51 protein-coding genes and 1 tRNA gene (2 of these 52 only partly in view) are annotated in these 57,671 nt (G+C 59.1%); 35 read left to right on the forward strand and 17 right to left on the reverse strand.

The window, feature by feature from the left end:
- From P3R38_RS22835 to P3R38_RS22885, 11 genes are all read left to right on the forward strand, one after another.
- On the forward strand, nt 1-850 hold the 3' portion of the coding sequence (locus tag P3R38_RS22835) for an LPS-assembly protein LptD (RefSeq protein WP_277686629.1). Its footprint begins 1,955 nt before the window's first position; only the last 850 of its 2,805 coding nucleotides appear in the window; the start codon falls outside the window, past its left edge; its stop codon occupies nt 848-850.
- Nucleotides 831-2,150 carry a peptidylprolyl isomerase SurA gene (gene surA, locus P3R38_RS22840; protein ID WP_023382673.1) on the forward strand — a complete coding sequence of 440 codons (1,320 nt, stop codon included), beginning with the start codon at nt 831-833 and terminating at the stop codon, nt 2,148-2,150. The genes P3R38_RS22835 and surA overlap by 20 nt, the downstream gene beginning before the upstream one ends.
- Nucleotides 2,147-3,136, forward strand: coding sequence for a 4-hydroxythreonine-4-phosphate dehydrogenase PdxA (gene pdxA, locus P3R38_RS22845; protein ID WP_202675672.1), 990 nt, complete (start codon nt 2,147-2,149; stop codon nt 3,134-3,136). Before surA ends, pdxA begins: the two co-directional genes overlap by 4 nt.
- Nucleotides 3,133-3,933, forward strand: coding sequence for a 16S rRNA (adenine(1518)-N(6)/adenine(1519)-N(6))-dimethyltransferase RsmA (rsmA, locus tag P3R38_RS22850; protein ID WP_023382675.1), 801 nt, complete (start codon nt 3,133-3,135; stop codon nt 3,931-3,933). Before pdxA ends, rsmA begins: the two co-directional genes overlap by 4 nt.
- 145 nt (nt 3,934-4,078) lie before the next feature.
- Entirely contained in the window at nt 4,079-4,459 is a 381-nt protein-coding gene (gene apaG, locus P3R38_RS22855; protein WP_023382676.1) for a Co2+/Mg2+ efflux protein ApaG, read from the forward strand.
- Nucleotides 4,459-5,325 (forward strand): symmetrical bis(5'-nucleosyl)-tetraphosphatase, encoded by an 867-nt coding sequence (locus P3R38_RS22860; RefSeq protein ID WP_027907303.1) that lies wholly within the window; start codon nt 4,459-4,461, stop codon nt 5,323-5,325. The genes apaG and P3R38_RS22860 overlap by 1 nt, the downstream gene beginning before the upstream one ends.
- A 14-nt stretch (nt 5,326-5,339) precedes the next feature.
- The gene (gene glpE, locus P3R38_RS22865) at nt 5,340-5,672 is read left to right on the forward strand and encodes a thiosulfate sulfurtransferase GlpE (protein WP_023382678.1); all 333 of its coding nucleotides are present in this window, start codon (nt 5,340-5,342) and stop codon (nt 5,670-5,672) included.
- 282 nt (nt 5,673-5,954) lie between these two features.
- Nucleotides 5,955-7,877, forward strand: a complete 1,923-nt coding sequence (locus P3R38_RS22870; protein WP_023382679.1) for a PrkA family serine protein kinase — start codon at nt 5,955-5,957, stop codon at nt 7,875-7,877.
- A gap of 119 nt (nt 7,878-7,996) precedes the next feature.
- Nucleotides 7,997-9,268, forward strand: a complete 1,272-nt coding sequence (locus P3R38_RS22875; RefSeq protein ID WP_023382680.1) for a YeaH/YhbH family protein — start codon at nt 7,997-7,999, stop codon at nt 9,266-9,268.
- Nucleotides 9,265-10,833 (forward strand): SpoVR family protein, encoded by a 1,569-nt coding sequence (locus tag P3R38_RS22880; RefSeq protein ID WP_023382681.1) that lies wholly within the window; start codon nt 9,265-9,267, stop codon nt 10,831-10,833. The genes P3R38_RS22875 and P3R38_RS22880 overlap by 4 nt, the downstream gene beginning before the upstream one ends.
- A 60-nt stretch (nt 10,834-10,893) precedes the next feature.
- Nucleotides 10,894-12,000, forward strand: a complete 1,107-nt coding sequence (locus tag P3R38_RS22885; RefSeq protein ID WP_202675674.1) for a multifunctional CCA tRNA nucleotidyl transferase/2'3'-cyclic phosphodiesterase/2'nucleotidase/phosphatase — start codon at nt 10,894-10,896, stop codon at nt 11,998-12,000.
- A 62-nt stretch (nt 12,001-12,062) separates the two neighbouring features.
- On the opposite strand, the gene folK is transcribed toward P3R38_RS22885, so the two are convergent.
- The gene (gene folK / locus P3R38_RS22890; protein WP_023382683.1) at nt 12,063-12,572 is read right to left on the reverse strand and encodes a 2-amino-4-hydroxy-6-hydroxymethyldihydropteridine diphosphokinase; all 510 of its coding nucleotides are present in this window, start codon (nt 12,570-12,572) and stop codon (nt 12,063-12,065) included.
- Nucleotides 12,563-12,919 carry a dihydroneopterin aldolase gene (gene folB / locus P3R38_RS22895; RefSeq protein ID WP_027907305.1) on the reverse strand — a complete coding sequence of 119 codons (357 nt, stop codon included), beginning with the start codon at nt 12,917-12,919 and terminating at the stop codon, nt 12,563-12,565. Before folB ends, folK begins: the two co-directional genes overlap by 10 nt.
- A 74-nt stretch (nt 12,920-12,993) precedes the next feature.
- Between folB and plsY the strand changes: the two genes are divergently transcribed.
- Complete coding sequence (plsY, locus tag P3R38_RS22900) at nt 12,994-13,563, forward strand: glycerol-3-phosphate 1-O-acyltransferase PlsY (RefSeq protein ID WP_023382685.1); 570 nt, start codon at nt 12,994-12,996, stop codon at nt 13,561-13,563.
- Nucleotides 13,564-13,578: 15 nt separating this feature from the next.
- Here plsY and tsaD read toward each other — a convergent pair whose 3' ends face one another.
- Complete coding sequence (gene tsaD, locus P3R38_RS22905) at nt 13,579-14,604, reverse strand: tRNA (adenosine(37)-N6)-threonylcarbamoyltransferase complex transferase subunit TsaD (RefSeq protein WP_023382686.1); 1,026 nt, start codon at nt 14,602-14,604, stop codon at nt 13,579-13,581.
- A 205-nt stretch (nt 14,605-14,809) separates the two neighbouring features.
- Between tsaD and rpsU the strand changes: the two genes are divergently transcribed.
- The 8 genes from rpsU to P3R38_RS22940 all read left to right on the forward strand — a co-directional run bounded on the left by rpsU (nt 14,810) and on the right by P3R38_RS22940 (nt 26,131).
- Entirely contained in the window at nt 14,810-15,025 is a 216-nt protein-coding gene (gene rpsU / locus P3R38_RS22910) for a 30S ribosomal protein S21 (protein ID WP_003255575.1), read from the forward strand.
- Between the two features lie 293 nt (nt 15,026-15,318).
- Nucleotides 15,319-17,301 (forward strand): DNA primase, encoded by a 1,983-nt coding sequence (dnaG, locus tag P3R38_RS22915; RefSeq protein WP_277686630.1) that lies wholly within the window; start codon nt 15,319-15,321, stop codon nt 17,299-17,301.
- Nucleotides 17,302-17,368: 67 nt separating this feature from the next.
- Nucleotides 17,369-19,219, forward strand: a complete 1,851-nt coding sequence (gene rpoD / locus P3R38_RS22920) for an RNA polymerase sigma factor RpoD (protein WP_023382688.1) — start codon at nt 17,369-17,371, stop codon at nt 19,217-19,219.
- Nucleotides 19,220-19,338: 119 nt separating this feature from the next.
- Nucleotides 19,339-23,082 (forward strand): bifunctional diguanylate cyclase/phosphodiesterase, encoded by a 3,744-nt coding sequence (locus P3R38_RS22925; protein WP_023382689.1) that lies wholly within the window; start codon nt 19,339-19,341, stop codon nt 23,080-23,082.
- Between the two features lie 16 nt (nt 23,083-23,098).
- Nucleotides 23,099-23,175 (forward strand) — tRNA-Ile (locus P3R38_RS22930).
- A 126-nt stretch (nt 23,176-23,301) separates the two neighbouring features.
- Nucleotides 23,302-24,378 (forward strand): site-specific integrase, encoded by a 1,077-nt coding sequence (locus P3R38_RS22935; protein WP_277686631.1) that lies wholly within the window; start codon nt 23,302-23,304, stop codon nt 24,376-24,378.
- 225 nt (nt 24,379-24,603) lie between these two features.
- On the forward strand, nt 24,604-24,828 hold the full coding sequence (locus P3R38_RS25140) for a DNA-binding protein (protein ID WP_347176208.1): 225 nt from the start codon (nt 24,604-24,606) through the stop codon (nt 24,826-24,828).
- A 475-nt stretch (nt 24,829-25,303) separates the two neighbouring features.
- Nucleotides 25,304-26,131 carry a hypothetical protein gene (locus P3R38_RS22940; protein WP_277686632.1) on the forward strand — a complete coding sequence of 276 codons (828 nt, stop codon included), beginning with the start codon at nt 25,304-25,306 and terminating at the stop codon, nt 26,129-26,131.
- A gap of 1,004 nt (nt 26,132-27,135) precedes the next feature.
- Here the strand turns inward: P3R38_RS22940 and P3R38_RS22945 are convergent.
- Genes P3R38_RS22945 through virB5 form a run of 4 tightly spaced genes read right to left on the reverse strand, consistent with a single transcriptional unit; the run spans nt 27,136 to nt 29,726 of the window.
- Nucleotides 27,136-28,221, reverse strand: a complete 1,086-nt coding sequence (locus tag P3R38_RS22945; protein ID WP_277686633.1) for a type IV secretion system protein — start codon at nt 28,219-28,221, stop codon at nt 27,136-27,138.
- Nucleotides 28,218-28,472, reverse strand: coding sequence for an EexN family lipoprotein (locus P3R38_RS22950; protein WP_073655100.1), 255 nt, complete (start codon nt 28,470-28,472; stop codon nt 28,218-28,220). Before P3R38_RS22950 ends, P3R38_RS22945 begins: the two co-directional genes overlap by 4 nt.
- Nucleotides 28,469-28,960 (reverse strand): hypothetical protein, encoded by a 492-nt coding sequence (locus P3R38_RS22955; RefSeq protein WP_186690172.1) that lies wholly within the window; start codon nt 28,958-28,960, stop codon nt 28,469-28,471. The genes P3R38_RS22950 and P3R38_RS22955 overlap by 4 nt, the downstream gene beginning before the upstream one ends.
- A 1-nt stretch (nt 28,961) precedes the next feature.
- On the reverse strand, nt 28,962-29,726 hold the full coding sequence (gene virB5 / locus P3R38_RS22960) for a P-type DNA transfer protein VirB5 (protein ID WP_277686634.1): 765 nt from the start codon (nt 29,724-29,726) through the stop codon (nt 28,962-28,964).
- A gap of 395 nt (nt 29,727-30,121) precedes the next feature.
- Between virB5 and mobC the strand changes: the two genes are divergently transcribed.
- From mobC to P3R38_RS22980, 4 genes are all read left to right on the forward strand, one after another.
- A complete protein-coding gene (gene mobC / locus P3R38_RS22965; RefSeq protein ID WP_277686635.1) occupies nt 30,122-30,667 on the forward strand; it encodes a plasmid mobilization relaxosome protein MobC in 546 nt (181 codons plus the stop codon).
- A gap of 233 nt (nt 30,668-30,900) precedes the next feature.
- The gene (locus tag P3R38_RS22970; protein ID WP_277686636.1) at nt 30,901-31,785 is read left to right on the forward strand and encodes a sce7726 family protein; all 885 of its coding nucleotides are present in this window, start codon (nt 30,901-30,903) and stop codon (nt 31,783-31,785) included.
- Between the two features lie 5 nt (nt 31,786-31,790).
- Complete coding sequence (locus tag P3R38_RS22975; protein WP_277686637.1) at nt 31,791-32,723, forward strand: sce7725 family protein; 933 nt, start codon at nt 31,791-31,793, stop codon at nt 32,721-32,723.
- A 49-nt stretch (nt 32,724-32,772) separates the two neighbouring features.
- Nucleotides 32,773-33,756, forward strand: a complete 984-nt coding sequence (locus P3R38_RS22980; RefSeq protein ID WP_277686638.1) for an RES domain-containing protein — start codon at nt 32,773-32,775, stop codon at nt 33,754-33,756.
- A gap of 299 nt (nt 33,757-34,055) precedes the next feature.
- Here P3R38_RS22980 and P3R38_RS22985 read toward each other — a convergent pair whose 3' ends face one another.
- From P3R38_RS22985 to P3R38_RS22995, 3 genes are read right to left on the reverse strand one after another with little or no spacing between them, the layout of a single operon-like run.
- On the reverse strand, nt 34,056-34,679 hold the full coding sequence (locus P3R38_RS22985) for a hypothetical protein (protein ID WP_277686639.1): 624 nt from the start codon (nt 34,677-34,679) through the stop codon (nt 34,056-34,058).
- Nucleotides 34,680-34,713: 34 nt separating this feature from the next.
- Nucleotides 34,714-35,796 carry a hypothetical protein gene (locus P3R38_RS22990; protein ID WP_277686640.1) on the reverse strand — a complete coding sequence of 361 codons (1,083 nt, stop codon included), beginning with the start codon at nt 35,794-35,796 and terminating at the stop codon, nt 34,714-34,716.
- The gene (locus tag P3R38_RS22995) at nt 35,793-36,848 is read right to left on the reverse strand and encodes a hypothetical protein (RefSeq protein WP_277686641.1); all 1,056 of its coding nucleotides are present in this window, start codon (nt 36,846-36,848) and stop codon (nt 35,793-35,795) included. Before P3R38_RS22995 ends, P3R38_RS22990 begins: the two co-directional genes overlap by 4 nt.
- Before the next feature lie 776 nt (nt 36,849-37,624).
- Between P3R38_RS22995 and P3R38_RS23000 the strand changes: the two genes are divergently transcribed.
- From P3R38_RS23000 to P3R38_RS23045, 10 genes are all read left to right on the forward strand, one after another.
- Nucleotides 37,625-38,086: an Lrp/AsnC family transcriptional regulator gene (locus P3R38_RS23000; protein WP_023382698.1), complete on the forward strand. Its 462-nt coding sequence runs from the start codon at nt 37,625-37,627 to the stop codon at nt 38,084-38,086.
- Nucleotides 38,087-38,362: 276 nt separating this feature from the next.
- The gene (locus P3R38_RS23005) at nt 38,363-40,045 is read left to right on the forward strand and encodes an NAD(P)/FAD-dependent oxidoreductase (protein WP_104881124.1); all 1,683 of its coding nucleotides are present in this window, start codon (nt 38,363-38,365) and stop codon (nt 40,043-40,045) included.
- Nucleotides 40,046-40,059: 14 nt separating this feature from the next.
- The gene (locus tag P3R38_RS23010; protein ID WP_023382700.1) at nt 40,060-40,863 is read left to right on the forward strand and encodes a carbon-nitrogen hydrolase family protein; all 804 of its coding nucleotides are present in this window, start codon (nt 40,060-40,062) and stop codon (nt 40,861-40,863) included.
- A 75-nt stretch (nt 40,864-40,938) separates the two neighbouring features.
- On the forward strand, nt 40,939-43,218 hold the full coding sequence (gene pqqF, locus P3R38_RS23015; protein ID WP_277686642.1) for a pyrroloquinoline quinone biosynthesis protein PqqF: 2,280 nt from the start codon (nt 40,939-40,941) through the stop codon (nt 43,216-43,218).
- Between the two features lie 168 nt (nt 43,219-43,386).
- Nucleotides 43,387-43,458, forward strand: a complete 72-nt coding sequence (gene pqqA / locus P3R38_RS23020) for a pyrroloquinoline quinone precursor peptide PqqA (RefSeq protein ID WP_008365141.1) — start codon at nt 43,387-43,389, stop codon at nt 43,456-43,458.
- 78 nt (nt 43,459-43,536) lie between these two features.
- Nucleotides 43,537-44,448 carry a pyrroloquinoline quinone biosynthesis protein PqqB gene (pqqB, locus tag P3R38_RS23025; protein WP_023382702.1) on the forward strand — a complete coding sequence of 304 codons (912 nt, stop codon included), beginning with the start codon at nt 43,537-43,539 and terminating at the stop codon, nt 44,446-44,448.
- A gap of 98 nt (nt 44,449-44,546) precedes the next feature.
- Nucleotides 44,547-45,302: a pyrroloquinoline-quinone synthase PqqC gene (gene pqqC / locus P3R38_RS23030; protein ID WP_023382703.1), complete on the forward strand. Its 756-nt coding sequence runs from the start codon at nt 44,547-44,549 to the stop codon at nt 45,300-45,302.
- On the forward strand, nt 45,299-45,574 hold the full coding sequence (gene pqqD, locus P3R38_RS23035) for a pyrroloquinoline quinone biosynthesis peptide chaperone PqqD (RefSeq protein ID WP_023382704.1): 276 nt from the start codon (nt 45,299-45,301) through the stop codon (nt 45,572-45,574). The genes pqqC and pqqD overlap by 4 nt, the downstream gene beginning before the upstream one ends.
- Nucleotides 45,546-46,706: a pyrroloquinoline quinone biosynthesis protein PqqE gene (pqqE, locus tag P3R38_RS23040; RefSeq protein ID WP_027907309.1), complete on the forward strand. Its 1,161-nt coding sequence runs from the start codon at nt 45,546-45,548 to the stop codon at nt 46,704-46,706. The genes pqqD and pqqE overlap by 29 nt, the downstream gene beginning before the upstream one ends.
- A complete protein-coding gene (locus P3R38_RS23045; protein ID WP_027907310.1) occupies nt 46,687-48,495 on the forward strand; it encodes a S9 family peptidase in 1,809 nt (602 codons plus the stop codon). The genes pqqE and P3R38_RS23045 overlap by 20 nt, the downstream gene beginning before the upstream one ends.
- Before the next feature lie 51 nt (nt 48,496-48,546).
- Here the strand turns inward: P3R38_RS23045 and P3R38_RS23050 are convergent, their stop codons facing one another.
- Both P3R38_RS23050 and P3R38_RS23055 read right to left on the reverse strand, forming a co-directional pair.
- Nucleotides 48,547-48,705, reverse strand: a complete 159-nt coding sequence (locus tag P3R38_RS23050) for a YqaE/Pmp3 family membrane protein (protein ID WP_009681539.1) — start codon at nt 48,703-48,705, stop codon at nt 48,547-48,549.
- 164 nt (nt 48,706-48,869) lie between these two features.
- Nucleotides 48,870-50,150, reverse strand: a complete 1,281-nt coding sequence (locus P3R38_RS23055; protein WP_023382707.1) for an aminotransferase class III-fold pyridoxal phosphate-dependent enzyme — start codon at nt 50,148-50,150, stop codon at nt 48,870-48,872.
- Between the two features lie 208 nt (nt 50,151-50,358).
- On the opposite strand from P3R38_RS23055, the gene P3R38_RS23060 reads away from it, so the two are divergent.
- Nucleotides 50,359-51,282, forward strand: a complete 924-nt coding sequence (locus P3R38_RS23060; RefSeq protein ID WP_023382708.1) for a LysR family transcriptional regulator — start codon at nt 50,359-50,361, stop codon at nt 51,280-51,282.
- Nucleotides 51,283-51,571: 289 nt separating this feature from the next.
- On the opposite strand, the gene P3R38_RS23065 is transcribed toward P3R38_RS23060, so the two are convergent.
- The 5 genes from P3R38_RS23065 to bioD all read right to left on the reverse strand — a co-directional run.
- On the reverse strand, nt 51,572-53,350 hold the full coding sequence (locus P3R38_RS23065; RefSeq protein WP_027907311.1) for an acyl-CoA dehydrogenase C-terminal domain-containing protein: 1,779 nt from the start codon (nt 53,348-53,350) through the stop codon (nt 51,572-51,574).
- Nucleotides 53,351-53,473: 123 nt separating this feature from the next.
- Complete coding sequence (locus tag P3R38_RS23070; protein WP_027907312.1) at nt 53,474-54,757, reverse strand: GGDEF domain-containing protein; 1,284 nt, start codon at nt 54,755-54,757, stop codon at nt 53,474-53,476.
- Nucleotides 54,758-54,961: 204 nt separating this feature from the next.
- Complete coding sequence (locus tag P3R38_RS23075) at nt 54,962-56,767, reverse strand: phenylacyl-CoA dehydrogenase (protein WP_023382711.1); 1,806 nt, start codon at nt 56,765-56,767, stop codon at nt 54,962-54,964.
- 367 nt (nt 56,768-57,134) lie between these two features.
- Nucleotides 57,135-57,431 (reverse strand): hypothetical protein, encoded by a 297-nt coding sequence (locus P3R38_RS23080; protein ID WP_023382712.1) that lies wholly within the window; start codon nt 57,429-57,431, stop codon nt 57,135-57,137.
- Between the two features lie 113 nt (nt 57,432-57,544).
- Nucleotides 57,545-57,671, reverse strand: partial view of a dethiobiotin synthase gene (gene bioD, locus P3R38_RS23085; protein WP_023382713.1) — the 3' end only. The gene runs 554 nt beyond the window's last position; only the last 127 of its 681 coding nucleotides appear in the window; its start codon lies off the right edge, out of view; its stop codon occupies nt 57,545-57,547.

A 57,671-nucleotide genomic window follows, 5' to 3' on the forward strand; every position in this document is an offset into this window, starting at 1 on the left:
CCCGGTCTTCGACACCAGCGAAACCTACTTCAACTACAGCTCGCTGTTCCGCGACAACCGCTTCAGCGGTGGCGACCGCATCGGCGACGAGAACAAGCTGTCGTTGGGCGTGACCTCGCGCTGGATCGAGGAAAACGGCTTCGAGCGCCAGCGCGTCAGCGTCGGCCAGGCCCTGTACTTCCAGGACCGCAAGGTGCAGATGCCAGGCATCGACTGGCGTACCCGTTCGGACTCGCAGACCGATGTCTCGCCGTACGCACTTGAGTACATGTTCGCCTTCAACCGCGATTGGCGCCTGAACGCCGACTACAACTGGGACCCGGACACCCACAGCCCTCGCTCGGGTAGCGCGGTGTTCCACTACCAGCCGGAAGACAACCCGAACAAGATCGTCAACCTGGGCTATCGCTACCGCAACGACCTGGTCCGCTATGACCAGCTGACCGGTACCTGGCAGGTCGGCGGTGGCGACTACGGCACTCCGGGCAGCCCGAACTACATCAAGGACTACTACAAGATCGAGCAGCATGACTTCTCCGTCATTTGGCCGATCGTCCCGCAGTGGAGCGTCATCGCTCGCTGGCAGCACGACTACAACCGCAACCGCACCCTGGAAGCCATGGGCGGTTTCGAGTATGACAACTGCTGCTGGAAGCTGCGCCTGATCAACCGTTACTGGATCGACTACGACGACTTCAGCCAGGCCGTTCCGGACAACGAAAAAGGCGACCATGGCATCTTCCTGCAAATCGTGCTGAAAGGCCTCGGTGGCGTGGTAGGCAACAAGGTCGAGTCGTTCCTCGATGAAGGCATTCAAGGTTACCGTACACGTGAAGACCAAGCTTATTGATCGTCTGCGCCCGCTGCTGGTGGGCGCTGCACTGCTGAGCAGCGCGGTTCACGCCGCGGTGCAACCTCTGGACCGTGTGGTGGCCATCGTCGACAACGACGTGGTCATGCAAAGCCAACTGGACCAACGTGTCCACGAAGTCCAACAAACCATCGCCAAGCGCGGCGGCGGCGTGCCGCCGACCGGCGCCCTGGAGCAGCAGGTACTGGAACGCCTGATCGTCGAGAACCTGCAACTGCAGATCGGCGAACGTTCCGGCATCCGCATCACCGATGAAGAACTGAACCAGGCCATCGGCACCATTGCCCAGCGCAACGGCATGTCCCTGGACCAGTTCCGCGCCGCCCTGGCCCACGACGGCCTGTCGTTCGATGACGCCCGCGAGCAGGTCAAGCGCGAGATGATCATCAGCCGTGTGCGCCAGCGCCGTGTGGCCGAGCGCATCCAGGTGTCCGAGCAGGAAGTGAAGAACTTCCTTGCCTCGGACCTGGGCAAGATGCAGATGTCGGAAGAGTATCGCCTGGCCAACATCCTCATCCCGACCCCGGAAGGCGCCAATTCGCAAGACATCCAGAACGCTGCCCGCAAGGTTGGCGACGTGTACCAGCAACTGCGCCAAGGCGCGGACTTCGGCCAGATGGCGATTGCCAACTCAGCCAGCGAAAACGCCCTGGAAGGCGGCGAGATGGGCTGGCGTAAAGCGGGCCAACTGCCGCCGGAATTCGCCAAGCTGCTGAGCACCATGTCCACTGGCGACATCACCCAGCCACTTCGCATTCCCAGCGGCTTCATCATCATCAAGCTCGAAGAGAAGCGCGGTGGTAGCGAGAACGTGCTGCGTGACGAAGTCCACGTGCGCCATATCCTGATCAAGCCGAGCGAAATCCGCAGCGAAGCGGCGACCGAACAACTGGCGGAGCGCCTCTACGAGCGCATCAAGAATGGCGAAGACTTTGGCGAGCTGGCCAAGAGCTTCTCGGAAGATCCGGGTTCGGCGCTCAACGGCGGCGACCTCAACTGGGTCGACCCGAACAGCCTGGTTCCCGAGTTCCGCGAGCAGATGGCCAACGCCCAGCAAGGCGTAGTGACCAAGCCGTTCAAGACCCAGTATGGCTGGCACGTTCTGGAAGTGCTGGGCCGTCGCGCCACCGACAGCACCGAGCAAGCTCGCGAAATGCAGGCGATGAACGTTCTGCGTAACCGCAAGTACGACGAAGAGCTGCAGACCTGGCTGCGCCAGATCCGCGACGAAGCCTACGTTGAAATCAAGCTGCCTGGCGCCGACCAGGCCACCCAGTGAAGCCGCTGCGCTTCGCCGTCACCCCCGGTGAACCAGCAGGCATAGGCCCGGACCTGTGCCTGCTGCTCGCCGCCGACGCCCAGCCCCATCCCCTGATTGCCATCACCAGCCGTGACCTGCTCGCCGAGCGGGCCACGCAGCTGGGGTTGGCGGTCGATCTGCTGCCGGTTGCGCCGGGCCAGTGGCCCGACCAGCCCGCACCTGCCGGCAGCCTGTACGTATGGGATACCCCCCTGGCAGCGCCCGTGGTACCAGGCCAGCTCGACAAGGCCAATGCCGCCTTCGTCCTGCAAACCCTGACGCGCGCTGGCCAAGGCTGCCTCGACGGGTATTTTGCCGGGATGATTACAGCCCCCGTGCACAAGGGTGTGATCAACGAAAGCGGTATCGCCTTTTCCGGCCATACCGAGTTTCTCGCCGAACTGACGCATACCGCCCAAGTGGTGATGATGCTGGCCACCCATGGGCTGCGCGTGGCCCTGGTGACCACGCACCTGCCACTTCGCGATATCGCCGATGCCATCACCGCCGAGCGCGTGGAGCGGGTCACCCGCATTCTCCACGCTGACATGCGCGACAAGTTCGGCATCGCCCAGCCACGCATCCTGGTATGCGGGCTCAACCCCCATGCGGGTGAAGGCGGCCATCTGGGCCGCGAAGAAATCGACATCATCGAACCAACCCTGGCACGCCTGCGCACCGAGGGCATGGACCTGCGCGGCCCGCTGCCAGCCGATACCCTGTTTACCCCCAAATATCTGGAGCACTGCGACGCGGTGCTGGCGATGTACCACGACCAAGGCTTGCCCGTACTCAAGTACAAAGGCTTCGGCGCCGCGGTCAACGTGACGCTGGGCCTGCCGATCATCCGCACCTCGGTCGATCACGGCACCGCCCTGGACCTCGCCGGTACCGGCAAGGTCGACACCGGCAGCCTGCGGGTCGCGCTGGAAACCGCCTACCAGATGGCCGAGAACCGACCATGAACGAGCACTACCAACACCGCGCGCGCAAGCGCTTCGGCCAGAACTTCCTGCACGACGCCGGCATCATCGACCGCATCCTGCGCGCCATCAACGCCAAGGCGGGTGAACACCTGCTGGAAATCGGCCCGGGCCAAGGCGCACTCACCGAGGGCCTTTTGGGCAGCGGCGCACAACTGGATGTGGTCGAACTGGACAAGGACCTGGTGCCGATCCTGCAGCACAAGTTCGCCGGTCGCGATAATTTCCGCCTGCACCAGGGCGATGCCCTGAAGTTCGATTTCAATCAGCTGGGCGTACCGCCCCGCAGCCTTAAGGTAGTCGGCAACCTGCCCTACAACATCTCAACCCCGCTGATCTTCCACTTGCTCAGCCATGCCGGGCTGATTCGCGACATGCACTTCATGCTGCAGAAAGAAGTGGTCGAGCGCATGGCCGCTGGCCCCGGCGGTGGCGATTGGGGCCGTCTGTCGATCATGGTGCAGTACCACTGCCGCGTGGAGCACCTGTTCAATGTCGGCCCGGGCGCGTTCAACCCGCCACCGAAGGTGGATTCGGCCATCGTCCGCCTGGTCCCCCATGAAGTGCTGCCGCACCCGGCCAAGGATGCGCAACTGCTCGAACGCGTGGTGCGCGAAGCCTTCAACCAGCGCCGCAAGACCCTGCGCAACACCCTCAAAGGCCTGCTCGACAGCGCGGCCATCGAAGCTGCGGGTGTGGACGGCAGCCTGCGCCCTGAACAACTGGACCTGGCGGCCTTCGTGCGCCTGGCTGACCAGTTGGCGGATCAGCAAGCCTGATATCGCTTGTACCTCCCCTATCGCCGGCAAGCCGGCGATAGGGGCGGCCCTGACAACACCGATCCCCGAGCCCTTCTACCGCTGGCCCTCCCCCCGCTCAATGGCCTAGACTGCATTATTGCGTCAGTTCTCCCAAGGCCTTTGCATGTCCGATCCCCGCTACAAGATCGACGTCAGCGTCGTGACCCGTTATCTCAAAGACCAATCCGACCCCGAAAACAGTCGCTTTGCCTTCGCCTATACCATCACCGTGCAGAACAACGGCCTGGTCAAAGCCAAGCTGATGTCTCGTCACTGGCTGATCACCAACGGTGACGGCGAGGTAGAGGAGGTTCGCGGCGCAGGCGTGGTTGGTCAGCAACCGACCATCGAACCCGGCCAGAGCCATACCTACAGCAGCGGCGCGGTGATCAGCACCCGTGTCGGCACCATGCAGGGCAGCTACCAGATGTTCGCCGAAGACGGCAAGCGCTTCGACGCCCAGATCGCCCCCTTCCGTCTGGCGGTGCCAGGGGCGCTGCACTGATGGCCACCTACGCTGTCGGTGACCTGCAAGGCTGCCTGCAACCGCTCAAGTGCCTGCTGCAACGGGTGAACTTCAACCCAGACGTCGATCGCCTGTGGCTAGTCGGCGACCTGGTAAACCGTGGGCCGGAATCACTGGAAACCCTGCGTTTTCTCTACTCGATCCGCCACGCGCTGGTCTGCGTGCTGGGCAATCACGACTTGCACCTGCTCGCTGTCTGGCACAACGTCGAGCGCCTGAAGAAAAGCGACACCCTGCGTGAAATCATCGAAGCACCAGACGCCGACCAACTGTTCGACTGGTTGCGTCGGCAAAAGCTGCTGCATTACGACGAGCCACGCGGCATCGCTCTGGTCCACGCAGGCATTCCCCCCCAATGGACACTCGGCAAGGCCCTTGAACTGGCGGGCGAAGTCGAGGAAGTGTTGCGTGACGATGAGCGCCTGAAGCTGTACCTCGATGGCATGTATGGCAACGAACCGAACAAGTGGAGCAAGAGCCTGGCCGGCGTCGAGCGCCTGCGCGTCATCACCAACTACCTGACGCGGATGCGCTTCTGCACCGCCGATGGCAAGCTCGACCTCAAGAGCAAGGAAGGCCTTGGCACGGCGCCAAAGGGCTACAAGCCCTGGTACGCGCACAAGGACCGCCGCTCACGCCACGTGAAGATCATCTTCGGCCACTGGGCAGCCCTGGAAGGACGTGTCGACGAACCCGGCGTGATTGCCCTGGACACCGGTTGCGTGTGGGGCGGCGCCATGACCCTGTACAACCTCGACAGTGGCGAATACCACCGCTGCGACTGCGCCGACGACGGCACCGTACGCCAAGCGGCACAACCCACTAGAATGAACGACCAACCCTGAAGGAAACCGTACCCATGAGCGAATTCAAGCGCATCCCCCCAGAGCAGGCCTTGGAGCTTCGCAAAAAGGAAGGTGCGGTCGTCGTCGACATTCGCGACCCACAAGCCTTTGCCGCAGGCCACATCACCGGCGCCAAGCATCTGGACAACCATTCGGTCGCTGACTTCATCCGCAACGCCGACCTGGACGCCCCGACCCTGGTGGTCTGTTACCACGGCAACTCCAGCCAGAGCGCTGCCGCCTATCTGGTAGGCCAGGGCTTCTCGGACGTCTACAGCGTCGATGGCGGCTTTGAGCTGTGGCGCGCCACCTACCCGGCCGAGACTGCCCAAGGCTCCGCCGAATAATTTTTTCATTTTTGCTGCAGCCCGCGCCCCATGCGGGCTTGCGCCTTTTCTGACGAACGGTCGAAAGCAACTTCTCGGCCCCGCGCCCTTGACCTTGCGTATTACCAACTATCCTTAAGCGCAGGCCATCCAAAAAAGGGGAGAGCCGGTACACCGGCGTGCGGGTCATCGGTAGCGTTACAAGGTGTTCTGGGGGGTATACAGCAATCGGCCCAGCCGCTTGCATGCCAGCATCAGCTGACTGATCCGGCGTCGTCTCCACGTATCGAGCGAGGTGACGTCATGAGCATTTTTAGCCACTTCCAACAACGTTTCGAGTCAACACGCCAGGAAGAACTCTCGCTACAGGAGTACCTCGAGCTGTGCAAAGAGGATCGTAGCGCCTACGCTTCGGCGGCCGAACGGCTGTTGCTGGCCATCGGTGAGCCCGAGCTGATCGACACCTCAACCAACTCCAGACTGTCGCGGATTTTCTCAAACAAGGTAATTCGCCGCTATCCAGCCTTTGCCGACTTCCATGGGATGGAAGAGTGCATCGACCAGATCGTGTCGTATTTCCGCCATGCCGCTCAGGGCCTGGAAGAGAAGAAACAGATCCTCTACCTGCTGGGTCCGGTGGGCGGCGGCAAGTCGTCGCTGGCCGAAAAACTCAAGCAGTTGATGGAGAAAGTGCCGTTCTACGCCATCAAGGGCTCGCCGGTCTTCGAGTCACCCCTGGGCTTGTTCAATCCCGCCGAGGACGGCGCCATTCTCGAAGAGGAATACGGCATTCCGCGCCGCTACCTGAACAGCATCATGTCGCCTTGGGCTACCAAGCGCCTGCAGGAATTCGGCGGCGACATCAGCAAGTTCAAGGTGGTCAAGCTGTACCCGTCGATCCTCAACCAGATCGCCATCGCCAAGACCGAGCCGGGTGACGAGAACAACCAGGACATCTCCGCACTGGTGGGCAAGGTGGATATCCGTAAGCTTGAGGAATTCCCGCAGAACGACGCCGATGCCTATAGCTACTCGGGCGCGCTGTGCCGGGCCAACCAGGGCCTGATGGAATTCGTCGAGATGTTCAAGGCGCCGATCAAGGTCCTGCACCCGCTGCTGACTGCCACCCAGGAAGGTAACTACAACAGCACCGAAGGCCTCGGCGCGATCCCCTACTCCGGGATTCTGCTGGCCCACTCCAACGAATCGGAATGGCACACCTTCCGCAACAACAAGAACAACGAAGCGTTCATCGACCGTATCTACATCGTCAAGGTGCCGTACTGCCTGCGCGTCAGCGACGAGATCAAGATCTACGACAAGCTGTTGGTCAACAGCTCGCTGGCCAAGGCCCACTGCGCGCCGGATACGCTCAAGATGCTCGCCCAGTTCACGGTGCTCTCGCGACTCAAGGAGCCGGAAAACTCCAACATCTACTCCAAGATGCGCGTCTATGACGGCGAGAATCTCAAGGACACCGACCCGAAAGCCAAGTCTATTCAGGAGTACCGCGATGCCGCGGGCGTCGATGAGGGCATGAACGGCCTGTCGACCCGCTTCGCCTTCAAGATCCTGTCCAAGGTGTTCAACTTCGACCCCCATGAAGTGGCCGCCAACCCGGTGCACTTGCTGTATGTGCTGGAACAGCAGATCGAACAGGAACAGTTCCCGGCCGAAGTGCGCGAACGCTACCTGCGCTACCTGAAGGAATACCTGGCGCCGCGCTACATCGAATTCATCGGCAAGGAAATCCAGACCGCCTACCTGGAGTCCTACAGCGAATACGGCCAGAACATCTTCGACCGCTACGTGCTGTACGCCGACTTCTGGATTCAGGACCAGGAATACCGCGACCCGGAAACTGGCGAGATCCTCAACCGTATCGCCCTCAACGAGGAACTGGAGAAAATCGAGAAGCCGGCCGGCATCAGCAATCCGAAGGATTTCCGCAACGAAATCGTCAATTTCGTGTTGCGCGCCCGGGCCAACAACAATGGCAAGAACCCGAGCTGGCTGAGCTACGAGAAGCTGCGGGTGGTCATCGAGAAGAAAATGTTCTCCAACACCGAGGATCTGTTGCCCGTCATCAGCTTCAACGCCAAGGCCAGCAAGGAGGACCAACAGAAACACAACGACTTCGTCACCCGAATGGTGGAACGTGGTTACACCGACAAGCAGGTGCGCTTGCTGTCGGAATGGTATCTGCGGGTCAGGAAATCGCAATAAAGCGGCAAGCTACACGCCGCGCGCCCTTGGCTGCCCAGTCAGCCTCGGGCGGCGGCGGCTGCTTTTACGTGCAGCTCGTAGCTTGAAGCGTGCAGCTGTTCCCAGCTACCGGAGGGACCATGAGCTACGTTATCGACCGACGCCTGAACGGCAAGAACAAGAGCACGGTCAACCGCCAGCGCTTCTTGCGGCGTTACCGTGAACACATCAAGAAAGCCGTCGAAGAGGCCGTGAGCCGCCGCTCCATCATGGACATGGAACATGGCGAGCAGATCAGCATTCCGGGACGGGACATCGACGAGCCGGTGCTGCACCACGGTCGTGGCGGCAAGCAGACCATTGTGCACCCAGGCAACAAGGAATTCACTGCCGGCGAACACATACCACGGCCCCAGGGTGGCGGCGGTGGTGGCGGTCGCGGCAAGGCTGGCAACTCTGGCGAGGGCATGGACGACTTCGTCTTCCAGATCACCCAAGAGGAATTCCTCGAATTCATGTTCGAGGACCTGGAGCTGCCCAACCTCGTCAAGCGTCACCTGACGGGCGCCGACACCTTCAAGACCGTACGGGCGGGTATCGCCAACGAGGGCAACCCCTCGCGCATCAACATCGTGCGCACCCTGCGCTCGGCCCACGCCCGCCGCATCGCCCTGACCGGCAGCAGCCGTGCCCTGCTGCGCGAAGCCCAGGCGGAACTGGCACGGCTGAAAGTCGAAGAGCCTGACAATTTCACCGATATCCAGGAAACCGAAGCCGAGATCGAACGCCTCAAGGCACGCATCAACCGCCTGCCGTTCCTCGATACCTTCGACCTCAAGTACAACCTGCTGGTCAAGCAACCCAACCCCAGCTCCAAGGCCGTGATGTTCTGCCTGATGGACGTCTCCGGCTCGATGACCCAGGCCACCAAGGACATCGCCAAGCGCTTCTTCATCCTGCTGTACCTGTTCCTGAAGCGGAACTACGACCGCATCGAGGTGGTGTTCATCCGTCACCACACCAGTGCCCGCGAAGTCGACGAGGAAGAATTCTTCTACTCTCGGGAAACCGGCGGCACCATCGTCTCCAGCGCGCTCAAGTTGATGCAGGAGATCATGGCCGAACGCTATCCGGCCAGCGACTGGAACATCTATGCCGCCCAGGCCTCCGACGGAGACAACTGGAACGACGACTCGCCGATCTGCCGCGAGATTCTCTCCAAGCAGATCATGCCGCACGTGCAGTACTACACTTACGTCGAAATCACCCCGCGTGAGCATCAGGCGTTGTGGTACGAGTACGAGCGAATCGGCGAGGCCTTCCCCGACACATTCGCCCAGCAGCAGTTGGTTTCGGCCGGCGATATCTACCCGGTCTTCCGTGAACTCTTCCAGCGCAGGTTAGCCACATGACCGCCAGAGCACAGAGACGCCAACCCATTTCCACCGGGTCCGAGTGGACGTTCGAGCTGATCCAGACCTACGATCGGGAAATCAGCCGGCTGGCCGAGCGTTACGCCCTGGACACCTATCCCAACCAGATCGAGGTGATCACCGCCGAGCAGATGATGGACGCCTACGCGTCCGTCGGCATGCCGCTGGGTTATCACCACTGGAGCTACGGCAAGCAGTTCCTCAGCACTGAGAAGTCTTATAGCCGCGGCCAAATGGGCCTGGCCTACGAGATCGTGATCAACTCGGATCCCTGCATCGCCTACCTCATGGAAGAGAACACCATGTGCATGCAGGCCTTGGTGATCGCCCACGCCTGCTATGGTCACAACAGTTTCTTCAAGGGCAACTACCTGTTCCGCACCTGGACCGACGCCAGCTCGATCATCGATTACCTGGTATTCGCCAAGCAGTACATCGCCCAGTGCGAAGAGCGCCATGGCATCGATGCGGTCGAAGACCTGATCGACTCTTGCCACGCCCTGATGAACTACGGTGTCGACCGCTATAAACGCCCCTACCCCATCTCCGCCGAAGAGGAGCGTCGGCGGCAGAAAGAGCGCGAAGAGCACCTGCAACGGCAGATCAACGACCTCTGGCGCACCATTCCCAAGAGCGCAGAGAAAGGCAATGAGCGCGATGATGCGCGCTTCCCCGCCGAACCTCAGGAAAATATTCTCTATTTCATCGAGAAGAACGCGCCACTGCTCGAGCCCTGGCAGCGCGAAGTGGTGCGCATCGTGCGCAAGATAGCCCAGTACTTCTACCCGCAACGCCAGACCCAAGTGATGAACGAAGGCTGGGCGACGTTCTGGCACTACACGCTGATGAACGACCTGTACGACGAAGGCCTGATCACCGAAGGCTTCATGATGGAGTTCCTGCAGTCGCACACCAGCGTGGTGTTCCAGCCCGGCTTCGACAGCCCGTACTACAGTGGCATCAACCCTTACGCACTGGGCTTTGCGATGTATACCGACATCCGGCGCATGTGCGAGAACCCGACCGAGGAAGATCGCCGCTGGTTCCCAGACATCGCTGGCAGCGACTGGTTGTCGACCATCAAGTTCGCCATGAGTAGCTTCAAGGACGAGAGCTTCATCCTGCAGTACCTGTCGCCCAAGGTGATCCGCGACCTCAAGCTGTTCAGCATCCTAGATGACGACCAGCGCGACGACCTGCTGGTGCCTGCTATCCATGACGAAGCGGGCTACCGGATCATCCGTGAGCAACTGGCCGCCCAGTACAACCTGGGCAACCGCGAGCCCAACGTGCAGATCTGGAGCATCGACCGCCGTGGCGATCGCTCACTGACCCTGCGCCACCAGCAACACAACCGCAAGCCACTGGGCGACTCCACCGATGAAGTGCTCAAGCACCTGCACCGGCTGTGGGGCTTCGATATCCACCTGGAAACCGTGCAAGGCGACCAGGTCATGAAAACCCACCACATGCCGCCACGCGGCGAGCACAGTGACAGCGGCGATTATGGCCGCATGGACCTGGCCGTGGTTCATCACCTTTAAGCTCGACGCACCGCCATAACTGCCAACAGGGTATCCTGTGGGCAGTTATGGAGGCTGCACATGCAAATTTACAAAGTCGGTGGCGCGGTGCGTGATCGTCTGCTCGGGCGCGCGGTCAGCGATATCGACTGGCTGGTGGTGGGCGCGACGGTCGAGGAAATGCAGGCCAAGGGTTTTCGCCCGGTCGGCGCGGATTTTCCGGTGTTCCTGCACCCGCAGACGGGCGAGGAATACGCGCTGGCACGCACCGAGCGCAAGAGTGGACGCGGCTATGGCGGCTTCACCTTTCATGCCAGTCCAGAGGTCACGCTCGAAGAGGACCTCATACGCCGTGACTTGACCATCAATGCAATGGCGGAGGATGACCAGGGCAACGTACTGGATCCCTACCACGGCCAGGAAGACCTTGAACACCGCCTTTTACGCCATGTTTCCCCCGCGTTCGCCGAAGATCCTTTGCGTGTGCTGCGCGTCGCCCGCTTCGCCGCACGGTATGCGCCATTGGGCTTCCAGGTAGCTGACGATACCCTTGAGTTGATGCGCCAGATCGCCGCGTCCGGCGAACTGCAAGCGTTGACTGCCGAGCGCAGCTGGAAAGAGATCGAGCGAGCATTGATGGAGGAACAGCCACAGGTGTTCATCCAGGTGCTGAACGACTGCTCGGCACTTCAGGAGTTGATGCCCGAGCTCCACTGTGACGCGGATTCGCTGGCAGCGCTGGTACAGGCAGCCAAGCATCGACAACCTCTGCACGTGCGTTGGGCGTGCCTGTTGGATAGGGTGCAGCCGGCAGCCATCAAGGCACTCAACCAGCGATTCAAAGCCCCGCGTGAATGCCAGGAACTGGCCGTGTTGACCGGTGAGTTTTCCGGTCGTGCCGATGCAGGAATGGCGCTTGAGCCTTCAGGCTTGCTGGAGATGCTGCAGAAATTCGACGTCTATCGGCGGCCACAGCGCTTCGAGGACTTCATAGTCACGTGCGAAATGAGGGCGCTTGGGCGCGGGGAGCAAACGTATCCACAGGCCGAGTACCTGCGTGGAGCGGCGGCAACGGCCAGGGCAGTTAATGTGAAGCCGTTGGTGGACGCAGGCCTGGCCGGACAGGCGCTGGGAGAGGCCCTCAAGAACGAGCGACTGAAAGCGATCGAGGCGTACAAACGCCGCTGACCACGCGGCCCGCCCGCTCCAGGCGCGGCCTCGTGTCGCGCCTACGACGATCGCGAAAAAGCTCAAGCCGGGGTCAACTGCACACCCCGCCACTCGAACGCCACCGGTGCCAGCACCTGGTCGATGTTCGCCTCCTCCCACAACTGCGCCATGCGCTTTCCAGCCCCTGGGTGCACCAGCTCAGGCGCTAGCAACGACAGTGGCCACAGCACGAACGCGTTCTTCAGAATTTCCGCCCTGGGCAGCACCAGCCCATCGAAGGTACCGTACAGATCGTCATACATCAGCACATCGATATCCAGCGGCAAGCCCTTGCGATCCGGTGCGTAACGGCCGTTGTCCGCCTCAATGAACTTGAGCCGGCGATCCAGCTCCATCAGCGGAAGATCTGTCTTGCCGGTGACCACGAAATTGATGAAGGGGCCACTCTTGATCCCCACGGCCTGGCTCTCGAACGCCGGAGAACAACGCATGTCCTTGAGGATGCCAGCCAAGGCGTCGAGCCCAGCGCACAGGTGCGCCTGGCGGTCGATATTGCTACCCAGGCCCAGGTAAACCGTGCTCAGAGACATCCGCGCTCGATCTCCACGCCAACACCGCCACGGGCTGCCGGGACAGCTCCTGGCTTGGTCAGTTTCAGGCGTACCCAAGGAATGTGGAACTCTTCCATCAACGCTGCCACCAAGCGCTCGGCAAAGGTCTCCACCAGCTCGAAGCGCGCCTGCTCGGCGAAAGCCTGGATGCGTGCCGATACGCTGGCATAGTCCAGCGCCAGGCTCAGATCGTCACCGGCCGCCGCTGGGCGGTTGTCCCAGGCGAAACTCAGGTCAAGGCGCAGGCACTGGCGAATATCCCGCTCCCAGTCATAGGCACCGATGACGGTATCGACTTCCAGGCCTTCGATGAACACTCTGTCCAAGCACTTCTCTCCACAGCACGACAAGGGCGACTGGCGCCGTTAGAATCAGGGCGTCCTCGCCCGGAATAGTTAGCATGTTTTGGTTATTGGCGCTGCTCGCCTACCTGCTCGGCTCGCTGTCCTTCGCCATCGTCCTCAGCCGCCTTTCAGGCAGCCCGGACCCGCGTTCCAGCGGTTCAGGCAATGCCGGCGCCACCAACATGCTACGCCTGGCAGGCCGTAAACTGGCGATCCTGACCCTGCTTGGCGACCTGTGCAAGGGACTTTTGCCCGTCTTGCTGGCCCGTCTCGCTGGCCTTGACCTGCAGGAGCAGGGCTGGGTCGGCGTCTGCGCGGTGCTCGGCCACCTGTTCCCACTGTACTTCAACTTCAAGGGTGGCAAAGGTGTCGCCACCGCGGCCGGCATGCTCATGGGCCTGTACTTTCCTGCCGCATTGCTGGCCATCGGCGCCTGGCTGCTGACCTTCTACCTGACTCGAACCAGCTCGCTGGCCGCGCTCATCGCTACTCCACTTACCCTACCGCTGCTGGCCTGGCGCGAACCCGAAGCGCTGCTGCCGATCAGCGTCCTGACCGTGCTGATCGTCTGGCGCCACCGTAACAACCTGCGGGATTTGTTCGCTGGGCGCGAAAGGCATTTCTAACGCCCCCATCGACCTTCACACCGGCGGCAACTGCTCCATCGGCCAGCGCGCCTGCACGCTGATCGCCAGGTCCTGCTGCTGCCCGGCCAGCAAGCGCTGACAACCGGCGTAGGCGATCATGGCGCCGTTGTCGGTACAGAACCGCGGGCGGGCGTAGTAAACATTGCCTTTGATACCGGCCAGCATCTCTTCCAGCGACGCCCGCAGCGCCTTGTTGGCACTCACGCCACCGGCGATGACCAAGCGCTTGAGCCCGGTCTGCTTGAGGGCTCGCTTGCATTTGATGGTCAGAGTCTCCACCACCGCCTGCTGGAACGCCAGGGACACGTCGCAACGGGTTTGCTCACTGTCGTCACCAGCATCGCGGCATTGCTGCCAGGTGTTGAGCGCGAAGGTCTTGAGGCCGCTGAAGCTGAACTGCAGGCCTGGGCGATCGGTCATCGGTCGCGGGAATACGAAACGCCCGGGCACGCCGTGTTCGGCCAGACGGGCAATTTCCGGCCCACCCGGATAGTTGAGGCCGATCAGCTTGGCGGTCTTGTCGAACGCCTCGCCGGCCGCATCGTCCAGGCTCTCGCCCAACAGTTCGTAACGCCCGATGCCATCGACGCGCACCAGCTGAGTGTGCCCGCCGGACACCAACAAGGCGACGAACGGAAACTCAGGAGGCTGCTCCTCGAGCATGGGTGCGAGCAAGTGGCCTTCCATATGATGAACGCCGATCGCTGGAATATCCCAGGCGAACGCCAGGGCCTGGGCGCACGAGGCACCCACCAGCAGCGCCCCGACCAGGCCAGGGCCTGCGGTATAGGCAATGGCGTCGATCTCGGTGGCCACGCAGCCGGCCTCGTCCAGCACCTGGCGGATGAGCGGCAGCATGCGCTTGACGTGGTCACGCGAAGCAAGCTCCGGCACCACCCCGCCAAACACGCGGTGCAGGTCGATCTGACTGAACAGCGCGTCGGCCAACAAACCGCGCTCGCTGTCGTATAATGCGACGCCGGTTTCGTCGCAGGATGTTTCCAATCCCAGTACTAGCATGGGTTCGTCCCTTGTGGGGGCTGAATTCGAAGCCGCGCATGATAGTCCCCGTGCCGGGTGCCGACCAGCGGTTTTCGATCAGAGGCTTTGCATTCCGGCCAGCTAAGGGTTAACATCCGCAACCCTTGAAAACCGACGTTCTCCAGCACACCTTTTGTTTTGCCAGGAGCACGTCTACCCCGGTAATGAATTAAGGTAGCCCTGGATGCCAGCCGTCAAAGTTAAAGAGAACGAACCCTTCGACGTAGCTCTGCGTCGTTTCAAGCGCTCCTGCGAAAAAGCCGGTGTACTGGCTGAAGTTCGTAGCCGCGAGTTTTACGAGAAGCCGACCGCCGAGCGTAAGCGCAAAGCAGCTGCTGCTGTTAAGCGTCACGCCAAGAAAGTTCAGCGCGAACAGCGCCGCGCCGTTCGTCTGTACTAATACAGACGTTCTACGCAGAGCTTCTGCCCAGCCCGGCACCATGCCGGGCTAATGGCAGCAGTTGCTTTACCCCTTGAGCTCTCGCTTGAGGCGCCCAAATGCAGTGTCCTTGCATAGCGGCAACCTGCCTTAACACGTCAGAGCTGGTCTACGACCAGTCGTGCACGTCCTGACTGACGAGCCCTCACCGGCTGGCGACGAGCACACATTCCCTCGCATTTCCCCAAGCAGCAACCACTCCGATGTGGCGCGTTAGCGATTAGACTTGCCAATTGCCAGATGACGAGACTGCCATGGCCGGGCTGATTCCCCAGAGTTTCATTGACGACCTTATCAACCGCCTCGACATCGTCGACGTGGTGAGTTCGCGCGTCCAGCTGAAAAAGACCGGCAAGAATTACTCCGCCTGCTGCCCGTTCCACAAGGAAAAAACGCCGTCCTTCACGGTAAGCCCCGACAAGCAGTTCTACTACTGCTTCGGCTGCGGGGCCGGCGGCAACGCCCTGGGCTTCGTCATGGACCACGACAACCTGGATTTTCCCCAGGCCGTGGAGGAACTGGCCCGCGCCGCCGGCATGGAAGTACCCCGCGAGGAAGGCCGGCGCTCGCAAAAAAACCGCCAGCCGACCGACTCACCGCTGTATCCGCTGCTGGAGGCGGCCGCCGGCTTCTATCGCCAGGCCCTGCGCAGCCACCCGACCCGCAAGGCCGCGGTGGATTACCTCAAAGGCCGAGGCCTGTCTGGCGAAATAGCCCGCGACTTTGGCCTGGGCTTCGCCCCACCCGGCTGGGACAACCTGCTCAAGCACCTGGGTGCCGACAGCCTGCAACAGAAGGTGATGATCGACGCCGGCCTGCTGATCGAGAACGCCGAAAGCGGCAAGCGTTACGACCGCTTCCGCGACCGGGTGATGTTCCCGATCCGCGACAGCCGTGGCCGAATCATCGCCTTCGGCGGTCGGGTGCTGGGCGACGACAAGCCCAAGTACCTCAACTCCCCGGAAACCCCTGTCTTCCACAAGGGCCAGGAGTTGTACGGGCTGTACGAGGCACGCAAGCACAACCGCAACCTCGACGAGATCATCGTCGTCGAAGGTTACATGGACGTCATCGCCCTGGCCCAACAAGGCCTGCGCAATGCCGTGGCGACGCTTGGCACCGCCACCAGTGAGGAACATCTCAAGCGCCTGTTCCGCGTGGTGCCAAGCGTATTGTTCTGCTTCGACGGCGACCAAGCTGGGCGCAAGGCCGCCTGGCGCGCCCTGGAGTCGACCCTGTCGGCCCTGCAGGATGGCCGTCGGGCACGCTTTCTGTTCCTGCCCGAAGGCGAAGATCCGGACAGCCTGGTCCGCGCCGAAGGCACCGATGCCTTCATGGCACGCATCAACCAGCACGCCCAGCCGCTGGCAGATTACTTCTTCGAGCAACTGAGCAACGAGGCCGACCCGCGCTCACTGGAAGGCAAGGCCCATATGGCCACCCTGGCCGCACCGTTGATCGAAAAGATTCCGGGTGCCAACCTGCGTCAGCTGATGCGCAATCGCCTGAAGGAAATCACCGGCCTCGATCCGCAGCAGGTCGAGCAACTGGCTCAGCATGCCCCGGCGCCGAACAGTGTGCCGGACTACGACCCTGGCTACGACTACGACGCCATGGCCAGCTTCACCCCCGACTACGGCGACCTGGCGCAGCACGACTACGCCCCTGCCCATCAGGCGCACGAGTGGAAGTCCAACAAGGGGGGCGGTAAGAAGCCGTGGAGCGACAAGCCCTGGGACAAGAACCGCAAGGGCGGCAAGCCATGGCAGCAGCGTGACGAAGCCCCGCCCCGGGTGCCGGCGCCGGTGGAACCGCCTACCCTGGCGGCCCTGCGCACCCTGCTGCACCACCCGCTGTTGGCCGGAAAGGTCGAGGACGCCAGTCATTTCGCCGACGAAGAGCATCTTTACAGCCAGCTGCTGGTCGCATTGATCGAAGCCGCACAGAAAAATCCTGGGCTAAGCTCAATGCAGTTGATCGCACGCTGGCACGGCACCGAACAAGGCCGCCTGCTGCGGGCCTTGGCAGAAAAGGAATGGCTTATCGTAGCCGACAACCTTGAACAACAGTTTTTCGACACTATAACTAGCTTGTCCGCCCGCCAACGCGAGCGCAGCCTGGAACAACTGCTCAGGAAATCACGTCAAAGCGAATTGACCAGCGAGGAAAAATCTCAGCTCCTCGCCCTGCTGAGCCGGAATGTTCCCGCACAAACGCCGACCTCATCTGGCGCGTGAGGCCCATGCTCGGGTATAATCCTCGGCTTGTTTTTTGCCCGCCAAGACCTTCAGTGGATAGGGTGTTATGTCCGGAAAAGCGCAACAGCAGTCTCGTATCAAAGAGTTGATCACCCGCGGTCGTGAGCAGGGCTACCTGACTTACGCGGAGGTCAACGACCACCTGCCTGAGGATATTTCAGATCCGGAACAGGTGGAAGACATCATCCGCATGATCAACGACATGGGGATCAACGTATTCGAGAGTGCTCCGGATGCGGATGCCCTTCTGTTGGCGGAAGCCGACACCGACGAAGCCGCGGCCGAAGAAGCCGCCGCTGCGTTGGCGGCCGTTGAAACCGATATCGGCCGCACGACCGACCCGGTGCGCATGTACATGCGCGAAATGGGTACCGTCGAGCTGCTGACTCGCGAAGGCGAGATCGAAATCGCCAAGCGTATCGAGGAAGGCATCCGTGAAGTCATGGGTGCTATCGCCCACTTCCCGGGCACTGTCGACTACATTCTCGGCGAATATGACCGCGTCACCAGCGAAGGTGGCCGTCTGTCGGATGTTCTCAGCGGTTACATCGACCCTGACGACAACATCGCCGCACCGACCGAAGAAGTGCCGATTCCTGGCGCCAAGACCGCTGCCGCGAAAGAAGAGTCCGAAGACGAGGACGAAGAAAGCGACGACAGCGGTGACGACGAAGAGCAGGAAAGCGGTCCGGATCCGGAAGTCGCTCGCCAGCGTTTCGGCGCCGTCGCCGACCAGCTCGCCATCACCCTCAAGGTGCTGAAGAAGCATGGTCGTGATCATGCCGACAGCATCGCTGCGATGCAGGCCCTGGCCGATCTGTTCATGCCGATCAAGCTGGTGCCCAAGCAGTTTGACGCATTGGTCGAGCGTGTACGCGATTCGCTGAACCGCCTGCGTCAGCAAGAGCGCGCCATCATGCAGCTGTGCGTACGTGATGCGCGCATGCCGCGTGCCGACTTCCTGCGCCTGTTCCCGAGCAACGAAACCGACCAGACCTGGTCCGGTGATCTGGCCAAGCGCAACACCAAATGGGCTGCCGCCCTGGGTGAAAAGGACGCCGCCATCGTCGCCTGCCAGCAAAAGCTGATCGACCTCGAGAACGAGACCGGCCTGACCGTCGCCGAAATCAAGGAAATCAACCGTCGCATGTCCATCGGCGAGGCCAAGGCCCGTCGCGCCAAGAAAGAAATGGTCGAGGCGAACCTGCGTCTGGTGATCTCCATCGCCAAGAAATACACCAACCGTGGCCTGCAATTCCTCGACCTGATCCAGGAAGGCAACATCGGCTTGATGAAGGCGGTGGACAAGTTCGAATACCGTCGTGGTTACAAGTTCTCGACCTACGCCACCTGGTGGATCCGCCAGGCGATCACCCGCTCGATCGCCGACCAGGCGCGCACCATCCGTATTCCGGTGCACATGATCGAGACGATCAACAAGCTCAACCGTATTTCCCGGCAGATGCTGCAGGAAATGGGCCGCGAACCGACTCCGGAAGAGCTTGGCGAGCGCATGGAAATGCCTGAGGACAAGATCCGCAAGGTATTGAAGATCGCCAAAGAGCCGATCTCCATGGAAACCCCGATCGGTGACGACGAAGACTCGCATCTGGGCGACTTCATCGAGGACTCGACCATGCAGTCCCCGATTGACGTGGCCACGGTCGAAAGCCTCAAGGAAGCGACCCGCGACGTACTCTCGGGCCTGACCGCACGCGAAGCCAAGGTGCTGCGCATGCGTTTCGGCATCGACATGAACACCGACCACACCCTCGAAGAGGTGGGCAAGCAGTTCGACGTGACCCGCGAGCGGATCCGTCAGATCGAAGCGAAGGCGTTGCGCAAACTGCGCCACCCGACCCGCAGCGAGCACTTGCGCTCCTTCCTCGACGAGTGATGACGAACCCCGGCCCAGGCCGGGGTTTTTCTTGTGCAAAAAAAGGTTGTGGTACACAGCTACCCCAGACGAAATGCCCGTCTACACTCGACTTCAGATCACCTGAATGCGAGGCCGCTATGCCCCTTATGCCGGCCATTCTGTTGCTGCTCCTTATCCTTTGGAACACAACGGCCGGCGCCCTGACCCTGACTGACGAGGAAAAGACCTGGCTTGCTGCCCACCCGCAGCTGAGGCTGGGTGTCGATGCTTCCTGGCCACCTTTCGAGTTCCGCGACCAGGAGGGCAGATACCAGGGATTGGCCGCCGATTACATCGCCATGATTCAGGAGCGCCTCGCAGTGGCGCTCAAGCCCATCGAGCCCAGCAGTTGGACCGAAGTACTGGAGCAAGCGCGTACCAGTCGCATCGACCTGCTACCCGGCATCATGTCGACGCCTGAGCGTCAGGACTACCTGGCTTTCACCCGCCCCTACCTGGATTTCCCCATCGTCATTCTTGCCCATGAAGGCGGGCCGCAACCTCGCACCCTAAAGGACCTGTACGGCCTGAAGATTGCCGTGGTGGAAAACTACGCGCCCCACGAGCTGCTGCGCACCCACCACCCAGACCTCAACCTGGTGGCCATGCCCAATGTCAGCTCGACATTGCAGGCCCTGGCCACCGACGAAGTGGACGCAGTGGTCGGCGACCTGGCCTCAAGCATCTGGAGCTTGCGCCAGCTGAAGCTCGACGGCCTGTACGTCAGCGGCGAAACCCCCTATCGCTACCAGCTGGCAATGGCAGCCCCCAAGGACAAGAAGATCCTGGTGGGCATTCTCGACAAGGTCATGGCCGACATGTCCAGCGGCGAGGTCAGTCAAATCCAGCAGCGCTGGGTTGGCAATGTGGTCGACCAGCGTACCTTCTGGCACGACATGCTGCTCTATGGCCTGCCAGGTGTGCTGATCCTGGTGGCCATACTCGCTGCGATGATTCGTGTAAATCGCCGGCTCAGTTCGGAGATCTCCCGTCGCATTGCACTGGAGCAGGAGCTGCGCAGCAGTGAGTACCACTATCGCGGGCTGGTCGAGAGCCTGTCGGCGATTGCCTGGGAAGCCGACGCGAACGATTTCACCTACAGCTACGTTTCACCCCATGCCGAGAACCTGCTCGGCTACCCTCTGCACGACTGGCTCAAACCCGGGTTCTGGCGCAGCATCCTGCATCCTGAAGACGCACTGTGGGCCCAGGCCTTCAGCGAAAGCGAAACTGCCGCGGGCCGCGACCACAGCCTGGACTACCGGGTGATGCGAGCCGACGGGCAACCGGTATGGATTCGCAACATCGTCAGTATGATCGAGCACGGCCACCGGCCACTGATGCGTGGGCTGATGATCGACATCAGCGAAACCAAGCGCACCGAAGATGCCCTGCGCCTGTCCGAGCAGAAGTTCGCCTCGGTCTTCCAGCAGTGCCCCGACATCCTGCTCATCGCCCGCCACAGTGACGGCTGCCTGTTGGAAGTCAACGAAGCCTTCGAGGAACAGATAGGCCTGCCACCCGGCCAGGTGATCGGCCGCACCGCCACCGAATTGAACCTGTGGGGCGTCGACGGAACCGGCCCTTTGCTGCTCGAGCGCCTGCATCGAGGCGGCATCCGCAACCTTGAAATGAGCTTCAGGCGAAGCAATGGCCAGCTGTTCACAGGCCTGACATCGGCCGAAACCTTCGACCTTGACGGCACCCAGGCATTGGTCGTGGCCGTGCGCGACATCAGCCAACTCAAGGAAACCCAGCAACAACTGCAAACCTCGGAAGAAAAGTTCGCCAAAGCGTTCCACGCATCGCCTGACGGCCTGCTGCTGTCGCGCCAGAGCGATGGCCTGCTGATCGAGGTCAACGAGGGCTTCTGCCGCCTGACCGGCTATGACTTTACCCCCAGCATCGATCAGACCTCCCTGGACTTAGGCATCTGGGTCGACCTCAACGAGCGCAAGCGCTTGATCGAGCTGCTCAACCGCGATGGTTTCGTCCGCGACTTCAGCTGCCTGATCCGCCGAAGCGATGGGCAGATTCGCCTGTGCGAGCTCTCTGCGCGTCCGCTGCCGATCGCTGGCGTCGATTGCATGCTGACCATTGCCCGTGACATCACCGAACGCCACCTGATGCAGGAAAAGCTGCAACTGGCCGCAACCGTGTTCGAGAACACCGCAGAGGGCGTGCTGATCACCGACACCGACCAGCACATCAGCGCGGTCAACCGCGCGTTCAGCGAGATTACCGGCTACAGCGAAGTCGAAGCCCTCGGCCAGACCCCACGCCTGCTCGCTTCAGGCCAGCACGACAGCGCCTTCTACGCAGCCATGTGGCACCAGCTGACCGCAGAGGGACATTGGCAAGGCGAGATCTACAACAAGCGTAAGAACGGCGAGCTGTACCCAGGCTGGCTGACTATCAGCAGCGTGCGCAACAGCGATGGCGAGATCACTCACTTTGTCGCGGTGTTCGCCGATATTTCCAGCCTCAAGCACGCCCAGGCCAAGCTTGATTACCAGGCGCACCACGACCCACTCACCGGCCTGCCCAACCGCGCCCTGTTCGAGAACCGCCTGCAAGCCGTGTTGAGCTGCGCGCAAGTCTCCAACCGGCAGGGTGCGGTGCTGTTCCTCGACCTCGACCGCTTCAAACACATCAACGACAGCCTTGGCCACCCAGTCGGCGACTTACTGCTCAAGGGCATCGCACAACGCCTGAAGGAGCAAGTTCGCGATGTCGACACCGTAGCGCGGCTGGGCGGCGATGAGTTCATCATTCTCCTGCCAGGCTTGCACAAACCCAGCGACGCCAGCGCCATCGCCAACAAACTGCTGGCCTGCTTTAGCGCGCCGTTCCAGGCAGGCGAACATGAGTTCTTCACCAGTGCCAGCATCGGCATCAGCCTGTATCCGCAGGACGGCACCGACGTCGCCACGTTGATCCGCAATGCCGACGCGGCCATGTACCGTTCCAAGGCCAAAGGCCGCAACCGCGTCGAGGCCTACACCCGCGACCTGACCATCCAGGCCAGCGAGCGCATCGCCCTGGAGCACGAACTGCGGCGCGCCATCGAACGCAACGAAATGAGCCTGAGCTTCCAGCCCAAGTTCAGCTTAAAGACCCAGAGCCTGGTAGGCGCCGAAGCCTTGCTGCGCTGGAGCCACCCCACCTTCGGTGAAGTTCCGCCGGAGCACTTCATCCACCTGGCCGAAGAAAACGGCACCATCCTGCAACTGGGCGACTGGGTGCTGGAGCAAGCCTGCCGGCAGATGCATGCGTGGAAGAAGCGCTACAGCGCCTTCGGCCCACTGTCGATCAACCTGGCTGGCGCCCAGCTCCGCCACCCCGGCCTGGCCAAACGCATCGAAAGCCTGCTCAAGACCTACCAGCTCAAGGCCGGCGACCTGCAACTGGAGATTACCGAGAACTTCATCATGAGCCAGGCTGAAGAAGCCCTGGCCGTGCTGCATCAGCTCAAGCAACTGGGCGTACAGTTGGCCATCGATGACTTCGGCACCGGCTACTCCTCGCTCAGTTACCTCAAGCGCCTGCCGCTGGACATCCTCAAGATCGACAAGTCATTCATCCGCGGCCTGCCCGACGACCCGCACGACGCGGCCATCGCCCGCGCCATCATTGCCCTGGGCCGCAGCATGCAACTGACCATCATTGCCGAGGGTGTGGAAAGCCAGGCTCAGCAACGTTTCCTGGCCAGCGAAGGCTGCGAACAGATCCAGGGCTACATCGTCAGCCTGCCGCTGTCCCCGGAAGAGTTCGCTGCTACGTTTCTTCGCATAGCACTGTCCGATCTTTCGGATGGCACGCTTTCAAAACCCTCGTTATAATCCGCCCACCTTCTGAGGGCCTATAGCTCAGTCGGTTAGAGCAGAGGACTCATAATCCTTTGGTCCACGGTTCGAGTCCGTGTGGGCCCACCAACCTTGAAGCCGCGTACTACGCGGCTTTCGGCTTTTTGGGTTTGTGGCAGCCGGATCAGTCCTATGGTCCGAAGGTACAAATTAGGTACAGTGCGGCTTCGCTTGCACGCCTTTGGAGTCCTTCAGATGGCCACAATCGTCAAAACCCCTGCCGGCACCTGGAAGGCCGTCATCCGCAAGACCGGATGGCCGACCAACGCCAAAACCTTCCGCACCAAACGCGACGCCGAAGATTGGTCACGACGCACCGAAGATGAAATGGTGCGGGGTGTCTATATCCAGCGCAGTGGGTCCGAGCGACTGACACTCGAAAATGCGCTGCAGCGATATCTGCGTGAAGTCAGCCCTACCAAAAAGCCCACCACGCAGAAGGCTGAGGCGACCAAGGCTCAGCAGTTGATCAAGCACCTGGGGAAATACTCGCTGGCAGCCCTGTCGTCGGAGGTGATTGCGAACTATCGCGATACTCGACTTGGTTCGTTGACCAGCCGCGGTAAACCAGTGAGCAACAATACCGTTCGGCTGGAGTTGGCTTTGCTCAGCCATCTGTTCACGGTAGCCATTCAGGAATGGGGCCTTGGGCTCACATTCAACCCAGTGCTAAACATTCGGAAGCCGAGCCCAGGGGAGGGCCGAAATCGTCGCCTCACGGCAGACGAGGAGCGTCGCTTACTGACAGCTGTAAACAAGCACAGCAACCCTATGCTCGGGTGGATCGTCAGCATCGCTTTGGAGACCGGTATGCGATCATCCGAAATCACAGGGCTACGTCGGCATCAGGTCGATGTCAAAAAGCGCGTTGCGCGCCTTGTGACAACGAAGAACGATAGCGCCCGGACAGTCCCACTGAGCAAGCTCGCTGCTGCCGCATTTCAAGCAGCGCTTCAAAACCCTGTGCGACCCATCGATTGTGATCTGATCTTCTTTGGCGAACCCGGAAAAGACGGAAAACGACGCCCCTATGCATTCACGAAAATCTGGGGGTTGCTCAAATCTAAGCTGGGCATGCCAGATTTCCGCTTCCATGACCTTCGCCATGAAGCAGTCAGTCGATTGGTGGAAGGTGGGCTTTCAGACCAAGAGGTTTCTAGCATCAGCGGCCATAAATCAATGCAAATGTTGAAGCGATATACGCATCTTCGTGCGGAAGATCTTGTGGTGAGGCTTGATAGCTTGAAAGTCAGAAAAATAAATAAAAAATAATTTCTATCAATTTTGCTCCAGCGATAGATATCGATCCACCCCCTGTAATCATTGGCTATCTCAGATGCACCCGCTACCAAAGTTACATAATTTGGCAAATACAGATAAGTAAACCCAACAATCCAAACTCATGCGCCTTGGTCGAAAACCAAGGCGTAGCCATTTGACGATTTCCTGTAAGCCCCCAAAGATACGCCTAACTATTGGCAACTATGGTTGATTGACATGACGACCGAACAGTATTTGCTTGGGCGCTTTGGTCCGCTTATGAGCATCGTAGACATCGCTGCGATACTGGGACGCTCTCCAGAAGGGGTTAGAGTCGCCATGTACACTGATTCCGATCTGTCGCGAAAATTGAAGCCAACGGTAGTCCGTATTGGACGCCGAGTGTTTTTCCGCACAATTCAAGTAAACGACGCCCTAGGCTTAGATGGGAATCTGGAATGACCAACGCTTTGGACCGGGGCAGGGCAAAGCTCTCGGTTAGTGAACACACTAGGCCCAGCGGCCGAAATTACACCAAATTACTATCACTAATCGAACCGTATGAAGCTCTTCCTGATATTAGACATGCCGTTAATTCAAACTACAGCGACCAAATAGCAAATACCAAAAAGCCCGGTGTGGCAACCGGGCTCCTCGGACCTTTCAGAACAAGTTTTCTCTTTCGACGGTAGAAACCTGTTCGTAAACCTATTCGATTTACATGAGAAGGTGAGCCGATTATGGCTATCGCTTCGGCTTCGCACAAGTCGAAGAACGTGGCTTTTATCACTCACCGCCGAATGGCGGGATTATGGGTTCAATCTCCGTAGCTCAACCAGGAAGACGCAGCAGGCCCCACACCCATCGTGTGAATCGCGGTGGTAACTACTGCGGTCACTCGCCGGAACACCCGCGCCTGGAGCTGCTGAAGGACGTTGTGAGCCCTGGAAAAGCCCTGCCCGGCATTTTGACCGAACTCAAAGAGCGGGTTAAACGCTACTACGACAAACCCGCCGTCCTGCCCTCACTCCGCAACGCAAACCCCGGCCTCGGAGGTCGTCAGCAGCGCAGCGAACGCCGCGAAGCTTGTCTTCTGATGCTGGCAGTCATCGTTTCTTATACAGACCTTGTGTCGCTACGCTGCGGCGTGCCAACGAAGCAAGGTTTTATGTCACTGACCCTAGACTATCTAGTCGAATACACAGGCCTCCACATGCGCCGCGCAGAACGCGCCATGGCCGACTTGAAGCGTGCGAACCTTATCACCTGCAGCCAGCCGAGAAAGCTGAATGAAGACGGCACTTATCGCGGCCTGGCGGCAGTAAAGGCGGTGAACAAGATGTTATTCACTGCCTTTGGCCTTGGTAAGCGCTTAGAGAGGGAAACGGAGCGCGCCAAAGACCGGCTGACCAAGAAGATTAAGAAGGCAGGCGGCACCATGACCAGCTGGGCCCGCAACAGGCTGGTAATCGGGAGTATCAAAGCCCCGAAGCGTTTGAAGACATCAGCAAGTGACCACCATAAGCTAACGGTAGCCGAGAGCACCACGGGGCTTGCAGCGGCCTTCAGATCGCCACAAATCCCCCAGCGGATACCAGCGGATGCTGACGCTCAAACATATGCCCTAGCGCGCACCGAACTGGCGATAGCGATCTTGAGAGCGAACCCAGGTAAGACAGCAGCAGAGGTAAACGCCGAAGCTGACCAGATACTCAGGCAACGCTACACAGCCAAGACAGCCAAAGCAGGACGATTCACCGCTTAGCCCTAACGGCAGGCCTCCCCACGCTCGCAAGGCGCCAAAGAGGCCATAAACAGCCTGGAAACAGCATTCGCCGGCCGAAGCCACCCCCCTCCCCTCATCTGGCTATCCCCATAACCCACCCGATTTCGAAGTTATCCACAGGCACGTGGTCAGGCCTCTCTGAGCAGTTACCGTTAAGTGTCGGTAAGCAGTTTCTTAGGTGTCGGACCTTAACCAGTAGGTCTTAAAAGAATCAGAAGGCAAGGGATTGCAACTATCCCGTGTGGTAGCCAACGAACACAAAACCCAGCACTCCGCGCTTCGCTTGGGCAACCCCTTCGGTTGCATCCCGCGTCCTATCCTTGCCGGACAGGCGGCAGGGGCAGGTCCGGCGGCTTCGCCTTGTTCCTTCCCCTGTCGCTAGGCTTGGTCGCTTACAGCTGCATCAAGGGTACGGCTACGCCCATCATCCTCACCCGTTCGGTGCTCCCCCTCCGGGCTGCGCTCCGCTGCGGCTTGCGGTGATGCCCTTGACCCAGCTTCCAGCTATTCGTGGATGCTGGCTGAAACAAATTCGCTCAACGTGAGCTTCCCGTCCACAAAAGCTTGAGCGCGTCGCTTTTCTTCAGTGCTCAATACAAAGCCCTCAAGCCCGATTGACGCGCAAGCATACTGGACAGCCTTCCGACGCCGCTCCCGCTCAGCATTCGTGATGATGATGCTCTCCGTAATGTTCACGGGCTTTCCCCTCGTGTCGGTGACTAAAACAAGACAATTTCAGCGCTGAGCAGATAAACGAGGGTCAAGGGCGGCACCGGAGGCCGCAGCCCGTGAAACGGGACCGGGCGAGGATGACGGCGAAGCGAACCCTTGACGCTATGCACCTCTAATCCTAGATGCGGGGGCTGCTGGGCGCCTTTCCCAGCGGCCCCTGCTACCGGCGAGGGCGGGAAGTCCAGAGGGGCAGAGCCCCTTTGGGTAAGCCCGTCAGGGCGCGCAGCATGCTCCATGGCACCAATAAATCACTAACTGCCGACCTTCCCTCCCCGCGCCCTACCCCAGTTCTTGCCCAGGTTCTGCATGACATGCTGCCGATAGGCGGGATTCCAAACGCTGTTCCCTGCGATCACATGATTCAAACCTCTTGCAGTGGTCATCATGCCCGACTGCAGGTCTCGGCGCGTTGACATCGGGTTAACGGTGTTGAAGACCGCCTTGGCTGGGTTTAACGCAGCCTGAGTCATCTGCCGCAATGTGATCGCACTGGACGACAGACCACCTGCAAGCTGACCTCCCAATGAGTAAGCCTGATAAACCATATAGAGCACGATCCCACTCAACGCGAGGATCTCCAGCATGTCGGTCGCTGGGCCGTTTCCAGCAGTGGGCTGCACATCGGCCAGCATTGTCGAAAAGAACTTCATCCCCAGCGTAAGCACTGAGGTGATCGCTGCGCATTGAATGATGTAGGTCATCACCTGGGCGAACCATTGATCGAACCACTTGCTGGTCATCTGCCCAAACAGCAGCAGTGCGATGAACAGTGGTCCGCACCCCAGCAAAAACGCCAACAGCACCTTGGCCGTGATGATCATCGCTCCAGCGGGCAGCGTAATCAGGAATGTTGCGATGATCATCGTTCCTGCAATAAGCCAGTCATAAAGAATCATGCCTATCTCGGTCATGCCACGACGTCCGGCGCGAGCAATCAGATCGGAAGCGATATCAAATCCATCGGTCATGGCTCTATCAATCACCTGATACACCGATGTGGCAGCCACACCTTTGCCATTTGGCGAGAACGCATCTGCCAAGCCAACCTCCAGGCCGCGAATCGCTTCCACGACCCAACCAAGGTACGTATCAGCATTGAGTGCCAATGCGCCGGTGAATACCCATTTCAACATGAGCTTGAAGACATGCGGGAGAGGATGCTCGATGAAGCCACCGACGGACAGAAGGCCCAGGATCATGAAGAAAAGGCCGCCGCTAGCAACGAACAAGCCCGAGGAGTTATCAATGACACTATGTGCCATGAGTTGCACGTAGCCGTTCAACACCGAGTCGATTGAGCCACCTACCCATTCGTAAAAATTGGACTCCATGGTCATTGCCCCTCCAAATTCAGCATTTCGCGCTTCCGATAGCCGCGCTGATCAAGCTGCTGCTCATTCCTGGCCTGCTTGGCATTAACGCAGTTCGGCGTAAGGGCCAGAGTCCCGGCATGTCGCTCGCACTCCGATATTCGGATATCCCTTTCCGAGCTGTGGGCTTTGTACCAATCGACAGAATGGACCGGTTCATCCGCCCCGCAGCCAGTGAGCAGAAACAAAACGACAATTGAGAAACGAGAGGCTGTCATTTCCGGCCCTCCCGATTCTGATCCGCCCCATTCACTTCACGAGGCAGCACATGCTCCGCCTCCGTGCGGAATTCCCCAGCAAATTTCAGCGAATAGGCCAGCTCAGCAGCGTTGATAATCTGAAGTGCTGCAAGCGTTCTCAACGCGCTTTCCCTTGTCCCTGCCCAACTACCCGCGATGCGGGATTCGGACCTCGAAATCAATAGAGACGAACCCAGTGCACATGCGAACGAGATCAAAACGGCGAGCGTTGAGGAGATTGGACCTGTTGCTCGGGGCGGCACTATCTGCAACCAATCGGCAAGCGCCAGTACAAAAGGCATGATCGCGGCCGACGCAGCCAGGAGATCGCTCTGGATCAACTCAGGTGCACGTCGTGACACCTCTTTCAGAGCCCCGAACCGGCCGATGCAAATCCAGAATCGTCGTAAGGAAGTGAGGATGAAGAAGCACACGACCAAGGGGAGGATATGAGCGTACGAGATCATTTCAGTTGCCCCCCAGGTTCAGCAATTCGCGATTCTTATAGCCTCTCTTGTCGAGCACCTGGGCATTCAGTTCCCGTTGCCGCTGCTCCTGAATCTTGCCCTCAGCCTCAGCGACCATTTGGAACATCTGCAATTTGGTCTGCTCGTTCTGGATCATCGCTTGCTCTGCAGCGATGCGACCCTGCAGCTCTGCGATCCCTTTGGGATCTTGCGTTTGATTGATCTGCCCCATGAGCTGGTCAATCTGACGCAGTCGGGCTTCGGCCTGGTCATAGGCCTCCAGAGCAAACGCTTTATCCTGTGACGGCTTCACCGCCTGTGCTCGGCAAGCATCGCGCTGCTGCTCCTGAACCAGACTTTCGCAGGCATCGAACACCTTGTTGTCCGTATAGATCGAACCAGCACGGCTATTCAGGCCTGAATAGCCGCCACGCTTCACTGCGTCATACACAGCCTGCCAGTCTTGCGGCAGATATTCTCGCAGCTGTGGGTCATCGAATACTCGCCCAAGCCCACGCGACCCAGTAAGCGCGCCGTACTGCTGCTTCATCTGATCAATCTGGAATGCCATTTGCTGAACCTGTTGGGCCCAGCGAGTCGTATTAGCTGCGAACTCTGCGACAGTCATAGGGGAATCAGTCACTTGGGTAGTAACGGTTACAGGGATTTGCGCGTATCCCTGCTGCGAGCCCAGCATCAATGCGAACGTTGTTGCGAAACTAAATGGTCGGACGCCTTTGAAGGCGAAACGCTTGAACAGATCCATAGTCACCTCTCCATTAGACATGGTGAACACTGAGCCGTCTGTCCGGCCTGTCGATCTGTTTAGGAATCGCACCCAGCACGGTTGAACCGTTCTTGGGGTGACTATGCGCCAGTCTTACCCGGTGTAGGCCCCGTCTTTTAAGGGCCGCGCCCATAATGCAATAAGCATCAGCGAGGCGGCTACAGCGCTCGTAGAATTAAACCAAAACACTGTATTTTGGCGGTATTTATTATCTCACTTCGGCTCATCATCTAAAAGTGCCATACATCCCAAATTCTTCGTCATGACGAAATCCCGGTTGCTATGAAGAACTACTGCAGGATAGGCTAATCGCCGGTAAAGCGTCATACATCAAGGATGTCACTTTGTTTGCTAGCACAGACAGGGCCCATGCAATGAATACTGAGAAAAGATCGCCGATTCTGAGTGTCCGTCTAGGACCTGAACTTAAAAGTCGTTGGGAAAACTATTGCGAACAGCTAGGCCGAGCCCCTAGCTCCGCAATCAGAGAGGCTGTCGAGCGACAACTTAAGGCTGTTGATGAACCTTTTGCACCTAAAACCTATCGCCAGATCGAGAACGAGCAAGAATCAAAACAGCGCTTTGAAATCCTGCTGACCACTTCCGAGAAAAAATCAATAAAAGAGCGGGCGCATATTGAGCGGTGCTCAATGCGTCGCTGGATTATTGATGCCATCCGCGCTGGACTTACGCACGAACCACAGTTTGGGATGTCTGAAATTGACGCATTAGGTGAGTCCAACTATCAGTTGTTGGCCTTGGGCCGCAACCTTAACCAGATTGCCCGGCGATTGAATGAGGGGAATTACGAACCCGTCACTGTTCAGCGAATCGAGGCACTAAGCCGGATCATCGACAAGCACACTGACCTGGTTAGCTCAGCCATTCGCGCGAGCTTGGAGCGATGGAGCCTCAAGTGACCTAGCCCGACCTAGCTTCATCCGCGCTTTCGCCGGCGGCCGAACGGAACCCGGCACCTCCTCGGACCCAACACCCAGCGGTAGCCGCCGTAAGCCAAGACTCACGCGGCATCATGAGGTCCAATCGGCGCAGCCTGCCTGTGCAGATCGACTCAGAAATTCCCCGCTGCGTGTGAATGGTCTAGAATTGCTTACCGCTTTGAAATCCTAGGCAAGCGGTCTGCGGAGGCATCGTGTCACCTAATGCATCACAACTCTCAGCGCTTTCACGGCTGTTTTCCCCAGGTGTTTTCCGGGAAATTTCACGGAAAGGGCAGTCGGCGCTGTTTTCTCGGCTATTTTCGCAAACGGGCATTGACTTGGTGTCACACCACACGGTGGCTGATGGCTTCGATGCAGCCTTTGCGATTCTCCGAAGGTCTGGGTGTCGTGACGAGTATGTCTATCGTGCCGCATTAACCCAGAACGTCTTGCTCGGCACTCACTCCTTAAATAGTGCAAGCATGTTGACAGAGTTTCGCGCTGGTGCCTGCAAAGCCGATTTGGCTATTCTAAACGGAACAGCAACTGTCTATGAGATCAAATCTGAACGAGATTCGCTCGCACGCCTAGAAAATCAGATCAAAAATTATCGGAAAGTCTTTGCCAAGATATATGTTATCGCAGGTGAAGCGCATGTAAACAGCGTGTTGGACAATACACCTTCCGATATTGGAGTGATGTGCTTAAATCGCAGAAACCAGATTTCCAAGGTTCGCACAGCAGTTGACATGTCGGAGAATGTATGTTCTGTCACAATCTTCGAATCTCTGCGTTCCGATGAAGCTCGTTCTATTCTGAACGACCTTGGATTGGTGGTTCCTGACGTACCAAATACCATTTTACGCAGTGCTATGCGGGACTTGTACGCACAACTCGCACCAGCAGAAGTTCATAAGGCTATGGTCAGCACCCTTAAACGGACGCGTAGCCTCGCTCCTCTTAGTGCATTTATTCAGCAGTTGCCTCTATCACTGCGCCCAATAGCTCTATCAGTACAGCTAAGGAGCAAAGATCAACAGCAGCGCTTTATCAACGCAGTAAATCTTCCTCTAGCTCAAGCCATGGACTGGAAATAATCTGAATGTACTACCCATATTTTCGTGGAAAACAGTTCGAACTAATTTCTATTCGTGAAAATGCACCTCTTATGGCTGCTTCAAATTTTGCACCCATAGTCGAGCCAGTCCGAGAGGCGCTAAGTGGTTTAGACAGAGCTATAAAAGCTGTTTGCGAAGCGAAGGGCAAAGCAATAGTGATCGTCAATCCCTATCATGGTGATCATCGGGAGAATGGGGCAGGCATAACTGAATTTGTACGAGGATATATTGATAACCCATCAATTGGCGCGGGGATTCTACTCCGTCAAGATATGGGGATAGCTGAGGCGATGCAGCTTTGCGAGCGTCATCACCAACATCAACTAAACTTTATCCACGCTGGATTCACGCACGGGAAGGAGTTAGCGCACGAGCTGGGAGAAACTCTCCCTACAGCGCGACACATTTTCAATGAGAGCTTCTGTCCCAAAACATATCGGAAACATTTCAGCGGAAGTGAGCGTATTCTTCTCCGAGATGGCTTCAAGCGCCGTCGAAATAGAGACTATCCACCGGTAGAACTATTTTCAGACCTTAACGTGACCTTCCACGATGAAGGCATGAACGCTTTCGGAGATTTTTCGATCGTTGGAGATGACTACTCGGAGTCCGGCGGGCCAGCTTATGCAGTAGCAATCCATTTAACATTCATTGATCCCGACCAAGATGATGCAATGTTTATATATCACTTTGTATCCACTAGCCAAGACACTCCTACCGATCCAGCGGGAAAATTTGCTGAGGCGCTTGACAAGCTAATCGACAAGCTCAACTCCGGAACCTCTAATTTATACGAGACTAATGCTTTGCAAGACCTTCGTTCGCTGCATAGCAAAGGGCATTTCCCAGGGCTAGGATATTTAAAGAAAATCTCACTAAATCACCATATCGAGACCGTGGCCAAATTTTTTAGCTGAGAATAATATGCCAGCCCATTGCTGCCCAGAATGTTTTGGTGACCGCGGATTGAGACACAGTATCATTCCACTGAATTCTCAAACAGTTGGGAAATGTGATTTTTGTGACTCAGTCGATCAGAATCTAGTAGAGCCAGGAGTTCTAGCAGAATGGTTTCACTTATTGATAAGCATATATGAACCAGATACGGATGGTAAGCTATTAGTTGAGTGGTTGAAAGAAGACTGGGAGCTTTTTTCGCACACAAAGATGGATATTGCTCACGCCAAGGAGCTGCTGGGTGAAATACTTGACGATGGAGATATCGTTCGTCGAAATTTTTCTCCGTCCGAGAAGTACAAAAGCGAAGTACTAGTTAGATGGGAAACTTTCCGCGACGAGCTAATGTACAAAAACCGATACTTCCTTGATGAACCGTTAGATACTGATCGGCTTAAAGAACTATTGGCTCACCTGCCTGCTGATGACTTACCACAACTATGGTACAGAGCTAGGATTCGTACTGGCGAAACAAATTATGAAATCAAAGATATGGGGCCTCCACCTAATCGTCTAGCGTCCCATGGCCGAGCGAATCCTCCCGGAATTCCATATTTGTATGTTGGCTCACAGCCGGACACAGCAGCCTCGGAAGTCCGCCCTCATACTGGCGAAGTTGCATGCGTAGCTGAATTCAAAATTACCGCTCCCCTCCGAGCAGTAGACCTTAGAAATCCGCGAAAGCTGGTATCGCCATTTTTGCTGGGTGACGCAAGTGCAATCGGGCAACTGCGTGCCGACATTCCGTTTCTTGAGCGTTTGGGGGAGGAACTTACCAGGCCAGTTCTACCTCAAGGTGCAGCGATTGACTATGTACCAAGTCAGTATCTATGTGAGTTCATTAAGAAAAGCGGATACGACGGGGTAATCTACCGAAGTTCAGTAAGCGAAGGAATGAACTTAGCCCTTTTTGACCCAAGCAAAGCAGAGGGTGGAGATGTCAGCCTGTACAAGATCAATAGAGTATCAGTGGACGTTCAAAGAGAGCAGTGACAATCATCTTTAGAGTCTTCCTGAACCTTGGACATCCGTGAGCAACAGATAAACTGCTTTATAGCCACCCATGAAGGCTAATGGGTGGTAAAGCCCTCCCGCCTATTGAAGCGCTAGCTCATAAACAAACATACAGATATCGTCAGCTCTGCAATCAGAGCAAGCCTCGAACGTTGGAAAATCAAACCGGAGTAAAAGCTTGACTGATTTGCCAGCCAACTAAAACGTTAAAGTTTGTCGCCATAGAAAACCCGTAGTTATGCCATCTTGCCCCAACTGGCCGCCACAGGTAGCTGCGGTCAACCTATAGAAATAGTTCTTTCTAAGTAAAATTCAACTCCAGGAGTACAGCATATCGACCCAGCCGAAGTCAGCTCCAAAACCTCTGATTCATGCTTTACTCTCAAGGAAATTGCTATTTTTTCAATTTTCATAGCGGGGGCGTTATAGTTTTCCAAAAACTCAGACAAGGCATTTTCAGTCGAAACCACCTCAACCCTTGAAGTTGCATTTTTCCCAAGAGGCACTTGACTGACAGTCACCTTGCTAACAATCAGTCTATCAACAGCTACATCTTGCGCAATCGAAGCATATACAGAGCTCAAATCAAAGCCCAATTTTTTCAATGTTGCCCTATGTTCTAATACTTCCATTAGAATCTTTACAAAGCTCTTCAATGAGACAGGGGGCTTTATTATCTTTATCAACGACATTTCACTTGTTAATTTTGAAACTGAAAACTCAAAAGTAACATACCTAATTACACTAACTTGTTCAATACCCCCATCCAGCGAGCCAACATCTTCAACTGTTTCGATCTTTTCAATAAATCTAGCACGAACTAAACTACCTTGGACTTCAACTAGCTCGAAGCCTATTCCTTTTTCTTGCGAAAAGCTAAATTTGGCTATGGCTGCACTCACAGGTAGATCATGATTTAAAACAAGCCACTGCTGCCTATTTGCCCTCATTGGCCTCGCCCCCAGCAAAATCCGCCTGAACCGCATCCAGTGCTTTGACTGCGGCGCCTTCAATCAATCTTAGCATCTTTCTTTCGGCGGTCGACTCGCAAGCAATACGATGTTTATTATGATGACCTTGATCGTTTAGCTTATACCGTCCCTTAACCGCATATGAAAATTTCTCGCAGTTCTCTGGATCTGAAAACTGGGCTTCCAATTCATAAATATCTGACTTTTCGCTAGCAGCTAAAGTAGTCCAAACCACTCTACAAACGTAAAAACCCGTTTCCAGTAGTCCTTTAAGCTCCGGGGATGACAGAAGCCCCTCACCTTTTAATGAAGCTTTAGTGATGTGTATACCTATGTCATCATCGCCTGACGTAGCACCTTTGATCTTCGGATTATAAACATACACATCTGTAACGTCCTTGAACCTATAACCTGTTAAACCTTGCAGGAGGTTTCTAAAAAACTGAGTCCGTAATTTATTATCCACCAACGTACGCATTTGAATTTCTTTGACAACCAACTCAGCTCCGCCGCTATTCTTGGCAAGTAGATCAACCAAGGTTTCTTTTGCGTCATCAACAAATTTGTTTTGCGGATTTCGAATCGATATACCGTCAGCTGACGTTTCTATTTCAATTACTGCATGTCGCTCAACCGCCTGTTTAAACTCCGACTTATTACTGTTATACTCTTCGTATTTAATCTCAATCTCCAGCTTTTTTCCAACCCAAGTGAACTTCACCTCGGAGCCTGTGGCTTCTAAATTCTCTTTAAGCCCCTGCGCCACAACTTCCAACTTTGCATCACTAAAGCTATTTGATACATGCGCCACCGATATTCGTTCTTTTTTTACTCCAGCCCCAAATATGGCTGCGATTTTTTGATGATCATAATAGTCGTGATTCAAGCGGCTAAAATATAGAGCGGCAGCATCCCGTTCCGTATCAGGTGAGATGATTATACCGCGACTCAGGAATAACTCTTTCATATCTGAGTTTTTAAAATTATATTGCAGTAAAGCGTCATACACAGCTTTATCTGAGGCGTAATACAGGTGTCCGCTTTTCATTGATATCTCCACGCCAAATGACCGGGCACATAGTTTGGAATGGCAGTATTAACCACACCAAACTCAATTCGCTCTAATTCTAATTTTTTATATGAATCCATACCCCATGCAGCCAGATATAAATTCTTAGCCGTTTCGAATTTACTGCGCATTTCAGGGCTAGGTTTATGATGCGCCACTCTAATTTTTATCGAGCACTTGCCTCGCAATATCTGAAACCGAGACAATGAGTCTAGCAAATATCTAAACTCCTGCTCAGTAGAACCATCTTGATTATAATAAATAACATAACCTTCGTTCTCAGAACCAGCGTCCGTATTGGTCGGATCAATTTGGCTTGTGCTACCATGCTTGATAATCATGTAAGGCGAACACAGCAACTCAATTGTTGCCGGCAAATTATCGGGGTCACCATGAGACCTATGCAAATACAGCTCCGGATAAAAAAACGAATAGTCCTTTATGGGGAATTCGTTTTCTGAGTACAGATGCTTCATGTCCGTAACAATTGTATAAAGGTAGCGTATACGAAGTGCATCAAGCACATGCAGCACTTGCCCTTCTTGTACTCCTATCTTGTCCGTGTTTATAGGCTCAATCAACTTCAGGAAATCGTTATGATATTCATTGTCATGGTTATAAATAAATAATAGGCCCCGTATCTCGTAGGGTCTAGCATCGAGCACGTACTTACCTTGCCACTCAGTGCTGCCTCTTGCGCAGTCAATTGTTTTTGCTAACGACTCAATGGCGCCGGTCACGCTGGCAGTCGTGATACTCGACTTAGCATAGCTTTTTAAATCCGTATTAAGCATAACAATCTTATTTAGATACGGATCAAAATACTTAAAAACCACATCCACAGGATGTGTATAGCTGGGTGTTGCACTTGCTTTAGCAGAAGCTTTTTTCGGGGCAGGCTTATGCTTTTCAACTTTATGACAGTTGAAGTTCTCATCCATTACCGGAGTGGCTTCCCATTTAAACCACTTAAATATATCCTGGGTAACCCTGACCGCCACCTCGGAAATATTCGCAACTTCACCACTCATAATCTACGCCCCAAACCCAATATCCCCTGACCATTTACAAAACCTCCCATAAATACGGGCAGCAAGTCAAAAATATCTTGAGCTCATCAACCGCACACGTTTATAAATTAATATCAAAGCCACAGGCACGATGCTTTTCAAGCACCGATAGCAAGGACGCCATTTTGAATCAATAGGATTAGAGCAGCAGTTACAGCTGCCTTTTAGCACTGAAACAGAGAGTTTCAGCTGAAGAGATGAGCGGTGGTATGTCAATCCGTTGGTCATTACGCTGGCCCGTCCGTACATCCTTTGTACATAAATCCGCCCACGATAGCATAGAGCCACCACCTGCGAATCACACTTTTGTCTGAGACAGCCCTCCTTCGCTGCACAGCCTTGTCACATCGGGCAGTGCATGAATCTGTATCAGAGCACCCTGTCTGCGGTACATTTCCGGTACACAAGCCAGTTTTCTCAGATTACTGAAAATTACGCTCCGCCCCTTCAAAAACAGGGCCTTCAGGTATGATAAGCTACGTGTAGCTTCGAACGATTTCGCTAGGCGTTCTCATTAGCCCAGCAACTCATAATCCTTTGGTCCACGGTTCGAGTCCGTGTGGGCCCACCAAGTACCAGAAAGCCGCGCATCAGCGCGGCTTTTTCGTATCCATTGCCCACCAGTGGATGGCGGCACTACTTCGGCTCAGGTTCAATGCCCATCCCGGACATGTCGCCAGCCTTGCCCTTGCCACCTCTGGCTGGCTAGGCTAACGCGCCCACCACAGAGACTCACCATGTCGGACTCCCGCGCCATTACCCTGGACGAAATCGACCGCCAACTGATCGCGCTTCTGCAGATCAACGCACGCGAAAGCGTCGCCACCCTCGCCCGTCAGCTCGGCATCGCCCGCACCACGGTCAACTCACGGCTGGAGCGGCTGGAGAAGAACAAGGTCATCACCGGCTATGGCGTGCGCCTCGGCCAGCGCTTGGTCGGCGGTGGTCTGCAGGCCTATGTGGGCATCAAGGTCCAGCCACGGTCCGGCAAAGAGGTGGTGCGGCGTTTGGGGGCCATGGGGCAAGTTCAGCAGCTGTGCGCGGTGAGTGGCGAGTTCGACTATGTGGCCTGGCTGCGCAGCGATTCGCCAGAACAGCTCGACCAACTGCTCGATCAAATTGGCAGCGTGGAGGGCGTGGAGAAGACCACAACATCGATCATCCTCAGCAGCAAGGTCGATCGTGGGCAGCCCGTCTGACACGACTGGCCTGCCCGCTTGCCCGCGAACCTGGGCTCAGCCGGTGCCCAACACCGTGGTGCATGCTTCGTGGAGGAACGCACCCCTATCGGTTCGCTGCACCTGGTTATCGCCATCCTCGTCATAAGTAGAAGAACTCCCGTCACTTAGACGAACATAACTACATACCGCCACCACTCTGCATCTTAATTACGAACACCCCTCGCCATAAAATGACCTCCAGCCATCTCCTATACTCAGGCTCCGCCCTCGCGCAGCCCTCTGGCAAGGTCATTTATGAACAAGAAAAACCGCCACCCCGCCGACGGCAAGCAACCGATCACCATCTTCGGCCCAGACTTCCCTTTCGCCTTCGACAACTGGCTGGAACACCCCGCCGGCCTGGGCAGCATTCCGCCTGAGCGCCATGGCGAGGAAGTCGCCATCGTCGGTGCCGGCATCGCTGGCTTGGTGGCGGCGTACGAGCTGATGAAGCTGGGTCTCAAGCCTGTGGTGTACGAAGCCTCGAAGCTGGGCGGACGGTTGCGTTCCCAGCCGTTCAACGGCACCGATGGGATCATCGCTGAGCTGGGCGGTATGCGCTTTCCGGTGTCGTCCACGGCCTTCTACCATTATGTGGACAAGCTTGGCCTTGAGACCAAACCCTTCCCCAACCCGCTGACTCCCGCCTCAGGCAGCACGGTGATCGACCTCGAAGGCCAGACCTACTACGCCGAAAAGCCAGCCGACCTGCCCGCGTTGTTCCATGAGGTGGCCGACGCCTGGGCCGATGCGCTTGAAAGCGGTGCCCAATTCGCCGATATCCAGCAAGCGATCCGCGACCGCGACGTACCTCGCCTGAAAGAACTGTGGAACAAACTGGTGCCCCTGTGGGACGACCGCACCTTCTACGATTTCGTCGCCACCTCGCGCTCGTTCGCCAAGCTGAGCTTCCAGCACCGTGAAGTGTTCGGTCAGGTTGGCTTCGGCACCGGCGGCTGGGACTCGGACTTCCCCAACTCGATGCTGGAAATCTTCCGCGTGGTGATGACCAACTGCGACGACCACCAGCACCTGATCGTCGGTGGTGTCGAACAAGTGCCCCAAGGCATCTGGCGTCATGTACCTGAGCGCTGCGCCCACTGGCCAGAGGGCACCAGCCTGAGCACCTTGCATGGCGGCGCGCCGCGTACGGGGGTCAAGCGCATAGCCCGCGCCGCCGATGGCCGCCTGGCCGTGACCGACAACTGGGGCGATACCCGCCACTACAGCGCCGTGCTCGCCACCTGCCAGAGCTGGCTGCTGACCACACAGATCGACTGCGAAGAGTCGCTGTTCTCGCAGAAGATGTGGATGGCCCTGGATCGCACCCGCTACATGCAGTCGTCGAAAACCTTCGTCATGGTCGACCGTCCTTTCTGGAAGGACAAAGATCCGGAAACTGGCCGCGACCTCATGAGCATGACCCTCACCGATCGTCTGACCCGGGGCACCTACCTGTTCGACAACGGAGACGACAAACCCGGGGTGATCTGCCTGTCGTACGCCTGGATGAGCGACGCGCTGAAGATGCTGCCACACCCCGTGGAAAAGCGCGTGCAACTGGCCCTCGATGCACTCAGGAAAATCTACCCCAAGACCGACATCGCCGGGCACATCATCGGCGACCCGATCACCATTTCCTGGGAAGCCGACCCGCACTTCCTCGGGGCGTTCAAGGGCGCGCTGCCAGGACACTACCGCTACAACCAGCGCATGTACGCGCATTTCATGCAGCAGGACATGCCGGCCGAACAGCGCGGTATATTCATCGCAGGAGACGACGTGTCATGGACCCCAGCTTGGGTCGAGGGCGCGGTACAGACGTCGCTGAATGCCGTGTGGGGTATCATGAACCACTTCGGTGGCAGCACCCACCCCGACAACCCAGGCCCTGGCGATGTGTTCGCCGAAATCGGCCCCATCGCCCTGCCCGACTGAGACCAGGAGACGCCATGCGCATTGCTCTGTTCCAAGGCATCCCCAAGCCACTAGACGTGCCTGGAAACCTGCAACGATTGCAGCACCAGGCGCAACTGGCCGCCGAGCGCGGGGTGCAACTGCTGGTGTGCCCAGAGATGTTTCTGACCGGCTACAACATTGGGCTGGAGCAGGTGGTGAACCTGGCCGAAGCCAATGACGGGCCGTCGGCCATGCGCGTGGTGGAGATTGCCCAGGCACACCGCATCGCCATCGTGTACGGCTATCCAGAGCGTGGCGACGACGGTGCCCTCTACAACAGCGTGCAGTTGATCGATGCCCATGGCAGCAGCCTGGGCAACTACCGCAAGACACACTTGTTCGGCGAGTTGGACCGTTCCATGTTCAGCGCGGGCCACGACCACTTCCCAGTGGTCGAGCTCGATGGCTGGAAGGTCGGTATGCTGATCTGCTACGACATCGAGTTTCCGGAGAATGCGCGGCGCCTGGCCTTGGCAGGCGCCGAGCTGATTCTGGTACCCACGGCGAACATGGAACCCTACGATTTCGTTTGCCAGGTGACCGTGCGAGCGCGGGCGCAGGAGAACCAGTGCTATCTGGTGTATGCAAATTATTGTGGCGCCGAGGGCGAGATCCACTACTGCGGGCAAAGCAGCATTGTCGGGCCGGACGGCAGCCTGCTGGCCATGGCGGGTCACGATGAGTGTCAATTGATGGCCGATCTTGCGCATGAACGAATCAAGCAAGGGCGGGAGGCGTTTCCCTACCTGGCCGACCTGCGCCAAGACCTGCACCGACAAGACGCCGGCCCCCTGTAGGCGCCGGCTTGCCGGCGATTCGGCCCGGCCAGGCAACACAAATGGGTTAGCATGAACACCTGCCCCGGAGTTCCCATGCCTGACGCCATCCGCCACCTGACCCTCACCAATGGCCTGCAGCTCACCCTGCGCCATGCCCCGCGCCTGAAACGCTCGGCAGCCGCGGTACGGGTCCACGCGGGCAGCCATGACGCTTCGCCTCGCTGGCCGGGCCTTGCCCACTTCCTTGAGCATCTGTTCTTTCTCGGCACCGCGCGTTTTCCACTGGACGATGGCCTGATGCGCTATGTTCAGACGCTCGGCGGACAGGTCAACGCCAGCACGCGGGAACGCACCACCGACTTCTTCTTCGAGGTGCCGTCCCCTGCTCTGGCAGGCGGGCTGGAGCGTCTGTGCCAGATGCTTGCCGAGCCTGACCTTGGCATCGAGCGCCAGCGCCGCGAACGTGAAGTCATCCATGCTGAATTCATCGCCTGGTCGCGCGACCCTGAAGCCCAACGGCAATTCACGCTGTTGCAGTCGGTGTCGCCACGCCACCCGCTCAGCGGCTTTCATGCTGGTAACCGCCACACACTCGCGCTGCAATGCCCTGACTTCCAGCACGCGCTGAGCGGATTCCACCAGCGCTTCTACCGGGGCGGTCAGATCGTCCTGAGCCTGTGCGGCCCGCAGACGCTGGATGAGCTTGAGCAATTGGGCACACGATTCGGCAGCCTGTTCGCTTCGGGACAACGCGTGCCGCAAGAGCCACCACCCGCGTTGTCGGGCACCGTGCAGCCCATGACCTTCGCCCACGAAGCCTTGGGCGATGCAGCTGAACACGCACTCGACCTGCTGGTTACCTGCCTGAGCGATACCCGCCCCGGCAGCTGGCTCGGGACCCTGCGTCAGCGCGGCTGGTTACAAGGGTTCAAAGCCCAGACGCTGTACGCCTACGCAGGCCAATTGCTTTGGCATATCGAGTTGCAGCTCGCCGCCTCGGCCTGTGCAGAACAAGCCGAAGCCTTGCTACACGGCTGGTTCGGTTTCATTCGTCAGACCGATCCAGGGCACCTCAACGTCGAGTATGGCCTCCTGCAGAAGATCCGTGAGTCGCTCGCCAGTGCGCTGGACCTGGCGCGTCGGGACAGTGCAGGCAAGCCGTTCAGTGCGTTGGATGAGAATGGCCTGCTGGCGCTACGTGCGCTGCTCGACGACCTCCCCCGATGCCGACGGGGTCACTGGCATCTGCCAGAAACCGACCCGTTGGCGACTGCCGAATTACCGGCTGGCCGAGGACCATTGCCAATAGCACTGGCCGTCAGTCATGAACTACCGGCCGCACGCCAATTCGCCGCCCTTTTCCTACGCTGGCGTATCGAATCGCCACTGCGTCAGCGCTTGTACAGCCTGTTGGCCCACGCCCTTCGGCCCTTGCAAGAACGGGCGCAGCGGGTGGGCGTGCAACTGCAGTTCGATGCCGCAGGCCAGTGCTGGGAACTGCGCGCCAGTGGGCTGCCTGCAGCGGTGATTCGTACCGTCGAACAAGCACTGGCAGAGCTGCGAGTACCCGACAGTTGGCAGGACACGCCGCAACCAGAGCCTGCATTGATTCCAATCCGGGCATTGCTCAAGCAACTGCCCGACGCCCTGCAGCCAGCGAAAGCCGAGCCAATGCCCTCGGGCACGGCCAATCAAGCACAGCTCGATGACGTGTGGCAGCAGGCACGGTGGCACGGCTTGGCGGTGGGCTTCGATGAAGATGGGGTGCACGCCTTGGGCGACACCCTGCAAGCGTGCCCTGGCATCGGCTCGGCACCCGTCGCGCCCACCCTGTGGCCCCGCCGCCGCTGGCATCACGCCGATATAGCAGGCAGTGAACATGCCTTGCTGTTGTTCTGCCCTCTTCACGCTACTGATGAAGCTGCCGGCCGCTTGCTTGCCCAGTCGCTGCAAGGGCCGGTATACCAGCGCCTACGTGTAGAACTGCAACTGGGCTACGCGGTGTTCAGCGCCTTCCGTCAGCTCGAAGGCATCAACGGTCTGCTGTTCGGCGTGCAGTCGCCACACGCGTCCCCTGTCGAGATCCTGCAACACCTGACGCGCGTCCTGGGCGAAGGTGTACAGCTTGACCCCAGCGCCCGCCAAGCGTTGGCCGAGCAGTTCAGCGAACCGCAGAGGGCCAACTCGGAAATCGCCGAATGGGCGTGGCAGGCACATCTGGCTACACATTCAGGGAAACTCTCCGACCTGCGGTGGTCTATCCTCCAAACACAGCAATGCGACCTGGACGATCTCCTGCGAGCATGCTCAAACCCTGGTGCGGCGTGGCTTTGCCTGGCCAATGCGGCTGCCCCGGACGGGACTTGGCAGTGAGCAAAAGGTGGATTGTTACGCAGGCTGCAAGGGCGCTTTTCGAAGAATTAACCTTTCGGTACAAATTTTTCTTGTAAGATAGCGCAATCTCAGTTTATGCAGCCGCCCAGCCAAGCGGCCGCCAACCTGCCAACTGACAACCCCAACCCACCCGGAAGGAGCAACTCTATGTGGACCAAGCCTGCTTACACTGACCTGCGCATCGGCTTCGAAGTCACCATGTACTTCGCCAGCCGCTAAGCCCAGTCGCGGTTCGACGCCTCGGCCCGCCGGGGCGTTTTCGTTTTTCGGATACGGTTTTTCGGACAGAGAGTAGTCATGTACATCCAGATCCTCGGCTCCGCCGCCGGTGGCGGGTTCCCCCAGTGGAACTGCAACTGCGCCAACTGCAAGGGCTACCGCGATGGCAGCCTGCGCGCCACGGCACGCACCCAGTCGTCCATCGCCCTGTCCGATGACGGCGAACACTGGATCCTGTGCAACGCCTCACCGGACATCCGTGCCCAGCTCCAGGCCTTTGCGCCCATGCAGCCGGCCCGCGCCCTGCGCGATACCGGCATCAATGCAATCGTCCTGCTCGACAGCCAGATCGACCACACTACCGGCCTGCTCAGCCTGCGCGAAGGCTGCCCACACCAGGTCTGGTGCACCGACATGGTCCACCAGGACCTCACCACCGGTTTCCCGCTGTTCAACATGCTCAGCCACTGGAACGGCGGACTGGTATGGAACCGCATCGAGCTCGAAGGCAGTTTCGTGATCGAAGCCTGCCCGAACCTGAAGTTCACCCCCTTCCCCCTGCGCAGCGCCGCACCGCCCTACTCGCCGCACCGCTTCGACCCACACCCAGGCGACAATCTCGGCCTGATGGTCGAAGACACCCGCACCGGCGGCAAGCTGTTCTACGCCCCAGGGCTTGGCCAGGTGGACGACAAGCTGCTGGCGATGATGCACGGCGCCGATTGCCTGCTGGTCGACGGTACGCTGTGGGAGGATGATGAAATGCAGCGGCGCGGCGTCGGTACCCGCACCGGCCGCGAGATGGGCCACCTGGCACAGAACGGCCCCGGGGGCATGCTCGAGGTGCTGGACGGCTTCCCCCGTCAGCGTAAGGTGCTCATCCACATCAACAACACCAACCCGATCCTGGATGAAGACTCTGCAGAACGGGCCGAGGTGGAGCGTCGGGGCGTTGAAGTCGCCTACGATGGCATGAGCATCGAACTGTGAGGCAAACGGCCCATGCAGCCGCCGGCTCTCCGGCGGTGCAGGCCCCGCGGGAAAAGCCGGCTCTCAGGAGAGCCCCCGCTGTTACAGGAGTCCGCTGAATGAGCGACACAACCCCGATGTCCCCTGCCGAGTTCGAGCAGGCCCTGCGCGCCAAGGGCGCCTATTACCACATCCACCACCCCTATCACGTGGCGATGTACGAAGGCCGCGCCACCCGCGAACAGATCCAGGGCTGGGTGGCCAACCGTTTCTACTATCAGGTCAACATCCCGATGAAGGATGCCGCGATCCTGGCCAACTGCCCGGACCGCGAAGTACGCCGCGAGTGGATCCAGCGCCTGCTCGACCACGATGGCGCCCCCGGCGAAGACGGCGGCATCGAGGCCTGGCTGCGCCTGGGCCAGGCCGTAGGGCTGGACCCTGACCAACTGCGCTCCCAAGAGCTGGTACTGCCAGGTGTGCGCTTTGCCGTGGACGCGTACGTCAACTTCGCCCGCCGCGCCAGTTGGCAGGAGGCCGCCAGCAGCTCGCTGACCGAGCTGTTCGCCCCGCAGATCCACCAGTCGCGCCTGGACAGCTGGCCGCAGCACTACCCTTGGATAGACCCGGCCGGCTATGAATACTTCCGCACGCGCCTGGGCCAGGCCCGACGTGATGTCGAGCATGGTCTGGCGATCACCCTGCAGCACTACACCACTCGCGCCGGCCAGGAGCGTATGCTGGAGATCCTGCAGTTCAAGCTGGATATCCTCTGGAGCATGCTCGACGCCATGAGCATGGCCTACGAACTGAACCGCCCGCCCTATCATTCCGTCACCCGCGAGCGGGTCTGGCACAAGGGAATCGCCCTATGAGTTTCGATCGCAAGCTAGTGCCGAACTGGCGCCCCGGCTACCGCTTCCAGTACGAGCCCGCACAGAAGGGGCACGTGTTGCTGTACCCCGAAGGCATGATCAAACTTAACGAAAGCGCAGGGCTGATCGGTGGCCTGATCGACGGCCAGCGCGACGTGGCGGCGATCATCGCCGAGCTTGAGCAGCAGTTCCCCGATGTCCCGGAAGTCGCCGACGACATCGAGCAGTTCATGGAGGTGGCCCGTGCCGAACACTGGATCGTCCTCGCCTGAGTTGCCGCCCACGCCCGCGGTCGGCCTGCCGCTGTGGCTGCTGGCCGAACTGACCTACCGCTGCCCGCTGCAATGCCCGTACTGTTCCAACCCGCTGGACTTTGCCGCCCAGGGCCAGGAACTGACCACCGCGCAGTGGTTCAAGGTAATGGCCGAGGCCCGCGAAATGGGGGCCGCGCAGATCGGCTTCTCCGGTGGTGAGCCTTTGGTACGTCAGGACCTTGCCGAACTGATCGGCGAGGCTCGTCGGCTCGGCTACTACACCAACCTGATCACCTCAGGCATCGGCTTGACCGAAGCGCGCATCGCCGACTTCAAGAAAGCCGGGCTGGACCACATCCAGATCAGCTTCCAGGCCAGTGACGAGCAGGTGAACAACCTGCTGGCCGGCTCCAAAAAGGCCTTCGCCCAAAAATTGGAGATGGCCCGGGCGGTCAAGGCCCACGGCTACCCGATGGTGCTCAATTTCGTCACCCACCGGCACAACATAGACAAGATCGACCGCATCATCGAGCTGTGCATCGCGCTGGAGGCCGACTTCGTCGAACTCGCCACCTGCCAGTTCTATGGTTGGGCCCACCTCAACCGCCTGGGCCTGCTACCGACCCGCGCCCAGCTCGAACGTGCCGAGCGCATCACCAACGAATACCGGGAAAAGCTCAAGGCGCAGGGCAGCCCCTGCAAGCTGATCTTCGTCACCCCGGACTACTACGAAGAACGTCCCAAGGCCTGCATGAACGGCTGGGGCAGCCTGTTCCTGACCATCACCCCGGACGGCACCGCGCTGCCGTGCCACGGTGCTCGCCAGTTGCCGGTGGAATTTCCCAACGTGCGTGACCATGACCTGCACCACATCTGGTACGACTCGTTCGGCTTCAACCGCTTCCGTGGCTACGCGTGGATGCCAGAACCCTGCCGCTCCTGCGACGAGAAGGAAAAGGACTTCGGCGGCTGTCGCTGCCAGGCCTTCATGCTGACTGGCGATGCCAGCAATGCCGACCCTGTGTGTGCCAAGTCAGCTGACCACGGCATCATTCTCAAGGCCCGCGAAGAGGCGGAGACCGCCCAGCTGGAAATCGAGCAAATGACCTTCCGCAACGAGCGCAACTCCCGTGTCATCGCCCGTGGATGAATTCAGCGCCGCACAGGCGGTGGCTGCCAGCACCGACTTTGCCGAGCTCAAGGTCGGCGAAGCCGGGCTGTTCTGGAACGAATTCCGCCCGGCCGACGGCGCCTGCCGTATCTGGCACTGGCGCGACCAGCAGGCCCGGTGCCTTACCCCCGATGGCTTCAGCGTGCGCAGCCGAGTCTATGAGTACGGTGGCGGCAGTTTCTGCCTGGGTGGCGACGGGGTGCTGTTCGTCAACGAGCAGGACCAGCAGGTCTATACCCAGGCGCTGAATAGCGTGACACCTCGCCCGCTCACCCACCGCCCGGAATGCCGCTACGGCGACCTGCAATGGCACACCGGCCAGGTCCTCGCCGTCGAGGAGCGCAGTGGCAAGCCCGTCGAGCATCGCCTGGTCATACTTGGCGAAAGCACCCGCGAAGTCCTCGCCGAAGGTGCTGATTTCTATGCGTCCCCCACCCTGTCCAACGATGGTACGCGCCTGGCTTGGGTCGAATGGGACCGCCCAGCGCAACCCTGGACCCGTACCCGCCTGATGCAGCGCCAACGGGACAGTAGCGGCGCCTGGGGCCCGGCGCGTTGTGTCACCGGGACCGATGAATCCCTGCAACAACCGCGCTTCGACGCCCAAGGCCGGCTGTATTGCCTCTCGGACAGAAACGGCTTCTGGCAGCCCTGGGGCGAGGTCGATGGCCAGTGGCAGGCTCTGCCAGCAGAACCCGCCGACCACGCTGGCGCCCCTTGGCAACTGGGGGCCAGCAGTTGGCTTGCAATAGGTCCGCAAAGCTACCTGGCCAGTTGGTTCGAAGACGGCTTTGCCAAGCTGGGGCTGCGTACGCCGGGTAATCCTGTCGAACATTTCGCCAGCGCCTATACGCGTTTTCGTAGCCTGGCGATGGATGCCGAGCATCTCTACGCCATCGCCGCATCGCCGATCAGCCCGCCTGCGGTCGTCGCCATCGACCGCAACAGCCACCAGGTACGGGTAGTGGCCGGTGGCGCCGAAGTGCTGCCAGCCCAACGCATCAGCCTGCCCCAGCCGATCCGCTACAGCAGCGCAGGCGAAACTGCCCATGGTTTCTTCTATAAGGCCGTTGATGGGCAAGGCCCGGCCCCACTGGTGGTGTTCATCCACGGCGGCCCGACTTCGGCCTGCTACCCGGTGCTCGACCCGCGTATCCAGTATTGGACCCAGCGTGGTTTTGCCGTCGCCGACCTCAACTATCGCGGCAGCAGTGGCTACGGCCGGGCCTATCGCCAGGCTCTGCACCTGCGGTGGGGCGAATGCGATGTGCAAGATGCCTGTGCGGCCGTCGAGCACTTGGCCGGAAAAGGGCTGATCGATGCGCGCAAAGCGTTCATTCGCGGCGGCAGCGCAGGCGGGTACACCACGTTGTGCGCCCTCGCCTTCCACGATGTGTTCCGCGCAGGTGCCAGCCTGTATGGCGTCAGTGACCCGGTCGCATTGGGCCGTGCCACGCACAAGTTCGAAGGCGATTACCTGGACTGGCTGATCGGCGACCCGCAACAGGATGCCGAGCGCTACCGACAACGCACGCCGCTGCTGCATGCCTCGGCTATCAAGGTGCCGGTGATTTTCTTCCAGGGCGAGCTGGATGCAGTGGTAGTGCCTGAGCAGACCCGCTCGATGCTGGCGGCCCTGAAAGCCAATGGCATCGAGGCCGAAGGGCATTTCTACCCAGGGGAACGCCATGGGTTGCGCAATGCGCAGAACCTGGCGCATGCGCTCGAGGAAGAATGGAAGTTCTATTGCCGGGTGTTGGGGCTATAAGCCCCAACCACCCTGCAGGCTCTGCTTGCCGGCGAGGGCGCCAAGAACGCCTCAGCGCTTGGCGATGATGTAGACCGCATGCACGATCCCCGGAATGTACCCCAGCAAGGTCAGCAGGATATTCAGCCAGAACGCCCCACCAAACCCCACCTGCAGGAATACACCCAGGGGCGGCAGAATGATCGCGATGATGATGCGGATGAAGTCCATGTGAATCTCTCCTGAAGGGGTTTCAACAGAGACTAGCCGCGCCAGCCAGAGGTTCCACAGTAACGCCAGGCAAAAAAAACGCCCCGAGCCAAATGAAGCTGGCCAAGGGCGATGCGCAGAAACGCGAGACGGTTCGTTGAAAATCTGTGGCTCGCCGCTACCGGTCAGGCCGGTACCTCGCGGCGGCTTTGCTGTTGCGCGTGCAGCCTGGCAAAGGCCCGGGCAAGGCGTAGGAGCATCTCGTCGATGTTGCCCTTGCTGACCGTCAGCGCGGGCGAAAAACGCACCACGTCGGCCTGGGGCGCATTGAGCAGCAGGCCCTCCTGCAAGGCTGCCTGCACCAGGTCTTGGGCCAGGTCTTCGTGCAGTTGCAATGCCCACAAGAGGCCCTGGCCACGCACCTCGCCCTGGCCGTAGCGACCGGCCAGGCGGCTCAGGCCATCGCGCAAGTGGCGACCACTGTCCTGAACGTGCTCGAAGAAGCCCGGCTCCAGCACGGTATCCAGCACGGCAAGGCCTGCCGCGCTCATCAGCGCGTTGCCGTGGTGGCTGCCTTCGAGCTCACCGGGTTCAGCGCAGCAAGCGGTCCCCCGCGCCAACAGTGCCGCCAACGGCACACCGCCGCCCAAGCCTTTGCCGAGGGTGACGATATCGGCACGTACGCCATAGGTCTCCTCGGCCAGCAACGCGCCACAACGGCCAATGCCCGTCTGCACCTCATCGAGAATCAGCAGGATGCCGAGCTCGCGGCAGAGTTTTTCCACACCCTGCAGGTATTGGCGCGTTGCCGGGATCACACCCGCCTCGCCCTGGATGGGCTCGAGCATGATCGCCACGGTGCGCGAGTCCACCTCGGCATGCAGCGCATCGAGGTCGTTGAACGGCACCTTGCTGAAACCTGGCAAACCCGGCTCGCAACGGTTGCACGGCAGCGGGTCGGACGCCGACAGCGCCCCCAGGCTGCGACCGTGACAGCCTTGCGTGGCCGTGATGATGTGGTAGGCGCCGTTGCGATGCTTCTGACCCCATTTGCGCGCCAACTTGATCGCCCCTTCGCAAGCTTCGGCGCCGCTGTTGAGCAGGTAGGCCTGATCGCTGCCGGTGCTCTGGCACAGGCGATTGACCAAGGCCAGCAAACCACGGCTGTGGAACCCCGAACCTGGATTGATCAGCGCCTGGGCCTGGTTGCCCAAGGCCTTGACCAGCACGCTGGGGCTGTGGCCGAGGCTGTTGACCGCACCGCCTTGGGTGAAGTCCAGGTAGGCATGCCCTTCGTTGTCCCACAACCAGGAGCCTTGGCCTCGGACGAACACCTGCGTGGCACGTTCGGTGCTGGGCATCAGACGCTCGCGGGACAACTGCGGCGCATCCGGCACGATCACCGGCGCACGCTTGGGCTCGGCGACTGCGGTAGGGGCCGAACGGCGCAGGTTGAACAGGTTCATCAGGGCTCCAACCAATCACGGCAAAGGGCGGCAGGTCCGGTCGGTATGCCGGCGCTCGATATTTTGCCTTTCCTATCAAAAGTGTTTTTCATCCAAGGTAACAATCGACTGAATCAGCGCTGTAACCTACTGGAATACGGCGATAGACTAGGGCTCACGGGCTGCTGAGGCCATTCCGTTTTTCCAGCTTTTTCGATAAGTAATACTTATGGATTTTCGCCAACTGCGTTATTTCGTCGCGGTGTATGAAGAAGGCCACGTCGGCCGGGCCGCCGAGCGCCTGTCCTTGTCACAGCCGGCGTTGTCGCAGCAGATCAGGCAGCTGGAACACAGCCTCGACCTGAGCCTGTTCGAACGTAGTAACAAGCGGCTGTTGCCGACGCTCGCCGCCCATACCCTGTATAACCATGCCCTGCCGCTGCTCGACGGCCTGCAGCGGGCCCATGAGGCCATGCGCAACTTCAAGGGTCAGTCCCTGCGAACACTGGCCATTGGTGTGTTGCAGACGGTTCGCCCAAGCATGGTGCCGCGCCTGCTGGAACGGGTGCGCAGGGCGCAACCCCACTTGGTGGTGCAGATCTACGAACTGTCGGGGCTGGAAATCGAACGGCGCTTGCTCAGCGGCAGCCTGGATATTGGCATCAGCTACCTGCCACCGCGCCAGCCGGGGCTTCATGGCTTGCTGTTGTACGAAGATGAACTGCAGCTGGTCATCCCCGCCACCCACCCCTTGAAGGACTTCAAGAAGGTGTCCATCCGCCAGGCCGCTGAGTTGCCAATGCTCATGCTCGGGGAAGAGTTCCAGATCCGCCAGATCTGGAAGGAACAGCTGGCCAGCCAGGGCCGCCGACCGCAGGTTCAGGCCGAGATGAACAACATGGCGGGAATTCTCGACAGCCTGTCGCACACGGCCTTGGCGACCATTCTGCCGGGCCGGGCCAAGGAGGCCGCCGAGGATGACCAAGGCCTGCTGTGGAAGCCGTTGAGCGAACCGCGCGTACCGCTCAAGGTGGGCTTGGTGTTTCGCGACGCACAGCGTCAGCAGGCGTCAGTGGAGATGCTGCGCACATTGCTGGAAGAAGAGACCGATGCGCGCCAGCTGGGGGCCTCGCCCCTGGATGTGCTCGGGTAAAAACACGCGCACAAAGAAAACCCCGCCGAAGCGGGGTTTTCCAGACTGTTTCCCTTTGACATCCCTATCGCCCCACCATCCTGGCAGGTATTCCTTCGTTGTCCCTGTTCTGTCCTTTGCGCTTCCTGCGCAACGTCCATGTGGGAAATACTAGCTATGGATCCAATCTTAGGCCAGTGGCGAAAAGTCACCACGTCATGTAGGAGAAAGCTTACAAGCGGCGCCATTTCCAAACGCTGGTCATGTGCCAGTCGCCGGCAAGCCGGCGACCAGGCTGACACGCCATGCCTCAGAACTGCTCGGCATCGAGCAGGTACAGCGACTCGCTGCCCGCCTTGACCGAGGCCACCAGCGAATCCAGCCGCGGTAGCAGCCGCGCGAAGTAGAACCGAGCGGTCCCCAGCTTGGCCGAATAGAACGCCTCATCCCCTTCACCCGCCTTGGCGGCACGGGCCATCAATGCCCACATGTAGGCATAGGCCACATAGCCAAAGGCATGCAGGTACTCGACCGACGCCGCACCGATTTCATTCGGGTTGCCCTTGGCCTGTTCCAACACCCACTCCGTCAGCCCGTCGAGCTTGTCGAGGGCAGCAGCGAGCGGCGTGGTGAACTCGCTCAGATCGTCCTTGGCACTGGCGATGAACTGGCGAATCTCGTCGGAGAACAGCCGGTAGTAGGCACCACCACTGGCGACGACCTTGCGCCCCATCAGGTCCAGCGCCTGGATGCCATTGGTGCCCTCGTAGATCTGTGTGATACGCACATCGCGCACCAACTGCTCCTGGCCCCACTCGCGGATGTAGCCATGGCCGCCGAACACCTGCTGGCCGTGCACGGTGCACTCCAGGCCCAGATCCGTGAGGAAGGCCTTGGCGACCGGCGTCAGCAGCGCTACCAGCTCCTCGCTGCGCTTGCGGGTAGCCGCATCCTCGCTGTACTTGGCACTGTCCAGTTGCATGGCCACATAGGTGGAGAAGGCGCGGCCACCTTCGATCAGCGCCTTCATGGTCAACAGCATGCGGCGCACATCGGGGTGCACGATGATCGGGTCCGCGGCTTTTTCCTTGGCCTGCGGACCCGTTGGCGCGCGGCTCTGAAGGCGGTCGCGGGCGTACTCAACGGCGTTCTGATAAGAGCGCTCGGCCGATGCCAGGCCCTGGATACCGACGCCGAGGCGCTCGTAGTTCATCATGGTGAACATGGCCGCCAGGCCCTTGTTCGGTTCGCCCACGATGTAGCCGACCGCCTCGTCGAAGTTCATCACGCACGTGGCCGAGGCCTGGATGCCCATCTTGTGCTCGATCGAGCCGCAGGTGGCTGGGTTGCGCGCCCCTAGGCTGCCGTCCTCATTGACCAGGAACTTAGGCACCAGGAACAGCGAGATACCCTTGGGCCCGGCCGGGGCATCAGGCAACTTGGCCAGCACCAGGTGGATGATGTTTTCGGTCAGGTCATGCTCGCCACCGGTGATGAAGATCTTGGTGCCACTGACCTTGTAGCTGCCGTCGGCCTGCGGCTCGGCCTTGGTGCGGATGATGCCCAGGTCGGTACCGGCATGGGGCTCGGTCAGGCACATGGAGCCTGCCCATACACCCGCGTACATGTTGGGCAGGTACTTTTCCTTGAGCGCTTCGCTGGCGTGGGCGTTGATCGACAGGCAGGCGCCGGCGGTCAGCATCGGGTACAGGCCAAAGGCCAGGCTGGATGCGTTGACCATTTCCTCGACCTGGGCCGAAATGGCCTTGGGCATGCCCATCCCGCCGAACAGCGGGTCGCCGCCAACGCCCACCCAGCCGCCTTCGGCGTAGGTGTGGTAGGCATCGATGAAACCGGCTGGTGTGCGCACCGCGCCGTTGTCCCAGTGGCAACCCTCTTCGTCCGCCGCGCGGCTGAGCGGAGCAATGGTCTTGCCGGTAACCTTGCCGGCCTCTTCCAGCACCGCCATGGCAGTGTCCGCGTCCACCGCTTCGGCCAAGGCCGGCAGTTGAGCCCAGAGCTCGGCCACGTTGAAGACTTCATTCAGAACGAAACGCATGTCGCGCAGGGGCGCTTTATATTCAGCCATGACTACCTCTCGCTAACAGGGTCGGGGCGGTCTCAGGGAACCGCGGCACTGGATTGAAGGCAGTGTAACCGAACAACTTTTGCGAGACATAGGGTCATCAAGCGACCGAATAGTCAGCTATGGTCACGCCATCCGAACAGCCCCGCGTCGCGATTGTTGCCCGTAGACCATGACGCAGTTACGCCCCGCGCCTTTGGCGCTGTACAGCGCCTGGTCAGCGGCCTTGAGCACTTCCTCTGGGTTACGGTGCTCCACCAGCCGCTCGGCCACACCGATGCTGATGGTCACCGATACCGTGGTGGCCGCATTGCCTGCGCGCCGCTGCCGACCGGCAGAATCGTCCTGGGGGCGGCTGCTCTGATCACGTAGTTGCATAGCATAGTTGGCGATCATTTCACGCACGGCCTCAAGGTGCGGCTGGCACTCTTCGGCCGTCTTGCCCGCGAACACCAAGGCGAACTCCTCGCCGCCGTAGCGATAGGCTCGTCCCCCGCCGGTCACCTTGGACAAACGGCTGGCGACCAGTCGCAGCACCTGGTCGCCGACGTCGTGGCCGTGGGTGTCGTTGAACTTCTTGAAGTGGTCCACGTCGGTCATGGCGATCACGTAGTTGCGACCCAGCCGCTGCATGCGTTCGTTCAACGCACGGCGCCCCGGCAACCCGGTCAGCTCATCCCGGAAGGCCATCTGATAGGCCTCATGGGACACTGCCGCGGCAATCATCAGCATCACCTGACTGCACATGATGTTCAGGGTGAACGGCAGGATGAAGGTCTTGGGCAGCATCCAGAAGATGCCGATCAGGCCGATGATCTGCGCGGCATGCAACGGCCTGGGTTCACGCAGGTACTGCACGACCAACAGGACGAATACCCCTACGAACAGTGGGTAGACCATCTGGATCAGGCTCATCCACTGGCCATGCAGCGCCGGCCAGCGAATTTCGGCGAGCCAGGCGAGCAGCGCCTTGGGGAAGCTCTGCTCAAGCGCCACCGCGACGCTGCCGACGGCGAACAGCACGGCAAACCGGGCGAGCAGGTCCTGGGCCAGGTGCGTGCGCTCCTGCCAGGCGCCAAACAAGCCGAACAACGCAGGCAACAACAGGCATACCAGGTGGAATATCACCGCCGCGTCTTCGCGCACCCGGCCGTTGTCACGGTAGAAATCAGTCTGGGTGTCGAGCAGGAAATAGGCGATGTATACCGTCACCATCAGGAACAGCTCGCGCTGGCGGCGGTATACCGCGCAGTAGGCGCCCCCCAACAGCAGCACCAACGTGGGTAGAACATTGAACAGCGAAGTGAAGAAGACGCTGAGGTCTCTCACATACGCCGCCGCGAGCCCCGACAACAAGAGAAACAGCGAAGGCAGGAAATGGCTCGCGCGTACAGCGTTTAGACGAAACAAGGGTAATCTCCGACCCGGCAGATCAATAATGGCATTGTGCCCTTACTTCATCGGCAGCGCACATGAATAGATGAATACACGGCGTGTTTAACGGCCGCAGGGGTGGAGGGCTTGAGCTTTTGTTGTTACTGAATCTTTAGGAGCCGGAAACAAAAAAAAACGCCTGCCGGTGAGGCAGGCGTTTTTTTATACCGATGAACAGGCTTAGATGGACAGGCCGAAATCTTCTTCCTTCATCGCCATCAGGTTGTCGGCACCGGACAGCATCGCGGCCACATGGGCACGGGTGCGGGGCAGGATGCGCTGGAAGTAGAAGCGCGCGGTCTGCAGCTTGGCGGTGTAGAACGCCTCTTCGCTGGTACCTGCCGCCAGTTTCTCGGCCGCCAGGCGGGCGATGTCGGCCCAGAAGTAAGCCAGGCAGGCATAGCCGGAGTACATCAGGTAATCCACCGAAGCGGCACCCACTTCTTCACGGTCTTTCATGGCGGCCATACCGACCTTCATGGTCAGTTCGCCCCACTCCTTGTTCAGTGCAGCCAGCGGCTCGACGAACTCCTTGACGCGCTCGTTGCCTTCCTGTGCCTGGCAGAACTTGTGCACGATCTTGGTGAAGCCCTTGAGCGCTTCGCCCTGGGTCATCAGCACCTTGCGGCCCAGCAGGTCGAGAGCCTGGATACCGGTGGTGCCTTCGTACAGCATGGAGATACGGCTGTCGCGCACGTTCTGCTCCATGCCCCACTCGGCAATGAAGCCATGGCCACCGTAGATCTGCACGCCGTGGTTGGCCGCTTCGAAGCCGACTTCGGTCATGAATGCCTTGGCGATCGGAGTGAGGAAGGCCAGCAGGGCGTCGGCCTTCTTGCGCTCTTCCTCGTCCTGGCTGTACTTGACGATGTCGACTTGCTTGGCGGTGAAGTACACCATCGCACGGTTGCCTTCGGCGAAGGCCTTCATGGTCAGCAGCATACGGCGCACGTCAGGGTGGACGATGATCGGGTCGGCTGCCTTGTCCGGCGCTTTCGGGCCGGTCAGCGAACGCATCTGCAGCCGGTCACGGGCGTACTTCAGGCCTCCCTGGAAGGCCACTTCGGCGTGAGCCAGGCCCTGCAGCGCGGTGCCCAGGCGTGCAGTGTTCATGAAGGTGAACATGCAGTTCAGGCCCTTGTTGGCTGGGCCGATCAGGTAGCCGGTAGCGCCGTCGAAGTTCATCACGCAGGTGGCGTTGCCGTGGATACCCATCTTGTGTTCGATGGAGCCGCAGCTCACGCCATTACGCTCACCGACGCCACCGTCGGCATTAGGCAGGAACTTCGGCACGATGAACAGCGAGATGCCTTTGGTGCCAGCCGGCGCATCCGGCAGGCGGGCCAGGACGATATGGACGATGTTGTCGGCCATGTCGTGCTCACCGGCCGAGATGAAGATCTTGGTGCCGCTGACTTTATAAGTGCCGTCGGCCTGAGGCTCGGCCTTGGTGCGCAGCATGCCCAGGTCGGTGCCGCAGTGCGGCTCGGTCAGGCACATGGTGCCGGTCCACTCGCCACTGACCAGTTTGGTCAGATAGGTGTGCTGCTGCTCAGGCGTGCCGTGCGCGGAGATGGTGTTCATCGCGCCATGGGAAAGGCCTGGGTACATGCCCCACGACCAGTTCGACTCACCGACCATTTCGCTCAGCGCCAGGCCCAGCGACTCAGGCAGGCCTTGGCCGCCGTGTTCGACGTCATGCGCCAGGCTCGGCCAGCCGCCTTCGACGAATTGCTTGTAGGCTTCCTTGAAGCCGGTCGGGGTCTTCACACCCGACTCGCTCCAGGTGCAGCCTTCCAGATCGCCAACGCGGTTGAGCGGGGCCAGTACTTCTTCACAGAATTTCGCGCCTTCTTCCAGGATCGCGTTGACCATGTCAGGGGTGGCGTCCTGGCAACCCGGCAGGCTCTGATAGTGCGCCTCATAGCCGAGCAGCTCGTCGCGAACGAAGCGAATATCACGCAAGGGGGCTTTGTAATCAGGCATTGCGATGAACCTCTGTGATGAGTTCTGGGGAAGACCGCTTATACCGACCAGCTCTTGGCGGCTTTCGATCAAACAGTTGTTTGAAACTTACGTTTAGCACCGCCCAATGTCAAGACGGGACCATGGTGCCATTTATGCCGCGAAAAATGGCATTTACGCCACGCCCTGATAAATAGGGTCGAACCTGGTTGAGTGGGGGTAATTTTCTTCTGGGAACGACCTGTCCTCGGGGCGGCCTCGCAGCCCTTTGGCGACGCAAGGTCACTCCCACATGAGTTCACCGCACGAGTGCAGGCGCCGGCTTGCCGGCGATAAGGCCATGGCGCAACGCCCAGAAGGGGCTGGCCACACCTTGGACGACGCCAGATCAGGCGTAGGTATCGATGAACCGCCCGAGCATTTCGTCGGAAGCTTTTGCCACCTTTACGCCCAGTTCGACTTCCTGTTTGCCGAGGGCCAATTGCACGGCGCTGGTTGCCAGGTCCATCTGCTGACTGCGGTCGACCGCACGCAGGCGCTCGGCCTGATAGTCGCTGGACTGGCTGGTGGCCGCACGCTCGACAGTGCTGTTGGCAATCTGGCTGGCGGCCTGGTCGACGCGGTTCTGCCCGGCCTGAATGCTGCCAAGGCCCGCGTAGAAAGCGGAGCTACCGGTGATTTCCATGTCAGGACTCCATTGACGCTGGATAGGAACAGGGCCAATTAAAGCAGGCCAAGGGCAAAAAGGCTCGTTTAAATCCCTAATGGCTCAGTGCCATTTGATAGGCGATGGGCATCTCAGTCCAGCAAGTCCAACTGCACGTGTTCAGCCACGGCATCGGCAGAGGCCTGCTTCAGTTTCGGCACCCGGCCCAGGCACGGTGCTGGCAAGCGCTCCGCCAGGCTGGCGAGGTTTTCTTCCAGT

This window comes from Pseudomonas sp. NyZ480 (assembly GCF_029537255.1).
GTDB classification, from domain to species: domain Bacteria; phylum Pseudomonadota; class Gammaproteobacteria; order Pseudomonadales; family Pseudomonadaceae; genus Aquipseudomonas; species Aquipseudomonas taiwanensis.

Excerpts from the sequence above, each read along its gene's own strand:
- dnaG (WP_277686630.1), top strand. The coding sequence starts at position 15,319 with ATGGCCGGGCTGATTCCCCAGAGTTTCATTGACGACCTTATCAACCGC.
- mobC (WP_277686635.1), top strand. The coding sequence starts at position 30,122 with ATGAATACTGAGAAAAGATCGCCGATTCTGAGTGTCCGTCTAGGACCT.
- P3R38_RS22925 (WP_023382689.1), top strand. The coding sequence starts at position 19,339 with ATGCCCCTTATGCCGGCCATTCTGTTGCTGCTCCTTATCCTTTGGAAC.
- P3R38_RS22885 (WP_202675674.1), top strand. The coding sequence starts at position 10,894 with ATGCAAATTTACAAAGTCGGTGGCGCGGTGCGTGATCGTCTGCTCGGG.
- P3R38_RS23055 (WP_023382707.1), bottom strand. The coding sequence starts at position 50,150 with ATGAACCTGTTCAACCTGCGCCGTTCGGCCCCTACCGCAGTCGCCGAG.
- P3R38_RS25140 (WP_347176208.1), top strand. The coding sequence starts at position 24,604 with ATGACGACCGAACAGTATTTGCTTGGGCGCTTTGGTCCGCTTATGAGC.
- glpE (WP_023382678.1), top strand. The coding sequence starts at position 5,340 with ATGAGCGAATTCAAGCGCATCCCCCCAGAGCAGGCCTTGGAGCTTCGC.
- P3R38_RS23050 (WP_009681539.1), bottom strand. The coding sequence starts at position 48,705 with ATGGACTTCATCCGCATCATCATCGCGATCATTCTGCCGCCCCTGGGT.
- P3R38_RS22880 (WP_023382681.1), top strand. The coding sequence starts at position 9,265 with ATGACCGCCAGAGCACAGAGACGCCAACCCATTTCCACCGGGTCCGAG.
- P3R38_RS22995 (WP_277686641.1), bottom strand. The coding sequence starts at position 36,848 with ATGAGTGGTGAAGTTGCGAATATTTCCGAGGTGGCGGTCAGGGTTACC.
- pqqB (WP_023382702.1), top strand. The coding sequence starts at position 43,537 with ATGTACATCCAGATCCTCGGCTCCGCCGCCGGTGGCGGGTTCCCCCAG.
- pqqD (WP_023382704.1), top strand. The coding sequence starts at position 45,299 with ATGAGTTTCGATCGCAAGCTAGTGCCGAACTGGCGCCCCGGCTACCGC.
- P3R38_RS23060 (WP_023382708.1), top strand. The coding sequence starts at position 50,359 with ATGGATTTTCGCCAACTGCGTTATTTCGTCGCGGTGTATGAAGAAGGC.
- P3R38_RS22975 (WP_277686637.1), top strand. The coding sequence starts at position 31,791 with ATGTACTACCCATATTTTCGTGGAAAACAGTTCGAACTAATTTCTATT.
- apaG (WP_023382676.1), top strand. The coding sequence starts at position 4,079 with ATGTCCGATCCCCGCTACAAGATCGACGTCAGCGTCGTGACCCGTTAT.
- pqqF (WP_277686642.1), top strand. The coding sequence starts at position 40,939 with ATGCCTGACGCCATCCGCCACCTGACCCTCACCAATGGCCTGCAGCTC.
- P3R38_RS22990 (WP_277686640.1), bottom strand. The coding sequence starts at position 35,796 with ATGAAAAGCGGACACCTGTATTACGCCTCAGATAAAGCTGTGTATGAC.
- pqqC (WP_023382703.1), top strand. The coding sequence starts at position 44,547 with ATGAGCGACACAACCCCGATGTCCCCTGCCGAGTTCGAGCAGGCCCTG.
- folK (WP_023382683.1), bottom strand. The coding sequence starts at position 12,572 with ATGTCTCTGAGCACGGTTTACCTGGGCCTGGGTAGCAATATCGACCGC.
- P3R38_RS23065 (WP_027907311.1), bottom strand. The coding sequence starts at position 53,350 with ATGGCTGAATATAAAGCGCCCCTGCGCGACATGCGTTTCGTTCTGAAT.
- P3R38_RS22870 (WP_023382679.1), top strand. The coding sequence starts at position 5,955 with ATGAGCATTTTTAGCCACTTCCAACAACGTTTCGAGTCAACACGCCAG.
- P3R38_RS23075 (WP_023382711.1), bottom strand. The coding sequence starts at position 56,767 with ATGCCTGATTACAAAGCCCCCTTGCGTGATATTCGCTTCGTTCGCGAC.
- P3R38_RS22935 (WP_277686631.1), top strand. The coding sequence starts at position 23,302 with ATGGCCACAATCGTCAAAACCCCTGCCGGCACCTGGAAGGCCGTCATC.
- P3R38_RS22955 (WP_186690172.1), bottom strand. The coding sequence starts at position 28,960 with ATGATCTCGTACGCTCATATCCTCCCCTTGGTCGTGTGCTTCTTCATC.
- rsmA (WP_023382675.1), top strand. The coding sequence starts at position 3,133 with ATGAACGAGCACTACCAACACCGCGCGCGCAAGCGCTTCGGCCAGAAC.
- P3R38_RS22945 (WP_277686633.1), bottom strand. The coding sequence starts at position 28,221 with ATGACCATGGAGTCCAATTTTTACGAATGGGTAGGTGGCTCAATCGAC.
- P3R38_RS23010 (WP_023382700.1), top strand. The coding sequence starts at position 40,060 with ATGCGCATTGCTCTGTTCCAAGGCATCCCCAAGCCACTAGACGTGCCT.
- rpsU (WP_003255575.1), top strand. The coding sequence starts at position 14,810 with ATGCCAGCCGTCAAAGTTAAAGAGAACGAACCCTTCGACGTAGCTCTG.
- P3R38_RS22860 (WP_027907303.1), top strand. The coding sequence starts at position 4,459 with ATGGCCACCTACGCTGTCGGTGACCTGCAAGGCTGCCTGCAACCGCTC.
- P3R38_RS23080 (WP_023382712.1), bottom strand. The coding sequence starts at position 57,431 with ATGGAAATCACCGGTAGCTCCGCTTTCTACGCGGGCCTTGGCAGCATT.
- plsY (WP_023382685.1), top strand. The coding sequence starts at position 12,994 with ATGTTTTGGTTATTGGCGCTGCTCGCCTACCTGCTCGGCTCGCTGTCC.
- tsaD (WP_023382686.1), bottom strand. The coding sequence starts at position 14,604 with ATGCTAGTACTGGGATTGGAAACATCCTGCGACGAAACCGGCGTCGCA.
- virB5 (WP_277686634.1), bottom strand. The coding sequence starts at position 29,726 with ATGGATCTGTTCAAGCGTTTCGCCTTCAAAGGCGTCCGACCATTTAGT.
- P3R38_RS23000 (WP_023382698.1), top strand. The coding sequence starts at position 37,625 with ATGTCGGACTCCCGCGCCATTACCCTGGACGAAATCGACCGCCAACTG.
- P3R38_RS22950 (WP_073655100.1), bottom strand. The coding sequence starts at position 28,472 with ATGACAGCCTCTCGTTTCTCAATTGTCGTTTTGTTTCTGCTCACTGGC.
- P3R38_RS22875 (WP_023382680.1), top strand. The coding sequence starts at position 7,997 with ATGAGCTACGTTATCGACCGACGCCTGAACGGCAAGAACAAGAGCACG.
- P3R38_RS23005 (WP_104881124.1), top strand. The coding sequence starts at position 38,363 with ATGAACAAGAAAAACCGCCACCCCGCCGACGGCAAGCAACCGATCACC.
- rpoD (WP_023382688.1), top strand. The coding sequence starts at position 17,369 with ATGTCCGGAAAAGCGCAACAGCAGTCTCGTATCAAAGAGTTGATCACC.